Raw genomic sequence first — 57,671 nt, forward strand, 5'->3', positions numbered from 1 at the left:
GTTTCAATCCGGTGCGGAAAGTTGGGGCGGTGCGACAGTACCACGGATCCTGGGGGGTCTGACCTGGGCGTTTGCAAGATCGTCTCCCAACCTGCCGGGAGGGGCTGTGGATAACTGGGCGGAAATTCTTGATCGTTTATGTTTGCACAGGTCACAGGGTTATAGATCTTTCCCACAACCTCCCCGCTTCTTCGGCGTGTCGGAGGTTGGGGGCAACGATCATGAATCGGACGTTTGACAACCAGGCGCATCCGTGCATCACCCCGTTCCGCTGGCGGAGACCGACCGTTACCGCTCCATCATCCGTCGGATGCCGGTGGGCACATCCATGAGGGATAAGGAGAGCTGCGATGACGGACCCGCCTCGGCTGCGCATCGACGAACATGGGGTCGCCGTCCCTGTCGACCTGCCCGGCCCCCAGCCCCGGCCGTCGGCACCGGGACCGGCGCCGGCGCAACCATCCGCGGGGCGGCTACGGTATACGCCGGCTGATCACCCGGCGGTCGGGTCTTTGTCGGTCCAACCGCTCGCGGCCAGGAGTATCCCGGTTCGGGCGCGGGCCAGGCCGCGCCCGGCAGTGGCGGCCCAGCCGTCGGGGGCGGCTCAGTATCGCGATTCGACGTACCGTCCACCGGTTGCAGCTCGTCCGGCCAGGCACACACCTCCCGCTCCGGCCAGCCGTGGTGCTCTCCGAGGCCCGGCTTCCCGACGTCCAACCGATGGCGTGCCTACCCAGCACGGATGGATTCCTGACGTCGCCGGCGCTCTCGCCTCGGATGCCCGTCCCAGACGGACTCCGTTACCGGATCGGTCCCCACCGCTGGGTCGGCCATCGCGGGCTGGCCGACCCAGCCGGCCAGCAGCGGCGGTGAGCCCGGGTGCGGCACGGGCGAGGCGGCGGGCGCCGTGGGCGGGCTTCCGCATGACGGCGCTGCTCGCCTGCGGGCTCTTCGGTGGTGTCCTCTGCGCCGCGCCACCGCCCCGAGCGGCACCGCCCGCGCCAGCATCGCTTCCCACAGTAGTCAGACTGGCGCCTTACGTACTGCCAGACGCGAAGAAGCCGCCCATGATCAGACTCGAAGCGCCTTCATCCTGGCGGCAGTACAGGTAACGGAGCGGCATGGTGACGCGGCGCCAACCCGTCACAGAAAGATCACGTGCGGGCCACAGGCGGAGATGCGCCGCCCCATCCGTCAGACACAGGTGAACGCCGGGAAGGCGGCGCATCGGGCCGATGAGCACCGGGCCAATGGGAAGAACACCGACGAGGAGAGCACCGTGGCCAAGACGATCCGTATCAACGGTGTCGACGTCCCAGTGATCGCGGACGATCTGACGGGCGCCGAACTCAAGCGGGCCGGCGGGATACCGGCCGACCGTGTTCTCGTCCGGCAGGGGCGCGACCGGAACACCATCGTTCCCGACGGGCAGCGTATCCGGATCGCCGACGGCGAGGTCTTCGCGCATCACGCACGGCATTCCAAGGCTGCCGAACCGGCCACCCGGCCCAGCGGCGGCGGCAGCGGCGGCAGCAACAGCGGTGATTTCGCACCCTCAAATCTCCGCCATCGCCGGGTCCGCTGGGAGGCCGCGCAGYTCGCCGGCGGCTACCCCGGTCTGCGTGTCGCGGACGACGACTCGTGGGTCATCATCCCGGATTTCCGGCTCCCCGCCGGCTGGTTCCCGGACCGCACCACCGTCCTGCTCGTCCCGCCCCTGACCTACCCCGAGTCGGCACCGGACGGCTTCTACCTCGGTTCACAGCTCCAGCGCCGTGACGGTGACCGGCTCGTCAGCCCGGGACACTACTTCCAGGGCCACAAGAATCCGTACGCCGACCTCGGCTACTTCTGGTACTGCCTGGAGGACACCGGGCACAACTGGAACGCCGAACACGACTCGCTCATCACATTCGTGGAAGCGATCAGGACCTACCTCGGGACGGCGGACTGATGAGCCCCACCCGCTGCGTGGTCCGTGTTCCCGAAACCGTCTGGCGGCAGACCCGCCGATATCTTTTCGACGTCCCGGTCGAGCGGATGGCGTACCTGCTCGGCCATGCCAGCGAATGGACGGATCCGTGGGGACGGGCCACCACGGACATATTCGTCCGTTACGCAATCCCCGTCCCGGACGATGCTCTCACGTTGYAGACCAGCGTCCGGGTCGAAGTGGATCATACGCTGACCAGAGCGGTGCTGCGTGAATGCTACGAATGCGCGTTGTCGCTCATCGACGTCCACACGCACCCGTTCGCCGACCGCTCGGTGTGGTTCTCCGGCCATGACGAGGCGAACATGCGGATCACCCACGCCGATTTCTCCGACACGATCCCCTCCCTGCCGCCTGTCTTCCCCGCGTCGCTCGTGCTCGGGCAACGTTCCGTGGCRGGCATGTGGCGGAACCCGTCCACCGGCGTGCTGGAAACCATTGACGAGCTGCGGCTGCTCGGCCGCTCCGAAACCACCGTGGAACTCGTCCGATAGGCATCCGACAGGCATCGGAATCCCAGGAGCGTCAGCATGGACCGCACACGGTTGGTCGAGGGCCGCTTCGACCGGCAGGTACGCGCGTTCGGCGCGGCCGCGCAGGCCAGACTGCGCGATCTCACCGTCGCGGTGGTCGGCGTCGGCGGCGCCGGATCGCTTGCCGTCCAGGGGCTCGCGCATCTCGGCATCGGACGGCTGCTCGTCGTCGACCCCGACATCGTCGAGATCACGAATCTCAACCGGGTGGTCGGGGCCACTCCCGACGACGCCCGCCAGAGACGTCCCAAGGTGGACGTGGCCGCCCGGCTCGCGAGGAACATCGATCCCGCGCTGCCGGTCGTGGCACTATCCGGCGGGATTCTGGAGAACGAGGTGTGGAGCGCGTTGCGCTGCGCCGACGTGCTCATCGGCGGTGTGGACGGCCACGCCCCGCGCTGGGCGCTCAATCTTCTTGCCGTCCAGTACGGCCGGCTCTACATCGACATCGGCGTCGAGATCAGCCGATCACCGGATGCCTTCAGCGACGATACCGATACCGACGAAGAGCCCGGAAACGACGGGCTCGGAACGCCGAGAACATCGGAAGCACCCGGAGCACCCGGAGCGCTGGAGGTCGGCGGGCATGTCGCCGTCGTCCGCCCGGGAGGGCCGTGCCTGCTGTGCCAGTGCGGGTACGACCCGGCCGCCGCGGCCCTCGAGCTGGACCCGGCCGCGCGGGCAGCCCGCCGTGCCGCYGGCTATCTGCCCGCCGACGCGCACGACCCCGCACCGAGCGTGCTGTTCCTCAACCAGGYGGTCGTCGCGTTCGCGCTCGGTGAGGTCCTGAACTGGGTGTGGCCGTGGCGCCCACCGGCGACCCATCTGCTCATAGATCTCGTCCGCCCCGCGGTCGTCACCCTCGACGCCGACCGGGTGGACGGCTGCCCCGCGTGCGGCTCCGACTCGGTGCGCGGTCTCGGCGACGCGGGTGGAATCCCGCCGTTCCCCTCTCCCGCGCATTCCAGGCCGCCAGCCGTTTCCGATCAGCTGTTCCAGCAAACCGTTTCATACAGCCGGTAATCGGGATTTCGTCATTTCGTCCGTCAGGACAGGTTGGAGGTGATTGACGGTGACGGTGGTGAACAGCGGCAACAGCCCACTCGACCGGATGGCACGCGAATCCACTCTGTGGGGAGCCTGGGCGCGGGTCGCGGCGGGCAGCGCCATGGCCGGCGCGGACGGGATCGGTGTCGAGACGTTCGGCCGGCAGCTCGGGGTGCGGCTCGACCGCCTCGCCGAACAGCTACGGACCCGGACGTACGAGCCCCAGCCGCTGCGGCTCATGACGATCACCCGGGGCGGGAAGCGCCGCCGGCTGGGTCTGCCGACCGTCCGTGACCGGGTCGCCCAACGCGCCTTCCTCGAGGTCTGCGGGAAGCGGCTCGACGCCTCGTCCGCCGAGGTCAGTTTCGCCTATCGGCGTGGCCGCTCGTGGYTGGACGCGCTCGCGCAGGCGGAGCGGTGCCGAGACGCCGGCCTGCGTACCGTCCTGCGAGCCGACATCGCCGAGTTCTTCCGCGAAATCGACCATGAACTGCTCGCGGACGCGCTGGCCCGGACGGCCATCGGTCCGGAGGCTGTCGCGCTGGCGCGAGCGTGGGCGTCCGCGCCCCTGCTCACCGAATACGGCGTGGTCGACCGTGGCCGCGGCCTGCCCGAAGGCGCACCGGTGAGTCCCGCGCTGRCCAACCTGTACCTGCGGGACTTCGACCAGGTCGTGCACGGCCGGCGCGGGCATCTCGTCCGATATGCGGACGATCTTGCCGTGTTCTGCCCGGACGAGGAGGCCGCCCTCGCCGCCGCGACCGATGTCGACGCCGCGCTGACCAGCCTGCGGCTGCGGGCGAATCCCGGCAAGACCTATGTGTCGACGTTCGACACCGGCTTCTCGTTCCTCGGCTGGGTGTTCTTCCGGGACGGCGGATGGGCGGAGTCGCCGAACGAGGGTTGGACGCACCCGATGTCGGTGGGACGCAACGCCTCCGGCCACCGGCCGGYGACCGGGGAACGCCCCGATGGTCACGATCTTGGCCGTGCTCCGACGCGGTTTGGTGATGGTGTACCCGGCGGCGGGCGGGGCGGCGGTGAGGCCGCGTCGCGCGGCTGGCCTACGCCGGATGCCCGTCGGTCCGCGGCGGGCGGACGGGAGCGGCGACCATGGCTATGATCACCAGGCAGCCGCTCTACGTCGGGGGCCACGGCTCGGTGCTGTCGAAGCGCGGCGGGCGGCTGGTGGTCTCGCGGGACGGCCAGGTCGTCACGTCCGCGCCGTTGTCCCTGGTCGCCGAGGTGATCCTGCTCGGCAACGTCACGGTGACCACGCCGACGATGAACGCGCTGCTCGCCGACGACATCCCGCTCGTGTTGCTGACCGATGACGGGCGGGCGCGGGGCCGGCTCGAGCCGCCGTCCGCCCCGCACATCGAGGTACGGCGGCGGCAGCTCGCCCGCTCCGGGGACGAATCCGCCCGGCTGGAACTGGCCCGCGCCGTCGTCCGTGGGAAAATCCACAACCAGGACATTCTGCTTCGGCGGCGCGCCACGGGCAGCACAAGCCCGGACGAGGTGTGGGCGCTCGCGCACCGGCTCGCCGAGCTCGCGAATCTCGTGGACGAGGCGCCGACGCTCGGGACTCTGCTCGGGGTCGAAGGCGCCGCCGCCGGTGCCTATTTCCGGGGAATCCGGCTGCTGCTCGGCGACACGGCCGCCGGTGGCTTCCGGCGGCGGGACCGCTCCGACGCCGACATCGTCAACGTGCTGGTCAACTACTGTTCGGCACTGCTGCGGGAAGTCGTCATGGGAGCGGTCGTGGCCGCCGGCCTCGACCCCTACCTGTCGTTTCTGCACACTCCGGGCCGTGGCCGCCCAACACTGGTTTTCGACCTGATGGAGGAATGGCGGCCCATCCTGCTGGAATCGACCGTGCTCGCGCTGATCAGGCTGGGTGCGGCGCACCCTGAGCATGTGACGGTGACCCCGGACGGGCCGCGGCTGRCACCGGAGGTCACATCGGCGGCCATCAAGCGGTTCCGTGCCCGCCTGGCGACACCGGCACGCGGCTGGCCCAAAGGAACCGGGAGCGGGTCGTACGCGGAAAGGCTGCGCGGCCAGTGCCGGGAATTCCGCGGCTGGGTGCTCGGCGAATCCGAGGAATACCAACCGTTCCTGTGGAGGTGACGGTGAGCATCCTACGAGCCGGTTATGTGGTGACGTTCGACATTTCCCATGACGCCCGTCGGCAGCGGGTCGGAAAAGTTCTCGAACGGCACGGCCCGCGCATCCTTCACAGCGTCTATGACATCGACGTCCCACCAGCGCTGATGGGACGGCTCGCCAACCGGTTTACCGGCATGATCGAGCGGCGGGACCATGTTCTCGTCCTACCATACTGTGGCAGTTGCGGGTCCTCATGGGCGGGAATACCGATGGACGCCCCGCCCGCGGGCGGCTGGATCGTGACATCGTGAAAGGGCCGGTCGTCGTCCTGTACGACATCGCCGACGAAGAGCGCCGCGCGCTCGTCCGCACGGCGCTGCGCCCGTTCGCGGACCGTTTTCAGCAGAGCGGCTGGTACATCCCGCCCGTCGCGGGATTCACCGCGACCCGGGTGACCGCCGGGTTGAGCAGCCTCATACTCCCCAGTGACCGAGTCGCCGCCTACCAGCCCTGCCCCCGATGCGCCCAGGATATGCGCTGGCTCCCCACAGACGCCTGGCGTCCCTCCGACACCCCGGCCGGTATTTTCATGTCTCACCGGTAGCACCCATTCATCTCCGCAACACCCGGCTCAACTCCAGTGAACAGCACCATCCACCCCAATCCGATATGGAAAGTTGGGGCTCTGCGACCGCACCGAAGCGGGACGGGGGAGAGGTGGGTTTGGTTTCAATCCGATGCGGAAAGTTGGGGCTCTGCGACTCTGGGCCCGATCCCTCATGCCGGAGGGCGAGTGTTTCAATCCGATGCGGAAAGTTGGGGCTCTGCGACAGTACCACGGATCCTGGGGGGTCTGACCTGGGCGTTTGCAAGATCGTCCCCCAACCCGTTGGGAGGGGCTGTGGATAACTGGGCGAAAATTCTTGATCGTTTGTGTTTGCACAGGTCACAAGGTTATGGATCTTTCCCACAACCTCCCCGCTTCTTCGGCGTGTCGGAGGTTGGGGACAACGATCATGGATTAGTCGTTTGACAGTAAGAGTGGTTTGTGCTTCGACCTGCKGGCGCGCGYGCCTYACCCCTCCATCGTCCGTCAGGGACAGGTGGGGCGTGTCGGCGGGGCGCAGGAGGGAGACCAGGCCGCCGGGCGCTGCCGAGTGAGGAGGCTCAGGAGCGGCGCGCATGCTTCAGCGGCCTACCGTGGAGATCCGGAGTGAGTCCGGGGGACCGCGCCGCGAGAAGAACCCCTGACGCGGGCGTCCCCACATAAAAGACATAAAATGGAATAAAGGGATAATGACAGTCAAAACTATAGGATCAGCAGGTGAACCGCGGAGGATGGAGGGTGAGCTGTGCCCGCTCGTGTTGTCGTGGCTGTCAGGCCGGCGTCGCCGGGGGCGCTGCCGCCGCCGGACACGGGGCCGGCGGTCAATGCCGCCGTGCTCGCGGCTGTCCGTGAGGAGCTCTCGCCCGAGGCCAGCGCCTGGCTGCATGACGGCTCCCCGGGCGGCCCACCGGCGCGGCCGTTCRCCATCACCCCGCTTCTCGACGAACACCAGCGTGCCCCCAACCGGTCGTCGGTGACCGTCCGTTTCGAGGTCGGGATTCTGTTCGACGACATCATCGGCTCGATGTTCGGCGCTCTGCGCAACCGTGACCGGTGGCGTTTCGGCTCCACCGACTACGTGACCGAAACGGTCGAGTTCGTCCAGGTCGAGCCCTACCCGGATCTGCTCGCCGCCGCCACCGCCGCCCCGGCGACATCGTGGGCGTTCGGGCTGGTCACGCCGGTCAGTTTCGCCACCGGACGCGGTGACGGTGCGCGCCGCCAGCGCATCCTGCCCGAGCCCGAGCGGGTGTTCGGCACGCTGGCCGCCCGGTGGCTGCGCTGGGCGCCGTCCGTCGCGCCGTTACCCGCCGACGTCGAGGCCGCGATCGGCGATCACCTGGAGCTCGTCGACATGCGACTTTTCACCACCGAGTACGTCATCAAGATCGGGACGCCGAAACGCCGTGGCTGCGTCGGGTTCGTCCGCTACCAGCTCGCCGCGCCGGCGGACGTTCCGCCGCGGACGCGCGGCGCCATCGACGCCCTTGCCCGTTTCGCCTGCTACGCGGGCGTCGGCGACCGCACCCCCAGCGGCATGGGCTACGTCATCGCCGATCCGGACGGGGACGGCACCGCATCGGGTGCCCGGCCGGCGCGTCGTCCCGCCCGCCCCGCGTGACGCGCCGGCCCGGGTAGGCAGACGGAGCCGCGCGGCCACGCCGGAGGCCGTCCGTTCCAGAGGCCGTCCGCATCCTTCGTGGTGTTCCGACCGGTATCCGGCTACCTCCCGCCAGCGCCGAGCTACCCCGGGCTGCAGGGTCCCACCGGCGCCTGACCGTCTGATCGGCGCCGGTGTTGTCCGGCGTGTTGTCTAGTTGATGTCTGGTTGTGGGCTGGTTGCCCGGTCGAGGTCCCGTCCCAGGTGGTTGCGGCAGGCGGGCTGGGAAATGCTGCAAGATACAGGTGAGAAGGGAGCGACCGCATGACCGACACGAAGACAGCCTGGGACGACGTGGCAAACAGTCTCACCACGCTGGGGCAACGGGTGAAGGCGCACTTCGACGACGTCGTCGGCGAGCGTCCGTTCGACCGCAGGGGGGTCGACGAGGCACTCGCCGAGCTCCGCGCGACCCTGGACCGGGCCTATTCCGCGGCCGGCCAGGCGGCGAAGGACCCGACAGTCCGCGAAAGTGCCTCAAAGATCGGCTCATCGTTCGTGGAGGCGCTGTCCAGCAGCCTGATCGATCTGGGCCAGCGCCTGAAGAAGCTCCGCCAGTAACGAGAAGCCTCGGGCTGGCGGGGTCCGTGAGCGGGGCGAGCGCCTAGCCGGCCATCCGGGACATGATCCAGGCGAGTTTGTCGTTGTGTACGCTTTTTGGCGCCATAAGCGTACACAACGACAAACTCGCGACGATCTTCCGTGATGGTTGGCGGCCCGGCCCGGCCCGGTGCCGGCTGGCGGCCGGCCTGGCTGTCACGGCTGTCACGGCGGACGGTTCGCTCGGGGCCGACGGTCCGTCCGGGGGCCGTTGGAGACCTGTCGGCGAGAATCCGTGAATGCCGGGACATGTCCGGCCTGACAACGGGCGGGTGTCGTCCGCTGGAAACCGGAAAAACCGTGGGATCCGAGACCGCGGGGATCCTGGCAGCGCCAGAGCAGTCCGAATGGTAAACGGTGGCACCTGCAGGTAGTGTGCTCCGCCATGGATCCGGTACGGGTATTTCTTCTGGATGATCACGAGATCGTCCGGCGTGGCATCCGGGAGGTACTGGAGGACACCGGGGAAATCCGGGTCGTCGGCGAGGCATCGAGCGTGAGCGAGGCGCTGCGCCGCATACCCGCGYCCAACCCGCAGGTCGCGCTGCTGGACGCGCGGTTGGAGGACGGCAGCGGTATCGACGTGTGCCGGGACATCCGCTCCGCGCATCCGCAGGTCGGCTGTCTGATCCTGACGTCGTACGACGACGACGACGCCCTGTTCGCCTCGATCATGGCGGGCGCGGCCGGCTATCTGCTCAAGCAGATCAAAGGTACGGATCTCGTCGGCGCGATCCACACAATCGCCTCGGGACGCTCCCTGCTGGACCCGGCCGTCACGCAGAAGGTGCTGGCCCGGCTGCGGGAGGGCCCGGCCGAGGACAGCAGGCTGGCGACGCTCAGCGAGCGGGAACGGGAGATTCTGCTACTGATCGCCGAAGGGCTGACCAACCGGCAGATCGCGTCCAGGATCCACCTGTCCGACAAGACGGTGAAGAACTACGTGTCGGCGATCCTCGACAAGCTCGAGCTGACCAGCCGTACCCAGGCTGCGGTTTACGCCACGAAACTCCAGGGGCAGCGGAACGAGCAACAACAGGCCGCCCAGAAATAGGCCCGCCGCCGCCTCGTCGGCGCGGACGAACCGCGTACGCGGGGGGCGCTACGCGCAGCGCGCTCATGGCGCGTTCACGCGGCGTTGGACGGCCAGGACTGCCTCGCTGATCGGCACCGCCGTCTGGATGACGCTGGCGGTCGGCCACGGCTGGGCGCGGGCCGCCATCGCCTGGTGGACGGCGAGGGTGGCGTCGGAGGGGTCCTCCCCGGCGGCGGCACGGCGGGCGATCCGGGCGGCGGCCACCTCCGGCGAGGTGACGCAGCGCAGTTCGACGAGGTCACTGCTGGTCTGCTCGGCGAGGGCGGCGGCCGCGGCGCGGTACGCGGCCGTGGACCACGACGCGTCGAGCACGACGCTCTCACCTCGTTCCAGGGCATGGCGGGCCCGGCGCAGCAGTTCGGTGTAGGTGGCGTCGGTCGTCTGGGCGTCGTAGTACCCCTCGAACAGGCCGGCGGGGATCTGTGTGTCGGCGGGCAGGCCGGCCAGTTCCTTGCGGACGACGTCGGAGCGCAGCAGCACCCAGCCGTCCTCGGTGTCGACGAGCCTGCCGGCCAGGGTGGACTTGCCGGTGCCGGGCAGGCCGCCGATGAGGACGAGCCGGACCCGGCCGCGCCGCAGGTGCAACAGCGCGATCCTGGCGAGCCGGCGCGCCTGCCGGGCGGCCTCCGGCGCGCCCTGGCGGGCCCGGATGCAGGAGACCTTGGCCCGCACCAGCGCCCGGTAGGCGATGTAGAGATGCCGCAGCGACGGCGGATGCTTCTCCCCCGCGAACTCCCCGTACCAGGTCAGGAACCTTTCGGCGGCGTCGGCGGCGCCAAGGCGCTCCAGGTCCATGGCGAGGAAGGCGATGTCGCCGAGCACGTCCCCGAGCCGCAGCCGGCGGTCGAACTCGATGCAGTCGAGTATCCGTGGGCCGTCGTCGAGGCAGTAGATATCGTCCGCGAGCAGGTCGCCGTGCCCGTCCCGGATCCAGCCGGCGCGCTGGCGCTCGGCCAGCAGCGCCGCCCGGCCGGCGAGGTAGCGGGGGGCGAGCCGGCCGATCTCGTCGATGGCACTCGAGTCGATCAACATCCCGCTGAACGGCGCGATCCCGGTCAGGCTCTCCTGCCACAGTCCCTCGAGGGTGGCCGGGCTGCCCGCCTCGGCGATCTCGGGGGAGGTCGGGCACCGCTGGTGGAAGGCGGCGAGCAGCCGGGCGAGCGCGCGCAGCTGCCCGTCCACCCGCCGACCCATGGAGATCATGYTGGACAGGCGCCGGTTCGCGGGCATCCGCCGCATCACGACCATGTGGTCCACCAGCGTGCCGGCATTGTCGCGGATGTCGGCCACGCCGAGATAGACGTCGGGGGCGAGGCGGCGGTTGAGTTCGACCTCGGCCCGGCAGGCCGCCTCCCTCGCCTGTCGGGTGCGGAAGTCGAGGAAGCCCAGATCCAGCGGCTTCTTCACCTTGAAGACGCGGTCGCCGGAGAAGTACAGCGTCGCGCTGTGCGTCTCGACCGTCTCCAGGCCGGAGAGCACCGCCCTGGTGAACTGCCTGTCGGTGAGCTGCTCATCGGTGAACCGCGAGCCGTCGAGCTCGGGGCGTCCGACCTCGAGATACATGTACGGACGCGCGTGCGGGCCCGTACGCCTCGACACTGTCGTCCGGTCATCGACGGTCATAACACCTCCAACATCAGAACATGTCGCGACGGCAGGTGTGACAGCGCTCATCCGGACCAGCCGGACCAGCCGACCGGTACAGGACCGGGCGCAGGCACGGCGCCGCCGCCCGATGYCCATCCTGGGCCGGGAGGGAAGTAGAAACGACCGTCGGAGGTTTCCTCGGGGACGGGCCGTTCGGACCCCGCCACACGGACCTCCGGCCCACAACCCCGCCGAATGATGCTCCCCGGACGGGACGAACCGTCCCAGACAACTCACGCGTCCTGCCCGAACACGCACCGCACGAACGGATCTGGTGACAGCGGGTGAGTTCCGGCTGGCTCCACCGGCCGCGCTGGGAGCCGCGGGTCACTCAGGCCAGGGGCACGGACCAGCGCAGGTGGGTACCACCTTCGGGCCCCGCGGAGAGGTCGAAGGTACCGCCGAGATCTTCGGCTCGGCTGCGTATGTTCGCAAGCCCGCTACGACGCTCCGTGTTCCCGATGCCCACGCCGTTGTCGATCACGTCCACGCTGAGCTGGCCCCCGGTAACCCCTACGATGACCTCGACGCTGCTGGCACGGGCGTGCCGGGCCGCGTTCGACAGGCCCTCCCGCACCACGGCGAGCAGATGCTCACCGGCCGCCGCGTCCACCGCCGTGTCCAGCGGGCCTTCGAACCGCAGGTACGGCGCGAAGCCGAAGGCGTCGCTCACCGCGTCGACGACGGAGGCGACCCGCGCCCGCAGGCCGGAGCCAGCCGTCGTCCGCCGGCCCCGCAGCTCGRAGACGGTTGACCGGATCTCACGGATCGTCACGTCCAGATCCTCCACGTACGTGGCCATCCGACGGGCCGGCCCTGGCCGCTCCTCAGCGGCGGCCAGTCCCTGCATGCCGAGCGCAACGGCATACAGCCGCTGCATGACGTGGTCGTGCAGGTCACGAGCGATCCGGTCCCGATCCTCCAGGACGACGATCCGTTCTCGGGCAGCCCGCGCCTGGGTGATCTCGAGAGCCGTCGCCACGTGCCCGGCGAACGCCGCGGCCATATCGAGATCACTGTCCGTGAACGGCGTGGCGCCGTGCCGCCGGCCGAGCACCACCGCTCCGTTGGCCACCTGGGAGCCCGCCAACGGGACGATCATCAGCGGGCCGATCCCATGCGTGTAGGGATCGTTACCGCTGGCCTCGGCCGCGGCGTCCGAGACGAGCAAAGGTGCGCACGTCCGCACCGCCTTGCCTCCCAACGAGCCGTCCATGGGGATTATCCTGCTCTGCAGGACACCGGCGTCGTCACCGTCGGCAACCTCTACGGTCAGGTGCGACGAGGGCTCCCCGCTGAGGAGTATCGCGGCCACGTCCGCGCCGGCGAGCTCCCGGGCACGACTGACGATCATGTTCAGCGGCCGCTCGCCGTCACCAAGCACGTGACGGGTGATGTCCGCCGAGRCCTGCAGCCACCGCTGGCGACGTTGCGCCTGGTCGAACAGCCGGGCGTTGTCGATGGCGATCCCGGCGCTCGCGGCCAGCGCCAGGACGAGTTCCTCATCCTCGGCCGTGAACGTCCGGCCGTTGCGCTTCTCCGTAAGATAGAGGTTGCCGAAAACCTCGCTGCGGACCCTGATCGGAACGCCGAGGAAGGTCTGCATGGGCGGGTGGTTCGCCGGGAAACCGACGGCCCGGGGGTTCGTCGCGATGTYGTTCAGGCGAAGCGGCTGTGGCTGTGCGGTGAGCAGGCCCAGCACCCCCTGCCCCCGCGGCAGCTGTCCGATCTTCTCGACCAGAGGCGGCTCCATGCCGACGTGGATGAACTGCTCGAGATGCCCTTCCCTGGCGATCACCCCCAGAGCACCGTACCGGGCGTCGACCAGCTGACAGGCCTCCTCCACGATGCGGCGCAGCACCACCTCCAGGCTGAGGTCGGCGATGACCGTCCGGGTGGCTCGCAGCAGGCCGCGCAGCCTGCTCTGCGTCTCGATGACATCCTGCRCCCGGTCGATGAGCTGGGCGAGCAGTTCGTCGAGTTCCAGGCGGGCAACTGCCGGGAAGGCCATCTCTCTCACCGGCTCCACGGAGGAGTCACCCGGCAGGGACGCGGATGCGGCGGAATCCGGCACACCCGTGGAGATCTTCCCTGTCTCCTGGTCGTCCATACCTCAGACACACTAACGGAAGTAGGCCAACACCGACGAGCCCTCTGGAATGATCGATCCAAGAATTCCACACCCCCATTCGGGAGCCCTGCGTATATGTATTCCGTACGGAGCGGCACCGACGGTGCCCACCTCCCGAATATTCGTACTGAACTGACCGGACGCGTCGAATACCGTTTTGTCATGATGCGGCCGGTCGCCGGGAGTCAGCCAACCGGTGCCCGGCCACGCCCGTGACGCGCTCGCCCGTTCTACCCGGACCACGCCGAAGAACCGACGCGAAGCTGCCCCGGACCGTCTACCCGGACACGGCGGTGGCATTTCTCGACAGGGTGACGGTATCGCCCACCGGATAAACGGCTCCGTCCGGGCGCTGCGCCGGGGCAGCAATGACGTCGGACACGCTACGGCCCACCGCGACCGCAATCTGGTCGTCTGCCACGCAGCCGCGGGAATGCAGCGCGACAGCCGTGAAGAGATCACTGACGAGGGCGTCGGGATCCCTGCCGGGAAGGCGTGTCAGCTCGTCGGCCAGCCGTCGGAAACCGAACTGGTTCCCAGCTGGGCCGCGCGCCTCGGTGATGCCGTCGCTGTAGGCGCACAGGACGTCCCCCGGCGCCAGGCGGGCCCGCTCGGTCCGCCACATGCCGCTGCCGTCGGGCAGGATGGCTGCGACGAGGGGACCTGTCGACGCCAGAGTCACAAGCCCCGCCCTTCCGGCTTCGTTTTTTCCACCTCCTCTCGCGTCCAGGCCGTCTCCGACAGCCAGGGCCTCCCTTTCCACATCCGGATCCGCGTCATCCGAATCCGCGCCATCCGGATCCGCGTCGCCCGGATCCACACCGCCCGCCGTCGCCTCGTCCGCGGCCGCACCCCGTCCGCCGCCCGGATTTCGGACGATCACCGGCCATGGGTGCCCGGCGTTGGCGTACTCGACAAGTCCGGTTTCAAGATCTACTATTGCGACGAACGCGGTCGCGAACATCTCACCGGTGTCACCGAGGCATCGCTGCACCTGTTGGATCGCCTCGTCCGGGGTTGCCTCGGTGAGCAGCGCGGCCGCGAGAAGCTGCTTGACCAGCAGCGCGTGCACGCCGGCCACCGGCCCGTGCCCCGCCGCGTCCCCCACGGTGAACCCGAGACGACCATCGGGCAGCTCGAAGGTGTCGTACCAGTCGCCGGCGAGCAGGCCCTCCGCCGGGATGATCCGGCCTGAGATCCGCATGCCCGGGATCTCGGTCACGGACGCGGTCAGCGCGTCCCGCACCGCCGCCGCTGTCGGTCCCTGTTGGCCGATCGCGGCCAACACGCGCAGACGCATCGCGTCCAGCCCCTCTCCGAGCTCGGCCATCTCAGCCGGGCCGTTGCGCGGCACGGCCCGGTCGTAACCGCCACGGGCAAGTTCCCCGACCGCGCGCAACAGCCCACGTAGCGGCGCGAGGAGCAACCGCCGGACACCGACGACCAGCACAGCGACGACCAGAAAAACCAGGAACACGGCACCCAGCGCACCGGCGAGCAACTGCCACCCGGCCCCGCCGGCCTGAGTCGACATCTGATCCTGGTGACGTAAAATTTCCTGCTGCATCGTGGCCACCCGCGTACGCATGGTGTCAAAGCTTGAGTTCCTCGTGGCGGCCGCCTCTGCCGAATGAATGACCACCATGTTCTCGGCACGCACGGCGCTCATCGCGGGATCCGCGTGCGAGCTCCATACCCCGTACGCTTCCGTCACCTGCCGCACAAGGTCGGGCAGCCGTCCGAGACCGGCAACGGAGGCGGACAGCTGGTTGATTCTGGCCGAAATATCCCGGGACCCGGCCAACGCAGACCTGTGAAGTTCGGACTGGCCGGTTGTCAGGTAACCGCGCCAGTCGCTGTCCTCAGCGGCGAGATGATCAAGGATGGCGGCCACGTCTGCCGCGGCCGGCTCCAGCCGGTCGTTCTGGACAGCGGTGACGTCCGCCGTTCGGACTGCGGCTGCCAGCGCGGCCCCGAGGCAGCCGAACGCGATGGCCAGCGTAATGGCCACCACAACGGCCACCTTCCTCTTCATCCTGTTCTCCCCCACGCCGACGGCCGTCTGTCGAGCGGTAGCCCTGGTTATGAAGACCGCTGGGCAGCGGCGGAACGCCGACTACCGGCCTGGGGCCACCCCGCAYGGACCCGCGCCACCGAGTGGCCCGCCGGCCCCGACGTGTCCACCGGCCCGTGGCCCCGGTCGTTCCACCAAAGCCCTCATCCAGCCTGGCGGAGCCGTCGCGGCTCTGACAGGGACCTTCGGCAGAGGCTGTGGGGTCTGTCCCACCCGCCTTGACAGGTGCCATGACCTGGCCGATGGGCAGGCGCTGTGCCTGGCCGGCCGGTCGGCCCCGGCATCGGCCGACGCGCAGAGCGGACGAGCGAAGATCGTCCCCGTACGTCGGCATGGGGCGGTCAGGTGATCCTCAGGATCTGAACGGATCTTTCGTCTGGTGGCCGCCGGATGATTTGGTCAGCGCATGGTAGCGAGCCACGGCGTCCGTGCGGTTGGCCGCGCCGAGCTTCCGCAGAATGTGCTTCACATGCGATTTCACGGTGCCTTCGGTCACGAACAGGCTGCTCGCGATCTGCGCGTTCGTCTTACCCGAGGCCAGGCTACGCAGCACCTCGCACTCACGGGGGGTCAGACTGGCGAACAGCGCGTCCTCGGGATACGCCGCCGGCGTCTCCCGGAAATTCTGTCCCGACGAGTACGCGCCCAGTGAGCGGTTCAGCGGCTTCTCCGAGCCATCGCCGATCTCCATGACGTCCTCGGCGATGTCGTCGACGAGGTCGTTGACCGCGCACACATGTTCGTTGAACATGGACCGCATGAACCGCAGCCGCCGGAAGAGCGCGTTTCTCTCGAACGCGACACCCACCCCCGCGGCGAACATGCCGATCAGATCGCGGTCGAATTCGTCCACCCCGCCGAGTTCCGCCTGCCGGTCGGCGTGCAGGAACCCCACCACCTTGCCCCAGGAGACCACCGGGGCGGCCACATAGCCCTTGGTGCCGACCACGGCAACCATTTCGGCATGGACGCGCGAGCTCGACTGGGGGTTCCGTACCAGGATCGGGACGCGGCGCCGTGCCATCTCGCTTTCGACCAGTGCGCCGGTCAGCGGCCGAGGATGCGCGATACCGACCTGCACCAGCGTCCGGGCAAGCTGCTCCTCGCCCTCCATATAGGCCGTGCGCGCGATCCAGACACCCTTGTCAATGCGTGAGAACAGAATTCTGGTGAAACCCAGCCGATGGGCCTCCACCGGTGCCCGCTCCTCCAGAGCCKACAGCGAGGAGGCCCCGCGTAAGTGGCAGAGCGCCTGCTCGACACCGAACATCCTCGCCGTCCGCCGCCCCAGCGTGGCCTCCATCAACGTGACCCGGGCCAGCCCCGACTGCAGAAGAACCTCCGCCAGTTGCCGGACCGAGGAGTCCTTCGACGACTGGACGGCGAGGCTCATACATTCACTCGCCGCGCGCTGGGCCGCCCCCAACGCCGCGTCCGCCGCCTTCGGGTCACCGTTGGYGAAGTCTGAATACGTCACGCCGTCGTCAAGAATCCGCTCGGCGGTTCTCAGGATCTCCCTGGCCCGCTGGACGCCGTCCTCGACCGCCACCGGCTCCGAGCTGGCCATGTCCGAGTCCGACCCGTCGTCCAGCACGGGAGCATGGACACCACTGCCCATTCCCGCCTCCTCTTCGAGCTCTTCGAGTCGCAGGATCCACGGCGGCATCGAGGCCATGCGCCAGCGAATCTGACGCGCGGCTGGCCGATCCCCCTCAGCCCTCCGGCGGGGCCGGCGTGGCACGGCTTCGACCCGCCACTCAACGGACGGTCGATGATCGACATATCACTCGACTTTGGTCGATACATTAGACCGACAGGYCAGGATGGTCCAGACGCGACGTGCGGGTAYTTCGCCGAGCGTCATGTGCGCGACACACCCGCCAAGAGCACCAAGAGTATTTATTCTGTAGCCGTACGTAATCAAGTGGACGATGGCCTTCGTCGGCGGACGGCGACGCCGGGGAGGATTGCCACGAGTGCRCCGTCGGGTGCGCGCACAGGCCGAAAAAATACCCAGTAAGAAGCGTTCGTCCTCGGCCGGCCTGGCGAACTCGGACCTACAGGCCCAGCGACTTACTGATGATAGTCTTCATGATCTCACTCGTGCCGCCGTAGATACGCGTGACACGGGCATCCGCGTACAGCCGGGCGATAGGATACTCCAGGATATAGCCGTAACCACCGAACAACTGCAGGCAACGGTCGACCGTCCGGCCCTGCAGTTCGGTGCAGTAAAGCTTCACCTTTGCCGCGTCCACCGGGCTCAGCTCACCGGCGACGTGCTCGGCCAGCGCGCGGTCCACCATCGCCTGCGCCGCCTCTATTTCCGTGGCCACCGCGGCCAGTTCGAACCTGGTGTTCTGGAAGTGGCTGACCGGCTTCCCGAACACATGGCGTTCCCTGACATAGGTCACGGTGGTGTCCAGCGCGGCCCGGGCCGCGGCCAGCGAACTGATCGCGATGCTCAGCCGTTCCTGGGGCAGACCGTGGGTCAACTGCTCGAAGGCCGTCCCCTCCTCCCCCAGCAGGTTCTCGACCGGCACCCGCACGTCGGTGAACGACAGTTCGATGGTGTCCTGCACCTTCAGGCCGATCTTCGCCAGATTGCGGCCCTTCTCGAAGCCCGGCATGCCGTCCTCGACGACCAGCAGGCTGAGCCCCCGCCGCCGGTCGGACTCGCTTCGCGAGGTTCGCGCCACCACGACCACCAGGTCGGCGAGCGCACCCCCGCTGATGAACGTCTTCGCGCCGTTGAGCACATAGTGCTCGCCGTCCCGGACCGCGGTCGTGCGCACGCCGGCCAGGTCCGAACCAGCGCCCGGTTCGGTCATCCCGATCGCCGCGAACAGGTCGCCGCTCACCAGGCCCGGGAACCAGCGCCCACGCTGTGCCTCGTCGGCGTGGTCCAGGAAATACGGAACCACCACGTCCAGGTGTACCTGTAACGTCCCCAGCGCGACCAGCGCCCGGGCGCACTCCTCGTTGATCACGGCGTTGTAGGTGAAGTCCGGCTGGTCACCTCCGCCRTATTCGGCCGGAAACGCCATCCCCAGCACCCCGAGCTTGCCCAGGTCCCGGAAGAAATCCCTGGGGACCGCACCGGCGGYCAACCAGTCGTCGAAGACGGGCACCACCTCGCGGGTGAGATAGTTCCGGAACATCTGACGGAAGCTCTCGTGGTCGGCGGTGAAACCGGTGCGCCGCATTCCCGACGTCCTCTCATGGTGTTGTGAGCAGCAGAATAGCTCCGCCGGCCCTCGTCCACCGCAAACAGTCAACAACACCGCGGAACCCCGGTCGGGTGCCACGGGCAGGGCGTGGGGCAACTGGGGTACGCATCATAACAAAACCGTTGAAAGACGGAAATCTCAGCGCGATCAGAAGCGACCAGAAACAGTGGGACGTGGGACCGGCCGCCCCGGACACCGGTCCCACGTCCCCGACCCACTCATGATCCCGCGAACGGCTCCGTGACCTCGCGGCTACGAAATGTTCGCCTCGCGCGCTCAGCTCTTCTCGGGCGCCCAGGTGGCGGGTAGCCGCTTGACACCGTTCATGAAGTTGGACAGCAGCATGTCGCGCTCGCCGACCCTGAGGCCCTTCATCCGGGTGTATATCTCCCGCACCTCAGTCTTGATCATCTGCTTGGCGAGCATGTGGCCCAGGCAGTAGTGCGGGCCACCGCCGCCGAACGCCTGGTGCGGGTTGAACTTGTTGACCCGCCGTACGTCGAACGTGTCGGGGTTCTCGAACACGTCGGGGTCCCGGTTACTGGATATGTACCACATGACGACCTTRTCACCCTTTTTGATGGTTTCCCCACCGAATTCGGTGTCCCGTGTCGCGGTGCGGCGGAAGTGCATCAGCGGCGGTTCCAGCCGCAGGCACTCGTTGACGGCGTCGTCCGCACGCCTGTCGAAGTCCGCCATGACGTAGGCAAGCTGGTCGGGATACTCCTGGAACAGCGAGAGCACGTGCGCCATCGAGTGCCGGGTGGTGTCGTTGGCTGCCGCGGCGAGCAGCGCGAAGAAGACGCCGACCTCCTCGACGGACAGCTTGTTGCCCTCGTACTGCGCCTGGGCGACCCAGCTGAGCAGGTCGTCACCTGGATTTTCCTTGCGTTCCTTCGCCAGCTCGATCGCGAGGGTCGCCAGCTTCTGGGAGGCGTCGGCGAACACCTGGAGCGGAGAGCCGATATGAGCGTACTCGGGGTCCGCCCAGCACGCGAACTGCTCGGCCGCGTCCATCACATACTGGATCTGCTCCGGGTCGGTGATCCCCATGAAGGTCGCGAAGATCCGGCCGGGCACCTCCTTGGTGATCAACTGGCAGAGGTCCCCCTCGCCCAGGGGCGCGACCCTGTCGATGACCTGATGGACGATCCCGCCGATGTCCTCCGACATCTTGAAGATGTTCTTCGGCGTGAAGGCGACGCTGACGACGCCCCGCATCTCGGTGTGCCGAGGAGCGTCCGTCACGATGAACGACAACATCGTCTCCAGCTGCGGGAAGTCGTCGACGAACACGCCGTCGGCGGAGCTGAACAGCTCCGTGTCCCGGGAGATGTTCTGGATGTCGCGGTACTTCACCACCGACCAGAACCCCTGGGCGTTGTTCAGGTTCGGGTCCAGGGCCTCGGGTGCCTCGTGCCAGCTGACCGGCTTGTTCTCCCGTAACCAGCGAAATGCCTCGTGATGGACGGACCGGGGCTTGGCCCAGAACTCGAGCGAGCTGAGCCGCGTGTCGACGGTTCCATCGGTAATCGTCATGGTCGCCCCTTTCTCAGGCATGTGCTACAGGTCTGACCGTAATCTTCCGGGCTCCGCCGCACTCCCCTCGTAGGAGTCAACCTGGTGCCCCCATCGGGATAAATTTCCGCGGGAGCCGGCCCGCCGCCGGACCTGTCCGGCACGGACCGCGCGACGAAGAGCGCGCCCCAGCACCACGACGGATTTTCGCCGTTCAGTTCAACCTGATTCGACAACTACGATCGCGACCGCCGGAACACCGTCGCGCACCGGCATCAACGGACGGAGCCGRCCGGGCGCCATACGGTCGCCTCGGCCGGCTTCTCCGGTTCGTCAATCAGTCATGTCCAGTTTTCGAGGAACGCGGTCAGAAACGAATCAGACCTCGAATGTTCCGGCCGTCCAGCAGGTCCTGATATCCCTCGTTGATGTCTTCCAGGGAATATTCCCTGGTCACCAGCTCGTCGAGCTTGAGCTGGCCGCGGTTGTACAGCTCAAGATAGCGGGGGATGTCGTGCTGCGGGTTCGAGGAGCCGAACAGCGCGCCGCGGATCGACTTCTCGTACAGTGTCAGCTCGAACAGCGACCCACTGATCGAGATGTCCGTGGGATGCCCGATCGCGGTCACCACCACCCTGCCACGCTTACCCACCAGGCTCAGCGCCTCACCGACGTACGCGCTTTCGGCGACGTCCGTCGTGATGATGCACGCGTCCGCCAGCTGYCCGCGGGTCAGCTCGCTGACCAGTTCCCGTGCCGCGTCGAYGGTGGCGGCCGTGTGGGTCGCGCCGAACTCGACAGCCTTCTGCCGCTTGAAGTCGACGGGGTCCAACGCGACGACGGTCCGCGCGCCCGCGGCCCTGGCCCCCTGCACCGCGTTGACACCGATACCACCGACGCCCATCACGACCACGGTGTCACCCGGCCGCACCTGCGCGGTGTTCACCGCGCTGCCGTAACCGGTCGGGACACCGCATCCAATCAGTGCCGCCTTGTCCAGCGCCGCACCCTGGTCGATCCTGACCACGGACGCGACCGGGACGACCGTGTATTCCGAGAAGGTCCCGAGCACACACATCTGCCCGATATCGTGACCGCGCGCGTGGAATCGGTAGGTACCGTCCAGCTGGGGGCCAAGAATAATCGCAGCCCCGAGATCGCAGAGATTCGTCAGGCCACGCGAACAGTACGAGCAGCGCCCGCAGGAGGGCAGGAAGCTCAGGACGATCGAGTCGCCTTCCGCCACCTCGGTCACGCCCGGCCCGACCGCCGCGACGACACCGGCGCCCTCATGCCCACCGACGACCGGGAAAGGAATGGGGATGTCGCCGCTGACCAGGTGATAATCTGAATGACACAGACCGCTGGCGGTGAGCTTGACCAGAACCTCGCCCGCCTTGGGCGGGTCGAGTTCGACATCCTCGACCTGCCACTTCTCTTCCAGCCCCCACAGGACGGCGGCTTTGGTCCTCATTCGGACGACCTCCTTCGGCGGTGAAGGCTCCGTCTCGAGCGCGCCAGCCGACGCCAGCCGAATGCTGCTGGCGCGCTCGAGTGCCCATCTCCACAGGATGACCTTGTGACGTACGTAACAGTACTCCCGCCGTGTTTCCGGCGGATCTTCCGTACGAGGTGTTTCAATACCCCCCCGGAGGGATGACGATCCGCTCTCGATCATCGAAATCGTGATCGCCGCCCGATCGAGGAAGAGCAGGCCCGACGGCCATGCGGGCCGCTGCTGGCGACTCTGGACGCGAAGGCCCACGCAACCGGACGACGACCGCTGTAGCTGCCCGCTGACGGAGCCGACCGGCCRCACCCTGAGCGGATCAGCAGTGACCGGTAGCCCATATGAGTATGGTCCAGTATGCGCGCCACGCCATTCACCGAGCGTCGTTTCGCCGAGAGCCGTTCACCCCGGCAGAAGCACTGGCACGGTTGGGATCGTGCCCCTGGTAGGAATCGAACCTACGGCCTACCGCTTAGGAGGCGGTCGCTCTATCCACTGAGCTACAAGGGCGGGGCTACTACAGGAACGGGACTACAAGGGCGGGCCTGGCATCGTGAGGAGGCCCGACGGCATCCCAGCTTACGCATCATCCGTCGTCCCGGTCGTACGTGGCCGGTCACGTGGGCGGATCAGATGGGACGAGTCACAGCGTCAGAGAAGCCTCGGCCACCATCCTTCCTGTTGCCGATCGCTACCGTGATCGACACTTATAGCAGCTCTCGCGGCAAGCGGACACCGGCAGCGTGTAGCGCGGCACGGGCCACCACGAGCCGCGTCCTGGCCTACGCCCAGCTGTGACCATGRCCCGGGAAGGGGCGATCGGAGCGGGGCCGCCCGGGGCGGTCAGCCGAGCTGTTCGGCCAGCTCGACAAGCTCCTTGCATTTCGGGCATACCGGGAACCGCTGGGGATCACGCACCGGCTCGAACCTGTAACCACACAGCGCGGTCACGCGTCCACCTTCGATGGAAGCCCGGACGATCTCCTCGTGGCGCGCGTAGTGGGCGAAGTCGTTACCCTCGTCCGTGCTGCCGTGAGTGGTCTCCGGTGCGATCTGGGTCGAGCTCATACACCGCAGTGTATGACTCGCGCCGAGACGCCGATCCGCCGATCCCACCGGCTGGTTCCCACCGGCGACCGGCCCGCCGGGTCGGACCCGGCCGACGGCGATCCGGAGCAACCGCACAGGGCCGCCCGAGGCCCCTGGCAGGCCCTGCGGACGATCCGGCCGGCTCGAGRCCCGGCAACGGACAACCAGCCTGGAAACAGCGCGGACAGGACGGCCCTCGCGCCTAGGTGGGTCCGCCCTCACAGGCGTACCCTTGAAGCTGGACGAAGGAGCCCGGTGACTGGACTGATCGACAGTACCGAGATGTACCTCCGTACCCTCTATGAACTGAGGGAAGAGGGCATCCCGCCGCTGCGTGCGCGCCTGGTGGAAAGACTGCACKTCAGTGCTCCCGCGGCCAGCGAGTCCACCTCACGACTGGCCAGCGAGGGCCTGGTCGCCCTCGCCAACGACCGCACCGTGCAGTTCACCGAGAAGGGGCTGGTGCGCGCGACCGCGGTCATGCGCAAACACCGTCTCGCCGAACTGCTCCTCACCGAGGTGATCGGTCTGGACTGGGCACTCGTCCACAACGAAGCCTGCCGGTGGGAGCACGTGATCTCCGACGAGGTGGAGGCGCGGCTCACCGAAATACTTGGCGACCCGAAGAAATGCCCGTTCGGGAACGTGATCCCGGCAGGTTCGTTCGACCGCCCGGTGGGGCCGCGGCCCCCGGCACCGTTGAGCCTGCTGGCCGCCACCGACTTCACCAGCTCCAGGACGACCTCGGTCACGGTCAGTTGGATCTCCGAACGGTTGCAGACGGACGAACGAACCATGCGTCAGCTCCGGGACGGCGGAGTGCTACCTGGCGCCAGGCTCGTCATCCGCGGGGGCGGTGACATCGTCGAGGTCCTCTCCTCGGACGCGGTCGTCCTGGCCGAGGAGGCCAGCACCTCGGGCCAGAACCCAGGGCAGGAAGCGCCAACCACCGAGATCTCACGGCGTGCGGCAGGGCTCGTGTACGTCGAACACTCTGACGCCACCCCTCACACCTGAGCGCATACGTAGCGTCATCATCCGGCGTGAGGCCTGGGCACCGGCCGGGTTCAGGYACCGGGGCGCACCGCGCCGGCGTACGTCTCCCACCAGRCCGGTTCGAGGCGGATCACCGTTCCCGTTCGCGGCGCGTCGATCATGTTCCCGTTGCYGACGTAGATCCCCACATGGTGTAGATCCTCGCCGAAGAAGACCAGGTCGCCCGGTATGAGTTCGCCGCGGGAGATCCGGCGTCCCTCGTTCCACTGGGCACCGGTGAAATGGGACAGGGCGACTCCCGCCTTCGCCCACACCCACTGGGTGAGCCCCGAGCAGTCGAAGGCGTCCGGCCCGGCCGCCCCCCACACATACGGCTTGCCCAGCTGCGCACGGGCCTGCGCGACCGCGACCGCCGCCCCGCCGCTCCCGATCACGGGCGGGCGGGCCGGCGCGACGGAGGTACCGGTGGATCCGCGGCTGGTGCTGCCGATCAGGTCGCTGCGGCTGCGCAACTGGTCCCGCTCGGCCGCGGCCGCCCGCGCCTGCGCCTGCGCGGCTGCGGCGGCCGCCAGCTCGCCCGCCCGACGGGCCGCCTCCTCGCGGGCACGCGCCTGGCGGACAAGCTCGGCGTGCCGGGCGACCAGATCGTCGAGCAACGCACGTTGCGCCGTCACCGACGCCTCGATGCGCTTCTTCCGCTCTTCGAGGGAGGCGGTTTCGCGCTGCCGCTCGACAAGCGCCTCCTGCGCGGCAGCCTGCGCGCCGGTCAGGTCGTGGCGGGCCGAGCGCAGTTCGATCTCAGCGGCCCGGCCACGGCGGGCGAGGGAGTCCATCGCGCCCACCCGGTCGAGCGCCGTGCCGGGGTCACCGGAGAACAGCACCGAGAGCTGTTCGAGACCGCCCGAACGGTAGGTGGCGGATCCCAGCGCGCGGCGTCTGTCCGCCGCGGCCCGCACAGCGTTTCCCGCGCGTCGGACGTTCTCGGTGGCCGTCGACACGGCCTGCTCGGCGGCGCTCAGCCGCAGCCGCCCGGCATTGAAGGCTTCGGTCGCCGCCTCGGTCGAGTGAGTCAGTTCGGTGAGCTGCTGCTGGGTAGCCGCTATATCTCTGTTGATCGTGTCGATGTCGTCGGCTCTGGCCGGCGTGGCGGCGCCCGGTAGCAGTATGATTCCCCCGGCGAGAACGCTGATCAGACCCAGGGCTCCCGGAAGCCGTCCGAACACCCGGCGACAGCTCCCTGGGATCTCCGGGACGGCCAGCGCATCCCCTGGGGCGGCAAGGACGCGGCCCGGCCCTCGCAACGCGCGGCGCTCGCGAGATCTCCGAACGAACGAGACACGCCAACCGGTGCCACCGCAACGGTAGCAATCCGCATCCAAACCATCACACACAGAGAAGCACGGTAGCCCGTCGGAGCAAGTAGGATCACGCAAACGCGCCGGAAGTCACGAAGGGCGATGTGATGCTCGCCACCGCTCCGTCAGAACGAGCCACGAATCGCCCAATTTAGCGATTTCACATATCGGAAACAGGGAAGATACCGATCCGGAACAGATTCTATCGAATCTTCGGCCGAAGGATCCGGGACGGCGGGTGGGCCGCGGACCGGCGAGCATGATCCACGCGGGCACGCGGGGCGACCGACGGGAGAGACATGGCTGCATTGGACACGGGCGACACCGCCTGGATACTCGCAAGCTCGGGAGCGGTACTGCTCATGACCCCCGGGCTCGCGTTCTTCTACGGTGGCATGGTCCGGGCGAAGAACGTTCTGGGTATTCTGGTACAGAATTTCTTCACTATTGGCATCGTGACCCTCGTCTGGACCGTCGTCGGCTACAGTATCGCCTTCGGTTCCGGCAACAAGTTCTGGGGCGGCTTCGACTTCGTCGGTCTGCAGGATCTGACCGCAAGCGACACGACGATACCGGCGGTCGTTTTCGTCTCCTTCCAGATGATGTTCGCGATCATCACACCCGCTCTCATCACCGGTGCCTCCGCGGACCGGATAAAATTCAGCGCCTTCGCCGTTTTCGTCGTCCTGTGGTCCGTCCTGGTCTACTCGCCGATAGCCCACTGGGTCTGGGCGAGCACCGGCTGGCTGTACAAGCGCGGCGCGCTGGACTTCGCCGGTGGCACGGTCGTCCATGCCAATGCCGGTATCGCGGCGATCGTCCTGGCTGTCGCGCTCGGGAAGCGCCGGGGCTGGCCCGCCGGTGACTTCCGGCCGCACAACGTCCCGTTCGTCCTGCTCGGCACCGGTCTGCTGTGGTTCGGCTGGTTCGGTTTCAACGCCGGCTCGGCGCTCGGCGCCAACAAGGTGGCCGGGTACGCCTTCCTGAACACCCAGATCGCCACCGGCGTGGCCCTGCTCGGCTGGATCGCCGTCGAACGGCTGCGCGACGGCAAGGCCACCGCCCTGGGCGCCGCCTCCGGAGCCGTAGCCGGCCTGGTCGCGATCACCCCCGCGTGTGGTTTCGTCTCGCCGTTGGGCTCCATCGCGGTCGGCGCGATCGCCGGCGTGGTGTGTGCGCTGGCCACCGCCATCAAGGGCAGGGTGGGGATCGACGACTCGCTCGACGTCGGCGCCGTCCACCTGATCGGCGGTGTCCTGGGCGCGCTGCTGACCGGGCTCTTCGCCACCGTCGACACGAACCCGAACGGCAAGGACGGTGTCTTCTACGGCGGCCCCTGGAGCGTTTTCGGTGAGCAGGCGCTCGCCGTCGGGGCAACCGTCGCCTACTCCGCCGTCGCGACCGCGATCATAGCTTACGCAATCAAGTTCGTCTGGGGGCTCCGGGTGAGCGACGAGGAGGAGGAGATCGGCCTCGACGAGTCGCAGCACGGTGAGACCGCCTACCGCCTCACCTTCACCGGGGGCGGTACCGGTACCGGCGGCGCGTCCGGGTCGGCTACTCCGGTGCAGGTATCCGAGGAGGTCAAGGCGTGAGCGTGAAGCTGGTGACCGCGGTGATCAAACCGTTCAGGCTGGAGGACGTGAAGACCGCGCTGGAAAATCTCGGGATACACGGTCTGACCATCTCGGAGGTCCAGGGCTTCGGCCGGCAGAAGGGCCACACCGAGGTGTACCGGGGGGCCGAGTACAAGGTCGACTTCGTTCCGAAAATAAAGATCGAAATCCTCGTCGAGGACGACGCCGTCGAGGAGCTGGTAACCGCCATCACCACGTCCGCTCAGACCGGGAAGATCGGCGACGGCAAGATCTGGGTGGTACCGGTCGAAACCGTCCTACGGGTACGCACCGGTGAACGCGGATCGGACGCGCTGTAGCGTTCCGGAGCCATCCGCCGCCGGCGGCGGCACGAAAGAAACACCACCGCGCCGCCGCCGGCCCTGCCGGACCTGCTGCCCACGYCTGGTGACCCACGTCCGGTGATCGATGGCCTGATCGGTGTGGGCCGTCGACCGCCGGACCGGCCGGAGACTCTCCTGATGGTCAGGGACACTCTTCTCACAGCGAACAGTGATGAACTACCGACAGCGATGAACTTGGTCAGCCCCTGGTGACGAACCGACTGGCGGCGCTCACCGGCCGCTCCGAGGAGTTCGGCGGCATCGTCGGGCCAGCGCTGCGCCACGCTCTCATGGGCATCGCGGACACCACTTTGCGTGACCTCTTCGGCGAGCCGGGCCCCGGCGTCGCCCTGCTGGCGGTCGGTGGCTACGGACGGGGCGAACCCGTCCTCGGCAGTGATCTCGACCTCGTCCTGCTACACGACGGCCGCCGGGACGACGTCACCGGCATTGCCGACACCCTCTGGTATCCGCTCTGGGACGCCGGGATCGGCCTCGATCACAGCGTCCGTACCGTCGACGAGGCCGTCGCGGTCGCCGACGACGACCTGAAGGCGGCGCTGGGCCTGCTGGCGGCCCGCCCGATCGCCGGTGACCGCGTCCTCGTGGGGTCGCTGCTCGAGCGCGTCCGCGCCCGTTGGCGGGCCCGTTCCCCCCATCGCCTGCCCGAGCTCGCGGACCTGGTCGCCGACCGGGCCCGCCGCCACGGCGACGTCGCCTTCCTGCTCGAACCGGACCTGAAACAGGCCCGCGGTGGTCTGCGGGACGTCCATGCCCTGACCGCGCTCGCCACCGCATGGGCCGCCGAAACCCCGCCCGCGCGGGTACTCGAAGCGCACCGGGTGCTCCTCGACGCCCGTGGCGAGATCCGCCGGCTCGCGCACGGCCGCCGGCAGGACCGGCTGCTGCTGCAGGACCAGGCCGCCGTCGCGGCCGCTCTGGGCTATCCCGACCAGCTCGCGCTCGCCCACGCCACCGCCGACGCGGGCCGTACGATCTCCTGGACCTGGGACACCACCTGGTATCGGGTCTCGGCCGGTCTGCGCTCGTCCGCGCGCCGGCGCCCCGGCCCCCCGGTCCGCCGGCCCCTCGACCAGGACGTGGTCGAGCAGGACGGCGAGGCCCAGCTCGCCCGGGACGCCGATCCCACCCGCGATCCCGCGCTGGTTCTGCGGGCCGCCGCCGCGGCGGCCCGGGCCGGCATCCCCATCGGCCGATACGCCCTCAACCGGCTTGCCCGCGAAGCCCCACCCATGCCGGCACCGTGGCCGGACGCGGCACGGCAGGCCCTGGTGGCCCTGCTCGCCACCGGCCCAGCCATGATCGGCGCCATGGAGGCGCTCGACCAGGTCGGGCTGCTCGTCCGGCTGCTGCCCGAGTGGGAGGCGGTGCGCAGCAGGCCGCAGCGCAATCCCTACCACCGCTTCACCGTCGACCGGCACCTGCTGGAGACAGTCGCCGCCGCGGCGGCGTCGACCCGCGAGGTCGACCGGCCCGACCTGCTGCTGCTCGGCGCCCTGCTGCACGACATCGGCAAGGGCCGGCCCGGCGACCACACCGACGTGGGGGTCAAGATCGTCCACGATCTCGCGCCACGGCTCGGGCTCCCGCCGGCGGACGCCGACGTGCTGGTCACGATGGTGCGCCAGCACCTCCTGCTCATCGAGGCCGCGACCCGGCGGGACATCGACGACCCGGCGACCATCGAGGCGGTGGCCCGGGCCGCCGGCAGCCCCCGGATCCTCGGCCTGCTGCACGCCCTGACCGAAGCCGACGCACTCGCCACCGGCCCGACGGCCTGGAGCCCGTGGAAGGCACGGCTGGTGGGCGACCTGGTGGAGCGGGCGATGGCGGTCCACAGCGGCGGGCGTGCGCCGTGCCCGCCCGCCCTCACCGACCGTCAACGGGCTCTTCTCACGCTCCCGGACGACTACCACGTCGCGGTCAACCCGCTGCCGGACGACTCGATGTTCGAGATCGTGGTGGTGGCGCCCGACCGTCCCGGGCTGCTGGCCGCCACCACGGGAGTGCTCGCCGTCAACCGGCTGGACGTGCACCGTGCCTCCGCCCGCGGCGAGAACGGCCGGGCGCTGTTGCAGGCGGCGGTGGCGAGCACGCACGACGGGGAGCCCAGCGCCGGGAAGCTGCGCGGTGACCTGCTGCGGGTCCTCGCCGGCCGGGTCGACCTGGACGCCAGGATYGCCGGCCGGGAACAGGCGTACGCGGCCGCCCGGCGCCGGCCGCCGCCCGCGCCACCAAAAATCATTTTTGACGACTCCGGATCCGACACGGTGATCGAGATACGGGCGCCCGACCGTGCCGGGGTGCTGTTCCGGATGGTCCGCGCGCTCACCGACGCCGGGCTCGGCGTGCGTACCGCGATCGTGGCCACGATCGGTCTCGACGTCGTGAACGCCTTCTACGTACGGGAGGCCGACGGCAGCACCGTGGGGAGGCCCGGGCGGCGGGAGGAGGTGGCGAACCTCGTCCTGGCCGCGCTCGGATGAGCGCCCTGTGTCCGAGCATGCCGTCCGCGGGTGCGCCGAGCGCCCGGCCTCGCCGGAGCCGTCCGCGGGCCCGGGAGAGGGTGGCAAAGTCACACCGGAAGTGGTGGCTATACTCAGAACGCACGTTGGAGGCTTCGCCTAGTCCGGTCTATGGCGCCGCACTGCTAATGCGGTTGGGGGCAACACCCCCTCCCGGGTTCAAATCCCGGAGCCTCCGCTTTTTTGGCGATCTTTCGGCGTCTCGGTCTGGTGCTCTGACCAGCGGAGACGCCGGAGGATGACCCCCCGGCTACCACTCTTTGATCACTGGAACCCAGACCGTCCCCAGAGCGGACCGCGCGCGGGATCGCCGCCGCGATCGTGGCCGCCGCCTGCTGCCCCTTCGAGCGCAGTAGATGGACGTACAGCGCCCCCGTGATCGATGGCGTCGAGTGACCGAGGCGCTTGGACACCAACGCGATGTCGACACCTTCAGCGAGCTGGATCGACGCGGACGAATGCCGCAGATCGTGCAGCCGCCGCGGCGACAGCAACCGATCCCCGATCTCGTCCCCCACCTCCAGGGCCACCGACAACGGCCCGGCCAGGTGCAGCACCGACCGCGGGCCCTCCCGAGTCACACCGATCACCGTCACCTGCCCGATCGGCTCACGGTCGCGGTACAGCGTCCACGTGCCCTCCGCCGGCCGGTACCGGGTGCCGATGACGACCGTCCGGCTCCTGGCCGCCGCCGACGCCCGGACGGTGCCTAGCAGACCAACCCGCCGGGCGATCTGCTGCATCCGCCGGGTGACGTATTGCGGGTCCAGGTGCCGCCCCGACGGGTGGGTGAACATCAGCTCCGCGAGCTGGACCGGCCGGCCGTGCTCGTCGGGCAGCGCCCCGTTATCCCATCTGTCGCCGACCGCCGCGCGCTCGTCGTCCTGGCGCAGCCGGTGCCCCATCAGGGACCCGATCAGCGTGGGGTCGAGATCGACCTTGCGTTTGCCGTTGCGCGTCTTCGGCGGCCACACGCCGTACGCGGTGTCGTTCTTGACGATCTGCTGGGAGATCGTGAGCACCGCCGCGGCTTCGTCCAGGCCCGACCAGGTCGCTCCGCACGCCTCACCGCGGCGCAGACCGGCCAACGCGATCAGCTCGAACATCGCAGACAGCCGGTCGCCGGCCGCTTCGTCGAGGAACCGGCCGACCTCTTCCGCCTCCCACGGCTCGACCTCCGGTGGCGTGTACGACGCCAGTTCCACCCCGTCCGCCGGGTTGAAACTGATCATCCGCTGCTTCACCGCGTCGTTCAGCGCGCTGCGCAGCATCTGCAAGACGTCCTTCACCGTCGCCGGACCGATCGGCCGCCCGGGGCGCTCCTGGGATGCCGTGGCCGCCAGCTTCAATGCCGTGTCGATGTGCTCGGCGCGCAGACCGGCCACCGGCAACTCCCCGAGATACGGCACCAGGTGCAGCCTGACGAACTGCTCGTAGCGTGCCCGGGTGGTCGGACGCAGCGCGTTCTTCCGGCCCAGCCAGTCAGTCAGGTAGGCGCCGACGGTCAGTCCGCCGATGTGCCGCTGACCGGCGCGGACATGACCCGCCGCTTTCTCCGCCTCTTCCTCTGCTGCCTTTTTCGTCTCGTACCCCGACCCGCTCAGCTCGGTTCTGCCGACCAGCGGGACCAACTCTTTGGGCACCCATATCCGGTAGGTCCACGATCCATGTGTCCGCCTGGTCAGCTCCGGGCACTGGCCACGGCTGTACTTCTTTTTCGTTTCCGCGTCCCGRCATCCGCACAGCTTCTCAACCTTGATCTTCACGGGCGTCCGTCTCTGCCAGCCGCTGTTCGATCTCCCGGGACAGCTCCCGCGTGATGTGGCCTCGGTGCGCCTGGCGCTCGTTCGGCTCCATGTCGCCGAGCGCTCGGACCCGCCGGTCACGTTCGTCGGTCAGGGAGTGTCCCCACAACGTGAGTGCCTCCATGACGACCGTTTGAGTCGATGCTCCGAGGCGTCGTGCAAGGGCCTCGTCCGCTTCTGTCGAGGTGATCGGCCGGATGCCAAGATTGGGATTGTCAGGCTTGATCGTCACGAGCAAGTCGGTGGATCGCAGGTGAGACGGCGTCCCTGAAAGCTGTTCGCGGACGTACGCCCGCGGCGCCACCGCTTGGGGCGACAGCCGGACGTCGCCATCGCCCGCGAAGAACTCGGCAGGCGCTACACCGATCGCCTCGGACAGCAACAGCAGCGTCCCGAGATCRACCGTGTCGCGGTCACCGCGTTCGATCGCGGCGACCCGTACGCGAGTCCAGCTCAAGCCGTGCCGCTGGAACGTCACGGCCATCTCGTGCTGCGTCCATTGCCACTGTTCGCGCAGACGGCGGAGGTTCTCGCCGACGATCTGGCCGACGCTCGCGCTCCCTGGCGGATCGTGCGCCACCCAGCGGACGCGTGGTTGCCGCTCGTAGGGCTCGGTCGTTGTCTCGCCTGTCGCCATGGCCCCCATCTTGACATGTCGTCCGGTCAGTTGCCGACCACGTCATCTGTCGACTATGGTCGGCTCCGTCCAGTCGATTGGTCGTCAAGCGACCGGATGACAGAGTCTGAGCGATCGAAGGAGTCCGACCGTGGCAACGCAGGACATCGCACCCTCACGCTTTCGGCAGTGGCGGACGGATGCGGGCCTGACCCTTGACGACCTGGCCGACCTCACCGGCCGGAGCAAGGGTTACCTGTCGCGCATCGAGCGCGGACAGCGCACACCGTCTCCGCTGGTGAAAGTTCAGCTTGCCCGCAGCCTCGGCGCACGGGTGCGCGACTTGTTCGACGTCGACCCCGTCAGGAAGGCATCGTGACCAGGCCGACCCCGGCGCGCGGTCAGTGGACCGCTGCCGACGTGCGCGGGCTCGGCGTCATCACGGACGTGGTCACCGCCGGGTCCGTGCTCGACATCGGGCCGACGAAGACACGTGAGCTGGTCCGTGCCGGCCGCTTCCCGGTCCCGGTCATCCGGCACGGGGAGCGTTACGTCGTCCCGGTGCGCGGCCTGCTGGACCTGCTCGGCGTGAGTGAGGGAGCCGTGAGCGGGTGAGGCCGCAGACAGCAACGCCCCGGGGTGCGGCTCCCGGGGCGGCTGAAGACGAGACACAGGTTGGCGACCGATCTCCCCGCGAGGGTACCGCGCCGGTCGCTGTCGACCGCCTCCGCACGCTCCTACACGCCCGGGCCGTCACGTCTGGGCGGCCGCTACGGCACCGCCACGACGAGATCGGCCACGAGGCCAAGCGGCTGGTCCGTCAGGGGGCGTCCCGGTGAGCGACCTCCGATCCCTGTTCACCCGCGACCCGGTCGGCCGCTGGGCGCAAGACAAGATCCGCGCCGCCCGTGCCGCCGGCCGGATCCCGTCCTACGGCTCGCCGGAGTGGGCGGCGCTGCCGGACGACGATCCGCGCCGGGCCGCGGCGATCCTCGTTGCCGCMGAGTCCTGGCGCGCCGAGGCCGACCCGGTGTGGCGCGACGCCGTCCACCGGGCCGAGCAGGACGGCGCGCGTGCCGCCTACCTGCGTGATGTCGATGCGCGCTGGGGTGAGATCCAGGCTGCGTGGCGGGAGCTCTCCCAGCACGTGGCCCGGATCGAACGTGCCCGCGCCGTCGGGTCCGATGTCGGGCTCCCGCTGGACGAGCGCCGCCGCCTGGCGCTGACGCCGCGGCCTGGCGACTATCCCGGACGCCAGGCGTCGGAGCGGAGGACCGCGTGAACGACGACGGCATGCTGCACGACCTGGGGTCCGGTGACATTGAGCCGGACGACGACGCTGACGGCTACGTCCCGCCGCCGAACAAGCCGATGACGGTCGCCCGTCACCTGATGGCCCGAGCCGAACGGGACGGGCTCTACACGCTGCGGCACTGGCGCGGCACGTGGATGCGCTGGGAGCTCACTCATTGGCGCGAGATTGACGACCGGGAGATCCGCGCCGACGCCTACAAGCGGCTTGAGCACGCCCAGTTCGCCGTTCGGGTCAGCGTCCGGGTCAAGGCCGCGGACGGTACGGAGACGACGCGGGTGGAGACCCGCGGGGCCGACTGGATCCCGACGAAACGCAAGATCGCCGAGTTGCTCGAGTCCATGGCCGCGATCACRCATCTACCGTCGACGATCGACCCACCGTCATGGATAGGTCCGGCTGAGCCGGGTGAGCCGGGTAAGCCGGGTAAGCCGGGTAAATATCAACTTAACGCGCAGGGGGGCCGGGATCCGATCGTTGCGTGCTCCAACGGGCTGCTCCGCCTGGCCGACCGTACGGTGGCCTCGCCGACCCCGGCGTTCTTCAATCTCGTCTCAGTCCCATTCGCCTACAGCCCGGACGCGCCGAAACCCGAACGGTGGTTGGCCTTCCTCGGCCAGCTCTGGCCGGACGACCCGGACGCGATCGCCACGCTGCAAGAGTTCTTCGGCTACGTCGTGTCCGGCCGGACCGATCTGCACAAGATCCTGCTCATCGTCGGTCCCACCCGGTCGGGCAAGGGCACGATCGGCCGCATCCTTACGGCGCTGGTCGGTAAGGGCAACATGGCCGGTCCGACGCTGGCGAGCATGGGCAGCCAGTTYGGGTTGTCGCCGCTGCTGGGTAAGCCGCTGGCGATCATCTCGGACGCGCGGCTGAACCCGCGGGACGGTCAGCAGGTCGTCGAACGGCTGTTGACGATCTCCGGCGAGGACACGATCGACATCGACCGCAAGCACAAAGACCCGTGGACGGGTCGGCTCCCGGCTCGGATCGTGATCCTGTCCAACGAGCTGCCGAAGTTCGGTGACGCCTCCGGCGTCATCGCCTACCGGTTCCTGGTGCTGGCCATGCGGCATTCCTGGCTCGGTCAGGAGAACCCCGGTCTGTCCGGCGAGCTGCTGACCGAACTGCCCGGCATCCTGAACTGGGCCCTCGACGGCCTTGACCGGCTGACGGCGCAGGGCCGGTTCACCGAGCCGGCAAGCTCCGTCGACGCCGTGCTGACCATGAAAGACATGGCCTCGCCGATGTCGGCCTTCGTCCGCGAATGCTGCGACATCGGACCCCGCCATGAGATCGCCGTGGACGTCCTGTGGAAGGCGTGGCGGGCATGGTGCGACGACTCCGGCAACAGCGCCGGGACGAAGGCCACCTTCGGCCGCAACCTTCAGTCCATCGCGCCGCAGATGCGACGGACGAAACCGCGCGGCCCGGACGGTAAGCAGGTCCCGACCTACAGCGGGATCACGCTCAAGTCCGATGTAGGGCCTGCAATGCAGAACTACCCGGCTCACCCGGCTCAGCCGGCTCAGCCGGACGTCCGGAGCCTGACTGAGCCGGGCAACGAGCCGGCTGAGCCGGGTGAGCCGGGCACTTTGCCACTGCAAGCCGTACACGAGAGCGCGCTACCCGCCGAGCTGGCCGACGTGCCACCTGACGAGATCGGCGACTGCGCCGCGAGATGCGGCCGGAAGATCCGCCGCTACGGGCCCCACGCGACCGGCACGCTGTGCCCCGCCTGCCTGGCCGTCCGCCGTGGTGGTGCCGCGTGACCGCGTCGCCGCTCCGCCAGGTTCTTTCCGACGTCGCGGCCGAGACGGGGCGTCCGATGAAGGACCTGACCGTCCTTGCTGCGCAGAACGACCCGTTCCGGATCGACACCCCGGCCCGGCATCGGGACGGTGAATGGCTTGCCATTACTGCCCGGGATCTCGGACTCGGCAACCGAAGGATTCACCTTCGCGGCCTGCACTACATGGTCATCGGCCGCCCCAAGCCGGATGGGTCGCCGTACACGAACACCGATGCCGACTGGACCTGGCTTCAGTCGGACGCGGGCAAGGCCGCCCGGTGGCTCCAGTACATCCCCTTCGATCAGATCGTCGACCAGCGCAACGCCGCGCCGACGGTGCAGATCTTCGAGCCGCCAGAGCCAGAGGCTTACCTGACGGTCGGGGTGCAGGTCGACATCCCCAGCGTCGACGACCTCATGCCCGCGGCCGAGCTTGCGGACTTCAACGGGACGCAGCCCTACAAGCTCGTTGCATTCGGCGAGAAGTCATCCCTTGCTGACGTGCTCGGCCCGATTGTCGAGCAGTACCGGGCCGATCTCTACCTTCCGACCGGCGAGATCAGCGACACCTTGCTCTACCAGATGGCCAGTATCGGCGCGGCGGACGGCCGGCCGATGGTCGTCCTGTGCTTCTCGGATGCCGATCCGGCCGGGTGGCAGATGCCGATCAGCATCGGCCGCAAGCTCCAGGCGTTCAAGGTGTCCCTGTTCCCGGATCTCGAATTCCAGGTGCACCGGGTCGCGCTCACGCCCGATCAGGTCCGCGAGTATGGCTTGCCATCAACGCCGCTGAAGGAGACCGAGAAGCGGGCCGACCGGTGGCGCCATGAGATGGGCGTGGAGCAGACCGAGATAGACGCGCTCGCTTCACTGCGTCCCGACCTGCTACGAGAGATCGCCCGTGACGCATTCGAGCAGTTCTTCGACACGACGCTTGATCAGCGGGTGTTTACCGCACAGGGTCAGTGGCTCCACGACGCGCAGCGTGCGATCGATGAGGGGATGAACGCCGCGGATCTCGACCGGTTGCGCGCTATGGCGACCGCGAAGCTCGGCCAGCTCCAGGATGAGATCGACCGTCTCAACTCCGCTCTACGGGTGACGGCCGAGGACTTCGAGTTGCCGCCGATGCCCGGGATGCCCGAGCCGCGAATCTCCCGTCAGCATGCCGAACCGCTGATCGACTCCCTGTGGTCGTTCGCCGAGCAGACGCAACGACTCATTGATTCCAAGTCCTATCGGCAGAACCGCGCCGGAATCGAGCCCGCCGACCTTGAAGGTGCCGCATGACCCACCGACCACGAACCCCCATGACCCGGGACCGGGTGACGTCAAAGCCGGCCGGGCCGCGGGCTCAGCGAGCGCGGTACCGGCAGCCATGGCCAGGGCAGACGGTGCCTCTCCCGTCGCTACCGACTCCGACCAGCGTCACCCGGTCCCGACCCCCAACCGCACCAACCGACACGAGAAGGAGCAGCACATGAGCATCTTCAGCCGCACCGCCCAGCCCGAGGCCGCGCCCGCCGACGACCTCGACGCCCGGGTCCAGGCCGCCGTCCGGGCCGCGCTGGCGCCGCCGGCCGACCCGGTGCCGGTGCCGCCGGTGCCGGCCGAGAGCACCGAGTTCGAGGTCATCCGCGACGCCGACGGCCAGGTGGTCGGCTACAAGGTCGCCGAGTCTCGGCACGGCGCCGTGGTCCGTGTGCTCGACCTCAGCCCGGCGGAGCGGGACGCCTACATCCAGGCCGGGGTCGTCGAGGCCAAGCGCGCCGTACGCGAGCGGATCGAGCAGGCCATGGCCGACGGCGCCCGGGCCTGACCCGGCGGTCGGAGCCCTGGTCACCCTGACAGCCGAGGGTGACCGGGGTGACCGTCACCCAGTGTCATTCGCAGCACCAAGAAAACTTCCGTCTATCTCGACTCATCGCAGGAGGGTTTCCGATGGTCGGAGCGATACGATCTACAAAATCCGCTCCGATCGAAAGACTCTCGCCGATGCCCGCACCGACCCTCGACCGGCCCCGCGCCCGTGTCACCTCTGAGCCGCCGACGTACGCGCGGCACGGCCAGCACTCGTACTTCCGCGACCTGGCCCGGTTCAAGCGCGGCGCCGACCCGGACGCGACCGCGCGCCTCGACCGCCACGCCCGCGAGACCCGCAGCCTCGACAGCACCGACGCCTCGGCCGGCTACTTCACCCCCCCGGCCTGGCTGGTTGACCAGTACGTCGGCCTGGCCCGGGCCGCCCGGCCGTTCGCCGACATCGTGACCCGGTTCGATCTCCCGCGCGGCGTCGACAGCGTCTACCTGCCCAAGGTCACCGGTGGTGGCACGGTCGCGATCCAGCCGACCGACGGCTCACCGGTGTCCAACGTCGACCTGACCGACACCTACATCACCGCGCCGGTGCGCACGATCGCGGGACTGTCCGACGCGTCCACCCAGCTCGCCGACCAGATCGGCGGGCCCGCCTGGGACGCTGTCGTCTTCGCCGAGCTCGCCGCGGACCACGCGCAGAAGCTCGACGTCCAGCTCTACGCCGGGACCGGCACGTCCGGGCAGGTCAAGGGCATCGACGCCGTCTCCGGCACCACCACGGTGACGTACGCCGATCCCACTCCGACCGGCGCCGAGCTGGCCCCGTTCGTGGCCCAGGCCGCCGCGCTCGTCGCCGGCAAGCGCAAGCTCGGCGCCACCCACTACCTGATGCACCCCCGGCGGGCGAGCTGGCTGTGGAGCGAGGGCATCGCCGCCGGTGTCCCGATCCTCAAGGACGGCCCGGACGGGCGCACCCTCAACGGGCTGCCCGTCGTCGAGGACCCCAACATCACCGCCGTCGCCGGGGCCGGCGCCAACGAGGACCGGGTCACCGCCGTCCGCGCGTCGGACCTGTACCTGTGGGAGAGCTCGCTGCGGACCGAGGTGTTCACCGAGATCTTGAGTGGGACGCTTCAAGTTCGCTACCGGCTGCTGTCCTACGTGGGCTTCATCGGTGACCGCCAGCCCGCTGCCATCGCCACCGTGTCCGGGACCGGCCTGGCGCTGTCCGCGGCCACCTGGGGCCCCTGATCGTCCGGTCCGGGCGCGGTGTTCGCGAGGGTCCACCGCGCCCGGACCGGCCACCCACGCCACCACGTCCACGGAAGGTAACCAGTGGAGATCACCGCCCACGCCCGGCAGTGGGGAGCCGAGTACGGCCCACCCGCGCACGAGATGGAAGCCCGTCACGCCTGGCGCCAGGCGCACCCTGCCGAGGCGGCCGCCGCCGACCGGCGCCAGGCGCCCCGGCTCGCCGAGATCCGACGCAAGGCGGAAGCACAGGCGCGGCAGCGCGCAGCCACGGCGCAGCGCAGCCGCAGCGTCGCGGCCTACCGTGCGCGGCTCGCAGCGCTGAACTGATCGCCGAACCCCCGGGGCCGGGTCGAAAGTTCAGGACCGGCCGGCCCGCTGACCCACACCCGTCGATCTTTTGGCGCGTCGCTTCACAGAGTGATTTTTGATCGTGAAAGTGTCAACGCACAGTGTTCGGGTGATGGCTACGCAGGGTGGGGGATCGGTCCACTCTCGGCCAGGCTGACCCCAGGAAGACCCGCCACCTTTTCTTCTCTCCCCAGTGTTTGTACAGGTCAGGGGCATCGTCGCGTTGCCGTCCAGCTCGCCGACGTCGGCCCGCGCCGGGCTGGCCGCGGTCACCATCCCGGACTCGCCGGCCGGCCTGACCGGCTGACGACCACGGCGTCAGGGGCCGGACGCGGTGTACGCGGGCTGGTCCGGCTGGCCCTGAAAGACCAGCATCACCGTGTCGCCGAGCGAGTGCGCCTCGCTGAGCCGGACGTCGCCCGGCAGGTAGATCGCCAGCGCGTTCRTCACCTCGGCCGCGGTCATGGCCACGTCCACGATGACCGTGACCCGGCCCGTGATCCGCGAGTAGTGCGCCGTCGCGCCGGTCGTCGGCAGCCTGCGGCCGGACCAGGCCGCGACGGCGGGCACCTGGTCCACGTCGTCGAGCTGGCCGTCGTCCTGGCGGTCGTCACGTGACGTCAGGGATGATCGGTCCATCGGTCGTACCTCCGTACAGGTCGGCCAACGAGCCCCGCCGGTCCCACAACCGGTGGGGCTCACTCATGTGCGCGAACGGGACGCCGCGCGAACGAGTGGTCACGGTAGCGCGTCTGGCACGACCGCAACAGCCCCGGTCGTGCATCGACCTATCTGCACTCAGGGTCGGCATGCGTGGAGCGCAACACCGGGCCACGACCGGCCACCCCGGACGAGCTGATCGGCATCGCAGAGATCCGGGCCATCCTCGGAGTCGGCAAGGCGCGCGCCTACACGATCACGAGGGACCGTTCGTTCCCGCCGCCGTGGTRCGAGGGGCTGGACGGACAGACCCGCCTCTGGCTGCGCGCCGATGTCGAAAGCTGGTTGGACCGCCACCGGCCCGGGTGGCGCGACGCCTGACCAGCTCACGCAGGGTGCGACCCGGGCGCTCGGTCGGAAACCGCCGCCACGACCATCGGTAGTGGCTATGGTGCTGTCCGCCCCGGGCGCGCGGGGAGCTGAAAAGGGTACGGATACTATCCGCACCCCTGGGGGTGACGGTCGAGCTCATCCGGCGGGTGGTGGCCGATGATCCGGCGCTCGTCGACCTGCTGGACCAGGCGTTGCAGAACCCGCACGGCGGGGACCGGAGCAAGTTTGACAATGTACAAGATGCACCGGAAGCGCCCACTGGGAACTCCGAAACGGCTGCTCTCCGCCGTCTCCGTAAGGAAGCCGACGCCGGCAACGAACAGGCCGCCGAGCTCCGCTCCGACGTCCTCGCCGGGCGCATCTCCGCGCATCAGGCGATGGTCCGCGCCGGATACCGGCCGAAGACCACGCCGTGGCCTGTCCGTGTCGGGTTGTGGCATCTCGGTTACCCGTATCGCCACAATGGCGTCATGGACCGCATGGTGACCGGCATCATCCTCCGCTGTAGTGACCACCGCCGGCCCAAGACCGGGCTGGACGCCTACCGCGTGCCGCCGCGGGAGCTGTGYGAGCGCTGCCGGGCCGTCGGCTGGTGGGATCTCGGTCTCGAGACCGAGAAGCCGGACCCGTCACCGAAGCCGTTCCGGCCGTTCCTGGGCCCGGTCTGACGGGTTGCGCATTCCCTACGCAGAAGTGCGTACGAGGGTGTCCATATTGTGGACACCCTCGGGTACTCACCAGGTGAGTACCCTTTGCGCACCCTCTACGGAGCGCTGCGTACTGCGTCACGCTGAACGGCCTTCGCCTGCTGGACGCCACGGCCGGACGCGCCGGTCGCCTTCGCGGYGCGCTCGCGGGATTCACGCTCATGCCTGGTTACGGTGGGTGTAGACGACTCCGGCAGATCTGCCGGAGTCAAAGTGGACCCAGAGTTACCGAGGCGGCTACTTGAGTCACCCACGGCTGCTGCTTTCCGTGCCGCTTCCGCCGCTTTCGCCGCATCGCCGATCGCCTTCTCATACTCCAGCGCAACCATCGCACGCTGCCCCGGATTCAGGTGCCGGCGGTCGAGGTTCAGGTCCCGCACCCTCCACGGACCGCTGCGTACACGACCATCGGTAGTGGCTATGGTGCTGTCCGCCCCGGGCGCGCGGGGAGCTGAAGGGTACGCACCTGGTGCGTACCCTTTTCGTCGTTACGTCCCGCACCCTCTACAGAGCGCTACGTACCCGAGGGTGAACATCCACCCGTCCCCGTTCACGCGACGAACCCCGGCCCGAGGGATTCTCGAGACCGGGGTCGCTGTCGCCGTGGCTACCGCCCGCGGGTGTCCGTCACCACCAGCTCCGCGGCCACATGCGCCAGCGCGCCTCTGAGGGCCGCCAGCGTGTCCGCGTCGACCAGGCCGTCACGCAGCACCAGGTGCGCCCGGCCKTCGCCGCGCTGGACTATCCAGACCCTGTCCGGCAGGTCCGGGATCGTCACCACCCGCATCAGGCACCGTCCCCGGCCAGGCCGTCGAGCACCGTACCGGCCCGGTCCCCGGCCATGACGGCCGCGGACTCGATGGCGCGCAGCATGAAGAGCGCGTGCCGGCCGGCAATGACCGCCGGGGATGGCGGAGTGCTCGGCGCGTCCGCGCCGGATGCGGCCTGGTCCCGTTTGATCAGGCCGCGCACGAAATCGTCGACGAGCATCAGAAGGTCGACGACTTCGCCCAACGAGTCGTCCGCCAGCGCGTCGAAGATCTCGGCCGGGTCGCCCGCGATCGCGTCGCCGAGTCCCGCCAGTATCCCCATCGCGTCCAACCGGGCGTACAGTGCTTTCTCCCGGCTCATCGGGCCACCTCCGCGTTACGTCGGGCGGCAAAGGCTGTCAGGGTCGCCGATGCCGTAACAACCTGGAACCGGCCATAGGCCGCGCTACGGACGCTCACCGGACCACCTCCCGTAGCTCGACCCCGGTCAGCACGTACACCGACCGGGCGATGGTCGCGGCCACGATCGCCGCCTCGTCGCGGCAGCGCTGCGGACGGGATCGGTCGGCCGCGATGACGTAGGCCGCGGCGTACTCCTCGTCGAGGCCGCCGAGACGCGGGTCGAGGGCGGCCTTCACCGGGCCACCTCCGCCGCATGCGCCTGGCAGGCGAACACCTGGCATCCGTCCACGACACCGGCCGGCACGCTGACGACGCCGGGGACGGTCAGGTCGGCGCCGCAGAACAGGCACACGAACCCGTCGAGAACGCCCGGGACGGTCGCCGCGTCGGCCGCCGGCTGGACGGTGGCCGTCAGGGTGACGTCACCATCGGCCGTCCGCATGACCGCGTACTCGGCCACCGCGGGCGGGACCGGCGGCACGTCCGTCACGTGACGACCGGCCGGCTCGTCGTCGGTCTGGCCGGTGACGTGCCGGTCAACGGGTCCGAACGGGCTGTCGACCCAGACCCGGCCAGGGCARCCACACCGGCCGTCGGCGATCGGGTCACCGCAGGTGGTGCAGTACGCGGTCGACGCCGGGTCGAGGTAGTCCACGTCGTCCGGGCCAGGGACGCGCACAGCGGCGCGGACGGCCGGCATGTCGTCGGGCTCGGTCGTGCACGGGCAGCCAGCCACCGTGCAGGCGAACACCACCCGGTGGTCGGCGATCGGGTGCGGGCAGCCGGGACACGGCGCGGCATCAGGCTGCGGGGAAGGCAGGATGGACACAGGTCTCTCCGCTCTGGAGACGAGGGTGATGGACCAGCCGGACGGGGGATCGGTCCGCCGGTCCGGGGATCGGGTGTCTGGGTGCGGCTCAGGCCGCGTGACGAGCGGCCAGCGCGCTACGGCACGCCGCGAGTCCGGCCGCCGCCGTCGCGGCTGACCGGGGGACCGTCGGGGTCGGTGTGGCCGTGGCGGGGCTGGACGGCACGTGAAGGCCCGTCCACAGCCCTGTCCAGGCCGACCACCAGCGGGCCGGGTCCGTCGCTCTGTGAGCCCGGTAGGCGGCTTGGACCATCGCGGCGACACCCACCCGGGCCAGGGTGGCGCGCACGCCGTCGGCCTGCTGGTCATCCAGCCCGTAGGCGGCACGCAGGCCCCGGGCGTGCAGCGCGTCCGCGAGTGGACGCAGGTCGTCCGGGACTGGCTGGCCGGTGGCCTCACGCGCGCGGCGCCGCGTACGACCGAAGGGAGTACGCGAGGTAGACACAGGGGATCGTCGGCCAGCATGACCGGGCTGCCCGGACACCGGCACGGGATCGGCGGACGCGGCTGGACCGCCGTCCGGGCGGATCAGCCGGTACCGGTTCGACCGCCGGCCGCCGCCGAGCTCGACCGCCAGGACGCCGGCCGCCTCCAGCGCGCGCACCGCACGACGGGCGGTCCGGTCGGAGCACTCGGCGCGCGCGGCGAGGGTGGCCATGGACGGGAACGCGCCCGACCAGGTCTCGGCGTCGAGGAACGCGACCAGCGCGACCAGGACGGCACGCAGGGACCGGACGGACACACCGCCGGCCGGGGTGAGGGTCAGCGCGCGGACGTGGGCGTACAGCGACGCCAGCGCGCGACGTGGGACGATGTCCACGGGTTCGGGCTCCTGTTGTGGCAGGGGATCGGATCAAGGCCCCCGGTCGGTGTTCCAGCACCACCGGGGGCCGTCCTGTTGGGACGTCCCAACAGTACACCGCTGTTGGGACGTTGCAATACCCTTTTCTCATGGACGACGTCGAGCGGGAGCCCTGGACTACCAAGGACATCGCCACCGCGCTGGGCGTCTCGCAGGAGCGCGCGCGGGTCATCTCGCACCGCGATGACTTCCCGACGCCGATCATCAAGAGCAGTCGTTTTCGCGCCTGGTCCGCTGACGACGTCGAAGCCTGGATCGCCGAGCACCGGCCCGACCGGGCGTCCGAGTAGGGCCACAGTTTCGTATTACGATACTGACTGTGGAGATCCACCGGTCGGCGCGCAAGCACGGCATAGCCGACGCGGACATCACCCACGCCGCTGCCCRCTACCTGGTCGCCTACCCCCTCGACGGCGAGGGCCCGCCGCGGGAACTCCGGTTCGGCCCGGACCGCGCGGGCAACCTGTTAGAGATCGTCGTCCTGTTCCTCGACGACGACACCGAGCTGATCATTCATGCGATGCGGATGCGTCCGAAGTACCGGAGTCTCCTGCCGTGACAAGGAGGGATGAGATGACCAACAAGACACCCACGTCGGGCGGTATCCCGGTGACCGACGAACTCGTGAGCACGCTCGCCGCGGAGGCCGAGGCCGGCTACGACGTCGACGTTCTGCGCCGCCGGGGCGGCCGGCCGCGGATCGGCGCGGCACCGGGGGAGGTCGTACCGGTCCGGCTGGACCCGGGCCTGCGCGCCGCACTGGCCGCCCGCGCGGACGCCGACCACACCAACGCCAGCGAGGTGATCCGTCAGGCGCTGCGCGCCTGGCTCGACGTCGCCTGATGAGCACGTCGGCACCGGCCCGACACCGCGTCCGGATGACCGTCCGTGACGGCGGTCCCGAGGCCCGGATTATGGCCGTTGATGATCGTTGGTCCCCAGACGGTACCCAGAACGGTTCCACCAAACAGCGTTTTTCGCCGATTCTCGCCGACTCTCAGCGATCAAAGAACCGTTGCGGCGTAAGGGATTCCGGCCCTCAGCGGTCATCCCCATTTTGCTCAAGATCGGGTTCAAATCCCGGAGCCTCCGCCCTTCGCGTACGGCGCCGACCCGTTCGGTCGGCGCCGTGACCAGGCAGAACGCTCTTTTCGATCAATTTTCGTCGAACCGTCCATGATCTTCGTGGGCGTGTTGTGGGCATGTCGCACCGTCCGCGGGATCGCCGCTGAGATCGTCTCGGTCGCCTGCTGACCGGCCGAGCGCAGCAGGTCGGTGTACAGCGCACCCGTGGCCGATGGCGCTGAGTAACCGATGGCGCTGAGTGACTGAGCCGCTCGGACACGAGGGCGAGATCGGTGCCGTCGGCGAACCGGATATACGCGGACGAATGCTGGAGACCGTGTGACCATCGGCGGGATGGCAAGCAACCGCCAATCTCGTCATTCACCCACGAAGTCGACCGGCGACGGCCGGTTCGCTGACATACGCGTCATGATTCACGGCGCCGGCGTGGCGTGAATCCTGCGAGCGGGGGCATCACCGACTCGACCACGCACTTCGGCGACCGACGCCCGTATCCACGGGAGTCGGTCACGTTCGAGAGCCCGATGACTCGAAAGGAGCCGCCATGCGTTTCGCGGCAACGCCAGCGGGCCACGCTCAGGACCGTGCCACGAAGGTTCGATGGTGGTACCTGCTCGCCGCAGGGACCGTCTTTGTCCTTTTTGCGCTGGCAATTCCACAGTTCGGTCTGACAACGGTTCGCTCGGTCGCCATACTCCTCGGAATCGTCCTGCTCCTCAGCGCCGCCAGTGAACTGCTGGCAGCAACGGCGACGGCGCGGGACTGGCAATGGTCCCATGTCCTGCTCGCCGTCCTCCTCGTCGCCGGCGGTGTGGCCGCGCTGGTCTGGTCCCAGCCGACCTTCACGGTGGCGGCCAGGATCGTGGCCTGGTACTTCCTGATCAAAGGCGTTTACGACATCGTCAACTCCTTCATCGCGAGACGGGCCGAACGTTACGGCGCGGCCGAGGAGGACCCCCGCGGAACAGCCCAGTGGTGGATGCCGCTGGCGATCGGCGTGCTCGAGATCGGCGTCGCCTTCTGGGCCGTCAGCTATCCGCGCCTCTCGATCTCTCTCCTGGTCCTGTGGGTGGGGCTCGCGGCCCTCTCCACCGGTCTGACGAAAATCGCGATGTCCTTCCGGAAACGTGGCCTCCGAGGGGACCTTCCGACCTTTTCCGAAGGTCATCTCCCGCCGGTGGGATTCGGTACCGGCGCAACCCGCGAGGCCGGACGAGTGGAGGCCGGACGAGCGGAGGAGAGCCGAGCCCGCGGATCTCTTTCGGAAGGACGGTGACATAAATCCCAGAAAAGGGACATGAGCCTCGGGAGGGGCGGTGACACACGTTCCGCCCCTCCCAGAAACGGCCCCGACGAGGGAGCACCATGCGTGGCCGGTCTCCAGGTCACCGACGCGATCCGCGGAAATCCGCTCGCGGGTTCGTTCGCGGCAGGCTCGAGCGCCATCGTCGCCACGGGCCGACCCATACGACGGGCCGGGGACGTCGGTCCCTGACTCGTTCTCGACCGCGGTGCTTCCCGGTCACGGGCTTCCCGGCGGTGAGCGCGTAGAGGGGGCACTGGCCATGAGGCCGTCGGCGATGCCCGATCGACCGTGACGGGCCGGTCGGCCATCTTCAGAGCGGTCCGTCACGGTCGGGATCCGGCTGTCGGAGTCCCGGCTGCCCGAGGCTGACACGGGGCATGGTGGACACATCCCGTTTTGTCGGCATCACGCCGTATCGTACTTACATGCGCCTGACACTCACCGTGGCTGACCCAGCCCAGGACGTCAGCGCGGACATCCTGCTCGACACCGATCCGGACGTGCCCGTCGGTCTGATCGCCGACACGCTGGTACGGCACGTCCGTCCGAGTATGCCGGCTCTCCCCGCACGTCGACCGCGCCTGTTCGTCGAGGGCCGCGCAGTCAGCGAGACGCTCACCGTYGCCGACTCACCGATCCGGGACGGCGTTCTGATCAGCATTGACTCACCAGCGGCCTGTCTTCCGCCCGAACCACCGGGCCTGGTCGAGGTCCGTGTGATCAGCGGGCCGGGTGCCGGGGTCGTCCACCGGCTCGGCCCCGGTGAGTTCACGGTCGGCACCGCGGAGACCTGCGCCGTGCGCCTGGACGACCCGGGCACCACCGCCGAAGCCATGACGATCACCGTGACGGTGGACGGCGCATGCCGGATCGCACCGGCCGCCACCCCTGTCGGCCCTGTCGGGCCGGACACCGGCGGCGTGCTCGTCGAACGTGAGCCCCTGGTCGGCGCGGTCGACCTGCCCGCCAGCAGCACCCAGATCACGGTCGGATCCGTGCTGCTGGCGATAGGCGCTCCGAGCCGGGCGGACGCCGCGCTCAAACCGTCCGACGACGGGACAGGGCTGGACTTCAACCGGCCGCCCCGGCTGCTGCCGCCGATCCGGCGGACACGGTACAAGCTGCCCGGCGAGCCGTCCGAGCCGGAGCGGCGTCCCATGCCGCTCCTGATGGCGACACTTCCGCTGGTTGCGGGCGTCACGATGGCCTTTGTCCTCCGCCAGTACTACTTCCTGCTGATGGCTGTCATCGGCCCACTGGGTATGATCGGCATGTACGTCTCGGGTAACCGGCACGGCAAGCGCAGCTACCGTAAACAGCTGGCCGAATATCACAAGCGGCGTCAGGACGTCGAGGGCGAYGCCGAGCAGGCGCTCCTCGCCGAACGCACAGCCCGCCGCGGCGACTTCCCCGACCCGGCGAGCGTTCTGCTCACCGCCACCGGGCCACGCGGACGCCTGTGGGAACGCCGCCGGGACGACCCCGACTATCTGCACCTGCGGCTGGGAACCGCCGACCTGCCGAGCGAGGTCGTCATGGAGGACCCGGCCGCGCAGGAACACAAACGCGAGATCACCTGGACAGCCCCCGACGTCCCGGTGACGATCGCCCTGCCCGAACGCGGCGTTGTCGGTATCGCCGGCCGCGGCGACCTCCCGCGGGTGCTGGCCTGTTGGCTGGCCGCGCAGGCGGCCGTCCTGCACAGCCCACGCGATCTCGCGATCTGCGTGCTCACGGACAGCTCCGGCAAGCAGGCCTGGGACTGGGTGCGCTGGCTGCCGCACTGCCGCCCAACYGAAGGCCAGGACGCCACCGTCCTGCTCGGGACGGACGACGAGTCGCGGGCCCGGCGGGTCGGGGAGCTGCTCGGCCAGCTGGGTACGCGGGCCGAGGCACGGGCGCGGCCGGGCGGTGCGAACCCRCTCACCGACGGCCCGGACGTGCTGGTCATCATGGACGGAGCCCGCCGGTTACGCTCCATCCCCGGCGTGATCTCCCTGCTGCGGGACGGGCCGGCGCTGGGCATCCGTTCGATCTGCCTGGACCGCGACATCCGGCTGCTGCCCGAGGAATGYCAGGCTGTGGCCGAGGAGACCCCGACAGGCCTGCGGGTCGTGGAGACCCGCACCGAGATCGTCCACGACGTCCGCCCGGACCTTCTCGCCACGGCGGCCTCCGCCGATCCCGAGCTGACGCTCACGGTCAGTGGTGCCGCGGCCTGGTGCGAACGTCTTGCCCGCGCTCTGGCGGCGGTACGCGACGTCGGCGGGGACGACGAGGGATCACTTCCGGTCTCCGCCCGCCTCCTCGATGTGATCAACCTGGAGCCTCCGACCGCGGCGGCGGTGGCCGCCCGGTGGCAGGTCCTTCCCCGCAGCACCGCCTTCCCCGTGGGCCTGTCCCTCGACGGCCCGCTCACGCTGGACCTGCGCCGCGACGGCCCGCACGGGCTGATCGCCGGTACTACCGGCTCTGGCAAGTCCGAGCTGCTGCAGTCGATCGTGGCGTCACTGGCTGTGGCCAACCGGCCGGACGCGATGGTGTTCGTACTCGTCGACTACAAGGGCGGCAGCGCCTTCGCCGACTGTGTCCGGCTCCCGCACACCGTCGGCATGGTGACCGACCTCAACACGCATCTGGTAGGCCGCGCCCTGGAATCGTTGTCGGCGGAACTACGGCGGCGTGAGCACATCCTGGCCGATGCCGGCGCGAAGGACATCGAGGAGTACACCCTCCTGGTCACCGCCGGGGACGCACGGGCACGCGGCGGCGGGCCACTGCTGCCGCTGCCCCGGCTGCTGCTGGTCATCGACGAGTTCGCCTCGCTCGCCCGGGAACTGCCCGCCTTCGTCACCGGTCTGGTCAACATCGCGCAACGAGGTCGCTCGCTGGRCATCCACCTGCTGCTCGCTACGCAGCGGCCCAGCGGCGTGGTGTCTCCCGAGATTCGTGCGAACACGAACCTGCGGATCGCGCTGCGCGTCACCGACGCGTCGGAGAGCACTGACGTCATCGGCACACCCGACGCGGCACGCATCTCGCCGTCGACCCCCGGACGGGCTTACGCCCGTCTCGGGCACGCATCCCTGGTCCCCTTCCAGTCCGGACGGGTCGGAGGCCGCCGACCCGCTGGCACCGCTGGCACCGCTGGCACCGCTGGCACCGCTGGCACCGCTGGCACCGCTGGCACCGCTGGCACCGCTGGCACCGCTGGCACCGCTGGCACCGCTGGCACCGCTGGCACCGCTGGCGATGATCTGACTCCGCCCTGGGTCACCGCGCTGACCTGGACCGCGTTGGGGCAGCCTGCGCCGGCTCCCCCTCGGCCACGGACGGCCGACAACGAGATCACCGATCTGAAGACGCTCGTCGAAGCGGTCCGGGACGCGTCCACCATCCTGAGGGTCGAACCCGGGTGCAGCCCCTGGTTACCACCGCTACCGGAACGTCTTACCCTACGGACAGTCACCACATCCACGTCCGAATCCRGCTCTGAGGGACCACACATCGTCTCCCGGCGGCCGCATAGCGGCGGTGTCTCCTCGCAGCCGCGCGGCGRCAGCCCGGGCATGCTGCCTCCCGTCCCGATCGGACTGGCAGACCACTGCGACCGCCAGGCGCAGCTTCCCTACACGATCGACATCGACAACGGGGGCCACCTGCTGTTCGTCGGTGCGCCACGGTCCGGACGGTCGACGGCTCTGCGTACCATCGCCGGCTCGATAGCCGCGTCCATCTCCTCCAAAGATGTGCACCTGTACGCGTTGGACTGCGGCAACAACGCTCTGGTACCGCTGGTTCACTTACCGCACACCGGAGCCGTGGTCAGCCGGGACGCGCCGGAACGGGTACAGCGACTGCTCACCCGAATCATCGGCGAGATCGTCGAACGCCAGGAGATCTTCGCCGTCCGGGGATACGCCGATCTCGCCGAGCAGCGATCGGCCGATCCTGAACATCCGTTACCGTATCTGCTCCTGCTGATCGACCGGTTCGAAGGTTTTCTGGCCTCCTTCGAGGAAGCCGACGGTGGAGCGCTTGTGGACATGCTGACCCGGGTGCTGCGGGAAGGGCCGTCCGTCGGCATCCGGGTCATCATGACCGGCGACCGGCGCAGCGCCTCCGGACGGTTCAGCGCGGCGATCGAGAACAGGTTCATGCTGCGGATGGCCGACAGGTCCGACTACACACTGGTGGGTCTTGCACCCGCGRCTGTGCCGGACAACCTGCCGCCAGGCCGGGGGTTCCAGCTCGAAGGATCGGTCGAGACCCAGATCGCCCTGCTCGACGACGATCCGTCCGGTCGGGCGCAGGTGGCGGCGCTGCACCGGCTGGCCGAGGCGGCTGCCGCGCGAGACGGCGTACCGGCCGGGCCAGGCAGCGGTGCCCGTGAAGACCACGGCCGCCCGTTCCGCATCGACGTGTTGCCAGCACGTATCACGGTCACCGAGACCGAGGCGCTGCGTCCGGGCTCGGGACACAGCTCACGGACGGGCCCGCCGGCACGCCTGGATCCGAGCCCGCGCCCACAGCTGAGCCAGCTGATGGGCGCGCTGGTGGACGGACCCGAGGGCCCGCTGCCGGCCGGGCAGCCGTCGGTGCCGGCGGGTTGGCCGGGTCCGCAGCCAGCGCCGCTGGTGGCTCTGATCGGTGCGGGCGGTGACGAACTCGCCCCGGTTGAGATCGATCTCACCGCCGACGGACCAGGCTTCGTCATCGCTGGGCCCGCGCGTTCGGGCCGCAGCTCGGCGCTGCTGACCATGGCGGAGTCCCTGCTGGCGGGCGGCGCCCGACTGCTGCTGCTGACCCCGCGACGCTCGCCGCTGTCCACGCTCGCGGACCGACCAGGTGTGATCGACCTGTTGGGCGCGGAGGCAGGGGCTGCCGGCATTGACGCGGCGCTGGCAGCGGCCGGCCCGTCCGGTGGCCTGGTTGTGATCATGGATGATGCGGAACTGCTGGCCACGGCCCCGATCGCCGATCGCATAACCGAGTTTCTCAGGACCGCGCGTGACAGCGGATGCGCATTCGTCGCCGCAGGCACCACCGGGGATCTGACCAGCCAGTACCGGGGGTTCATGGTGGACGCCCGCCGGTCACGATGCGGGGTGATCCTCGCGCCGGGAACGCCCAGCGATGGCGATCTGTTCGGCATCCGGCTGTCGCGTAACACCGGGGGCGGCACGCCGCCCGGTCGGGGCCTGTTCGTCCGCCGTGGAAAAACAACGCCGATTCAGATCGCCTACCACGAATAAGGACACCACTGTAATGACCCGCCCGAACCTTCCGACCATAACGGTACGAATCATGACATCACCACAGGACAAATCGCCCTGCAGATCCCCGTGGATCACTACGGCTTTCGATCGAAGAACTCTTGACGACCCTCCGCACACTTACCAGGAAAGAACATTGGACAAACGGTAGAGAAGCATCGGATGACAATCCGATGACCGCCGCCCTCGACGCGCGTCCGTCCTGTCACAGGGCCGGCCCCATCCGATGATCGCTGTCATAATATTTGCTCTGAAAAGATACAGGCGTCAAAACGTGTGCGTCTTCCAGCCGAATGGTGCTATGAAGTAGCGGTGTCCGACAGCCGTCTTCCCGGGCGTGGCGCAGATCCCGGTCAGGAGTCACCTGGTGACCGGCCTGTTTCCCGGGCCAGGCCGGCCACGGGATCATCCGGGAAACGGACCGGCCGGTTTTCCGGGCAGCTTCCCGGGCCGGGCCGCCATGTCACGGAACCACCCAGGAATCCGAGCGGCCTGTGCGCCATCGGGTCCACCCATGCCCGTGCAGGTGCCACCGAGCCGCCCGAGGAGCCAACCGGCCTCCCAGCAGCTGAGAGGGCGGGACCAACGGATGCGGACGGCACTGAGCCGTTCGGAGAGCCGACCGGCTCGACCGGCCGGCTACAGCGTCGCATCGGCCTGGCCGACGCGGTGCTCCTCGGGCTTGGCTCGATGCTCGGGGCCGGGGTGTTCGCCGCGTTCGGGCCAGCGGCCCATGCGGCCGGAGCCGGCGTTCTCGTCGGCCTCGCGATCGMGGCTGTGATCGCTTACTGCAACGCCATGTCGTCCGCGCAGTTGGCCTCGCTCTACCCTGAGTCCGGCGGAACATACGTGTACGGACGGCGTCGGCTCGGCGCCCGCTGGGGCTTCGTCGCAGGCTGGGGCTTTGTGGCCGGCAAGACCGCAAGCTGCGCGGCCATGTCCCTGACCGTCGGCGCATATGCGTGGCCGCAGCATCCCCGACCGGTCGCGGTCGCCGCCGCGGCGCTGCTCACCATGGTCAACTATTTCGGCGTGAGCAAGACCGCCCGGCTGACCCGTGCCCTGGTCATACTCACCCTGCTCGCGCTCGCTGTTGTCGTGGTGGCCTGTCTGGCGGGCGGGACCGCCAGGACAGCGCGGCTGAGCCCGTTCTGGTCTGGCAGCGGGCTGGACGCCGTACGCGGGGTACTCCAGGCCGCTGCTCTGCTCTTCTTCGCGTTCGCGGGTTATGCCCGGATCGCCACCCTGGGCGAGGAGGTCCGCGACCCGGCGCGGACGATCCYGAAAGCGATCCCGACCGCGCTCGGGATCACGATTGTCGTCTACGTACTTGTCGGCCTGTCCGCGTTGCTGGCGGTCGGCCCGGAACGTCTGGCAAACGCTGTGGACCCGTTGGCCGCCGCGACCGGCGCCGGCAGCCTGAGCGTGCTGACTCCTGCCGTCCGTGTGGGCGGAGCGGTCGCAAGCCTCGGTGTCCTGCTGTCGCTGCTCGCCGGGGTCGGACGCACCGCCCTTGCCATGGCCCGGGAACGTGACCTGCCGAACTGGCTTGCGGCGGTACACCCACGGTATGCGGTTCCACACCGCGCAGAGTTACTGCTGGGTGGGATCGTCATCGCGGTGGTCATCGCCTCGGACGTCCGAGGCGCGATCGGTTTCTCCAGCTTCGCGGTTCTCGTCTACTACGCGATCGCGAATGCCAGCGCCTTCACCCTCGACGGCCCGCGACGCCGCTGGCTGCGCCCACTGTCGCTGCTCGGCGGTGTCGGCTGCCTGGTTCTCGCTCTCATGCTGCCGGCTGCTTCGGTCCTGACCGGCTTCGCCGTTCTCGCCATCGGCGTCGTGATCCGTGCTGTGCGTAGGCCATGTGCGTAGACCACAGGCACACGGGRCCATACCAATCACGCCCCGCAGTCCCGCTCCGCTATCACACCGTCATGCCGGAGCAGTGAACTCTCCGCTATCGGTAACGAACCGGAAGGTCGAGGTCACCGCGTCGAACAGGTCGTGTAATGCGTCCACGAGCACGAGGTTCGGGCTGGAACAGGAGATCAGGGYCACCTGGTCGGACCGTGGGACCGGGGCGAAGGTCTGCATCATCGTCGTCCTGATCCAACCAGCCCGATCGGGCAGTGAGATGTCCTCCACCCCGTACRAGCGGGCTRCCTGTCCAACATAAGGAAGATCGACAAGAGTCACTGTGGTCCAGGTGTCGTCCTGTGATCGGGCGACCCTCTCCGACAGAGAGGACATGATTATTGATGGAGTCACCTCGGCCACGCCGACAACCCGGGCATCATCTGGTGCAGGAAGCGTGGATACGGTCACGCTGGCAGACAAACCTGCGCCTTCTACCGCCTCGGCCATGACACCGCAGAACAATGCGCCGCCGGTCGCCGCGTCACGGGCGGCGTGTCGGAGCAGCCGGGAGATCGCCGCACGGTTCGCCGCGAGTTCGGGAACACCCCGTGTGCGCTCCCGAACCAGAGCGTCGATGGATGCCCTGCGGGTCACCGGATTCAGGTCGACCTCGAACCAGGTATCGGGAATACTGATCGAAAAGCCCAGGGCCATGGGCTTTTCGGCAGCAACATGTTCGCTCAGTCCCCTCCTCCTCCTTCGCTGGCGAGCTGCGACGCCTGGATCAGCCCGGCGCTCAGATCGGAATCGACCTGACGCAGGGTCTCCGCCGACTGGGAGGCCATCGTCGCCAGTTTGTTCGCATTGTCGTCGATCTTCCTGCGTCCGTCCCTCCAGCCGTGCTCGAAGTCGCCCAGGGCGTCCTCGATCTCGGTCGATCCCATCTGCCCCCGGTAGCTCTCCAGCATCGAACGGGTCGCGTTCATCGCCGAACGGATCGACATCAGATTGCTGGCGAGCAAGTCCAGCCCAGGAAGATCGACCGACAGCCGGTCAGCGGTCATCGCGCGCAACCTCTCTTACCGTGGTCCCGTCCCATGACAGAACTCCAGCGCCCCGATCCGTTCGCGGGAGACACAAGAAAAATCGCAGACGCCGCGGGGCATGACGTCTGTCGCCGGCCTTCTGGGTAGAACCCGAGCCTGGCAGGGGGGAGCCACCGGGCATGACGGCCGACCTCCCTGTTGCGTCCGGACGGGCACAGAAAATCTCCGACACATGGGAAAGTCTTATCGGACGGAAACTGCCTCTCGAAACCGCCTCTCGACGGCCCGGAACCGCCCACGCGCTGCTTCCCAGGACCGGCAGGCTGCTTCCCAGGACCGAACGCGGGGAAACGTGACCGCGTCCCGCCGTCGGCCCGTCAGTCCTGGCCGCGCAGCGAACTTGCGAGCTGGGCATCAGCGGTCCGGAACACGTCAGCCRCCTTCTTCAGGTAGTCGGCCATGCCGTCGAGCCCGGCCAGTGTGCTGGTTACACCGGTGTTGAACCGGTCGTAGAACCCCTGGAACTGCACGCTGGACTGGTCAGTGACATATCCACCGGCGACCAGGGCGTCGACCATTTTCTTCAGCACTACAAGCTGGGCCTCGATGTCGACCCTGCCGTTCCTGAGCCTGCCACTGGCATCGTCCATCTCCTGGTACGTGACATTGAGGTTGGGCATTATCAGACCCTTTCAGACATGTCTTTGGCAGTGAACACGGACCGCGTAAATGATCAGCCATCTTGGCAGCACAACACGATCTCGGGGCCACGCCGACCAGAAGCGGTGTGTCAGATGCTTCCCGTCATGGCCCAAGAATATCGTTCAGGCGGACGACGCTGTCGCCGTGCCTCCGACCGCACCCACACTGCTTTTGACGAAACACTTCTTTTTGACGAACACGGCACCGGATCGATGCCAAAATCCGCGACCCACCCCCAAAGATCATGGGTACAGGGAGCGACCCGACAGCCTCACCGCCAGGAAGTACCGCACACCAACGCCGTTCACGATGCATTTCGTACGCTTTGCGCCCATCCGCCTTGTACCGGTTTACACCATGTCCCCGGCTCGTGACAAGGCCGCTGGGAGAGCGGCGTCGACACGGCCGACCGCGTGATCGCCTTGATCCGGGCGCTGACTCCGGTTGCCCGCCGTTATGCCGGATCGGCAGTCAGGTAGCCCGGTTATCCACAGCCAGGTTATCCACAGGAGAGGCCACACGGTGGCAGCTCCGCCCTTTGGCGGCAGACGATGGGCCCCGTGACACCGTCCCACCTCGACCGGGCCAGCCAGCGACGGTCAGCTCCGCCCGCCAGGCTCCATCCGATGGGGTGGAGCCTGGCGGAAGCCGACGGGCGGGCTGGCCGTGACCGCGCTGTTCCCCAAGATTCTCTCCAGCACGGCCATCCTCTTCCCGGCTATCCTGTGCCCGCCCGCCGTGGATAAGCGCGGCCGACGTCCCGCCCTGGTGCCGACAACAGTGACAAGCGCACCGGGGGATGTACGCCTGACCGCAACGACGGAAATGAGTGCGCATGGCGCGAGCGCGTCGCTGGACGACAGCCGGAGCACCACGGCACGACCCGGCGAAACCGCACGCTATCATCCAGTTACAAACCAGCAGGTTCCCCTCGTGGCTCCTCCCACGGAGGGGGCTGGAGGGCCGGTGGGCATCCGGGCGCAGGMACTACCGAGACACCACGACGCACACCCATCCGTTGTCCTATCCGTCATACTGACGACAGGAATGATGGTTGCACTGATGAGGCGACGGCCACGATCCAGGGGCGGCAACCCCCTCGGTCAGATCAGGACCGAGCTCCGTCTCGCCGCGGACGTGGGGGCGGCCCGGTTCCTTGACCAGGCACTGCGGCTTCTCGCCGCGGAGCTCACCGCGGCCGGTCGCACCCTGCCATCCGTGTATGHGGCAACCGTCTCCGACAACGAACTCGTTCTGCATCTCGCGCCGGCCGAACCTGACGGACCTCCTCCACCATGGYAGGCCGGCCGGACAGCGGGTACCTGGCGTATCGAGCGGACCACCAGCACGGTCGACGGCCTACTCGTCGACGACGGCCGGAGAATTCCGGTGGACACACCAGCCCCCTATCCAGGGCTGGCCGTCATGGGTACGGACGATTGGGGATCTCGTGTTCTCGTCGACGTCGAGGCTGCTCCCGGAATCATCAGCCTCGGTGGGGACGCCGCGCTCGCGCGGGAAGCGGCCGTGTCCATCGCGGTGGAACTGGCCACAAATCCCTGGTCAGACGATCTCCGCGTATACATGACTGGATTTTCCGGACGTCTCGTGCCGATCGCCCCGGACCGGCTGCGATCCGGTACCAGCCTCGGTGACGTCCTGGACGAGTTGGAAAGTCGTCGGTCGCGGCGCGGTCGGGTAGCTGGCGGCGAACCACGAAACGGTGGCTCCCTCGGCCCGGTGCTCCGGGGACGGCCGGCCGCCCGGCATCAGGCCCTGTGGGCGCCGGAGCTGCTGATCCTGGCCGCCCCTCCGTCCGAGCGGGAAGCAGCACGGCTTTCCGCTCTCCTCAGGGATCCCAGCCAGGGAGTCGGTGTTGTGACCGTCGGCGATTCGACCGCCGCACGCTGGCGCTTCACGGTGAGCTCGAACCGCAGGCTACATCTCGGCGTCCTTGGTCTGGAGATCAGCGCTCAGACGCTGAGCACGCGCGAGTACCCCGCCATTGTCAGGATGCTCCGTAAGGCGGGCACAGCATACGCACTTTCCGGCCAGGAACGCGCCACATCACGTACCGCAGAAACGGAAACCACAGGTCCTGGTCCCGACCATCCACACCCCGCATATCCGCCGCCGCAACGGATCTCCTCCCCAGACGCACAGTCGCCGCGCCGTCCCGGCCCCGGGAACGGCACAGCACAAGTGGACGACCGTCGCCGCGGGAGCGATGACGCCACTGTGATCACCGCGTTCCCGGATGAATCATGGCCGGCCTCCACCTCGAATCCCGCCCAGGAGCCGACGCCGTGGGTGCCCGAAATTCCACTGTGGATGCGTCCAGAGGCATCCACAGTGGAATCAGAATCCCTCCCGCACAATCATCCGCCAATTCCACCGGTGCCGTCGGTACCTCCCCCGTCAGCGCCGCCACGGACCCCACCGATGTGGACCCCGTCACCGCCCCCGCGGACGCCTCCACCGGCCATCGCTCCCCCGGTTGGCCGACCGCCCAAACCCCCGCCGCCCCCGAGCGAATCCCCGCTACGACTGACGACAGAGCATACGGACAGCATCAACCCGGCAGGTCGTGTCCACAGCCCTTCCCCGTCTGTGGACACCTCCTCCCGCGGAGGCGATTCCCGAGGAGGCGATGGTGTCTCCATCTGGCGCAACAGAGCGATGCCAGCCTGGGATCTCCAGGTGTCCGGGGCCTCCGGGATGGCGATGGAGCCTGTGCCGCCACGTGCTCCTGGTGCACGTAGCGTCCAGCCGCATCCGTTTCCACCGTCGACCGCGTTCCCGGCCGAGGCCTCTCGCCTGCCGTCCACGCCGCCGCCAGGCGAGCTCTGGCCGCCACCGCCGACACCGGCACCGCGGAAGACGACAGGGCTGCTGGTTCAGCTTTCCGGGCGAACCGCGGCGGGCGAAGCCCTCATGGGCGAGGCTTCCGGTGACGGCGGCCTACCTCAGACGGATCCGCCTGGCGACAGGGCCCTGTCCACCCTTCCGGCTGCACTGCCACAACCGGTTCCGCAACCAGTTTCCCAACCACCGACAGTCCTACCCGTGCTACTACCGGCA

49 protein-coding genes, 2 tRNA genes and 1 pseudogene are annotated in these 57,671 nt (G+C 68.7%); 31 read left to right on the forward strand and 21 right to left on the reverse strand.

Translation table 11 applies throughout. From position 1 onward, the window contains the following. Window positions 1-1,279 precede the first annotated feature (1,279 nt). The 10 genes from BL254_RS18705 to BL254_RS18750 all read left to right on the forward strand — a co-directional run bounded on the left by BL254_RS18705 (window position 1,280) and on the right by BL254_RS18750 (window position 9,606). Window positions 1,280-1,954 carry an E2/UBC family protein gene (locus BL254_RS18705; protein ID WP_175648416.1) on the forward strand — a complete coding sequence of 225 codons (675 nt, stop codon included), beginning with the start codon at window positions 1,280-1,282 and terminating at the stop codon, window positions 1,952-1,954. Then, complete coding sequence (locus BL254_RS18710; RefSeq protein WP_076844319.1) at window positions 1,954-2,487, forward strand: hypothetical protein; 534 nt, start codon at window positions 1,954-1,956, stop codon at window positions 2,485-2,487. The genes BL254_RS18705 and BL254_RS18710 overlap by 1 nt, the downstream gene beginning before the upstream one ends. Window positions 2,488-2,523: 36 nt before the next feature. Further along, entirely contained in the window at window positions 2,524-3,549 is a 1,026-nt protein-coding gene (locus BL254_RS18715; protein WP_076844321.1) for a ThiF family adenylyltransferase, read from the forward strand. A 49-nt stretch (window positions 3,550-3,598) separates the two neighbouring features. Beyond that, entirely contained in the window at window positions 3,599-4,696 is a 1,098-nt protein-coding gene (locus BL254_RS18720; RefSeq protein ID WP_076844323.1) for a reverse transcriptase domain-containing protein, read from the forward strand. Next, window positions 4,687-5,706, forward strand: coding sequence for a CRISPR-associated endonuclease Cas1 (gene cas1, locus BL254_RS18725; RefSeq protein WP_083731195.1), 1,020 nt, complete (start codon window positions 4,687-4,689; stop codon window positions 5,704-5,706). The genes BL254_RS18720 and cas1 overlap by 10 nt, the downstream gene beginning before the upstream one ends. Before the next feature lie 2 nt (window positions 5,707-5,708). Next, window positions 5,709-5,996 (forward strand): CRISPR-associated endonuclease Cas2, encoded by a 288-nt coding sequence (cas2, locus tag BL254_RS27320; protein WP_047223745.1) that lies wholly within the window; start codon window positions 5,709-5,711, stop codon window positions 5,994-5,996. Continuing rightward, window positions 5,993-6,289 carry a CRISPR-associated endonuclease Cas2 gene (locus tag BL254_RS18735; protein WP_047223746.1) on the forward strand — a complete coding sequence of 99 codons (297 nt, stop codon included), beginning with the start codon at window positions 5,993-5,995 and terminating at the stop codon, window positions 6,287-6,289. The genes cas2 and BL254_RS18735 overlap by 4 nt, the downstream gene beginning before the upstream one ends. Window positions 6,290-7,037: 748 nt before the next feature. Next, complete coding sequence (cas6, locus tag BL254_RS18740) at window positions 7,038-7,913, forward strand: CRISPR system precrRNA processing endoribonuclease RAMP protein Cas6 (protein WP_139342399.1); 876 nt, start codon at window positions 7,038-7,040, stop codon at window positions 7,911-7,913. Window positions 7,914-8,216: 303 nt separating this feature from the next. After that, window positions 8,217-8,513 carry a hypothetical protein gene (locus BL254_RS18745; protein ID WP_047223748.1) on the forward strand — a complete coding sequence of 99 codons (297 nt, stop codon included), beginning with the start codon at window positions 8,217-8,219 and terminating at the stop codon, window positions 8,511-8,513. A gap of 424 nt (window positions 8,514-8,937) precedes the next feature. Beyond that, complete coding sequence (locus BL254_RS18750) at window positions 8,938-9,606, forward strand: response regulator transcription factor (protein ID WP_076844329.1); 669 nt, start codon at window positions 8,938-8,940, stop codon at window positions 9,604-9,606. Window positions 9,607-9,669: 63 nt separating this feature from the next. Here BL254_RS18750 and BL254_RS18755 read toward each other — a convergent pair whose 3' ends face one another. The 9 genes from BL254_RS18755 to BL254_RS18795 all read right to left on the reverse strand — a co-directional run bounded on the left by BL254_RS18755 (window position 9,670) and on the right by BL254_RS18795 (window position 22,826). Beyond that, a complete protein-coding gene (locus BL254_RS18755) occupies window positions 9,670-11,271 on the reverse strand; it encodes an AAA family ATPase (RefSeq protein WP_076844331.1) in 1,602 nt (533 codons plus the stop codon). 355 nt (window positions 11,272-11,626) lie between these two features. Continuing rightward, a complete protein-coding gene (locus tag BL254_RS18760) occupies window positions 11,627-13,405 on the reverse strand; it encodes a GAF domain-containing sensor histidine kinase (RefSeq protein WP_076844333.1) in 1,779 nt (592 codons plus the stop codon). Between the two features lie 298 nt (window positions 13,406-13,703). Then, window positions 13,704-15,461: a PP2C family protein-serine/threonine phosphatase gene (locus BL254_RS18765; RefSeq protein ID WP_047223751.1), complete on the reverse strand. Its 1,758-nt coding sequence runs from the start codon at window positions 15,459-15,461 to the stop codon at window positions 13,704-13,706. A 391-nt stretch (window positions 15,462-15,852) separates the two neighbouring features. Next, on the reverse strand, window positions 15,853-17,118 hold the full coding sequence (locus BL254_RS18770) for a LuxR C-terminal-related transcriptional regulator (protein ID WP_175648417.1): 1,266 nt from the start codon (window positions 17,116-17,118) through the stop codon (window positions 15,853-15,855). 439 nt (window positions 17,119-17,557) lie between these two features. Then, window positions 17,558-18,706 (reverse strand): acyl-CoA dehydrogenase family protein, encoded by a 1,149-nt coding sequence (locus BL254_RS18775; RefSeq protein ID WP_076844335.1) that lies wholly within the window; start codon window positions 18,704-18,706, stop codon window positions 17,558-17,560. Window positions 18,707-19,006: 300 nt separating this feature from the next. Further along, complete coding sequence (locus tag BL254_RS18780) at window positions 19,007-20,269, reverse strand: cytochrome P450 (protein ID WP_047223753.1); 1,263 nt, start codon at window positions 20,267-20,269, stop codon at window positions 19,007-19,009. A gap of 346 nt (window positions 20,270-20,615) precedes the next feature. After that, window positions 20,616-21,722, reverse strand: a complete 1,107-nt coding sequence (locus BL254_RS18785) for an NDMA-dependent alcohol dehydrogenase (RefSeq protein WP_076844337.1) — start codon at window positions 21,720-21,722, stop codon at window positions 20,616-20,618. Between the two features lie 473 nt (window positions 21,723-22,195). Further along, window positions 22,196-22,268: transfer RNA gene (locus tag BL254_RS18790), tRNA-Arg, on the reverse strand. Between the two features lie 333 nt (window positions 22,269-22,601). Next, entirely contained in the window at window positions 22,602-22,826 is a 225-nt protein-coding gene (locus tag BL254_RS18795; RefSeq protein WP_047223755.1) for a DUF3039 domain-containing protein, read from the reverse strand. Between the two features lie 276 nt (window positions 22,827-23,102). On the opposite strand from BL254_RS18795, the gene BL254_RS18800 reads away from it, so the two are divergent. Continuing rightward, window positions 23,103-23,864 (forward strand): metal-dependent transcriptional regulator, encoded by a 762-nt coding sequence (locus BL254_RS18800; protein ID WP_076844339.1) that lies wholly within the window; start codon window positions 23,103-23,105, stop codon window positions 23,862-23,864. Window positions 23,865-23,914: 50 nt separating this feature from the next. On the opposite strand, the gene BL254_RS18805 is transcribed toward BL254_RS18800, so the two are convergent. Then, complete coding sequence (locus BL254_RS18805) at window positions 23,915-25,066, reverse strand: NlpC/P60 family protein (RefSeq protein WP_076844341.1); 1,152 nt, start codon at window positions 25,064-25,066, stop codon at window positions 23,915-23,917. A 431-nt stretch (window positions 25,067-25,497) separates the two neighbouring features. On the opposite strand from BL254_RS18805, the gene BL254_RS18810 reads away from it, so the two are divergent. The 4 genes from BL254_RS18810 to BL254_RS18825 all read left to right on the forward strand — a co-directional run bounded on the left by BL254_RS18810 (window position 25,498) and on the right by BL254_RS18825 (window position 29,882). After that, window positions 25,498-26,793 (forward strand): ammonium transporter, encoded by a 1,296-nt coding sequence (locus tag BL254_RS18810; protein WP_076844343.1) that lies wholly within the window; start codon window positions 25,498-25,500, stop codon window positions 26,791-26,793. A gap of 2 nt (window positions 26,794-26,795) precedes the next feature. Next, window positions 26,796-27,134, forward strand: coding sequence for a P-II family nitrogen regulator (locus BL254_RS18815; protein ID WP_043602660.1), 339 nt, complete (start codon window positions 26,796-26,798; stop codon window positions 27,132-27,134). A gap of 233 nt (window positions 27,135-27,367) precedes the next feature. After that, on the forward strand, window positions 27,368-29,665 hold the full coding sequence (locus BL254_RS18820) for a [protein-PII] uridylyltransferase (RefSeq protein WP_076844345.1): 2,298 nt from the start codon (window positions 27,368-27,370) through the stop codon (window positions 29,663-29,665). Between the two features lie 127 nt (window positions 29,666-29,792). Then, window positions 29,793-29,882: transfer RNA gene (locus BL254_RS18825), tRNA-Ser, on the forward strand. A gap of 184 nt (window positions 29,883-30,066) precedes the next feature. On the opposite strand, the pseudogene xerC reads toward BL254_RS18825, so the two are convergent. Then, a pseudogene (gene xerC, locus BL254_RS25300) lies at window positions 30,067-31,470 on the reverse strand (tyrosine recombinase XerC); the annotation flags it as partial. Continuing rightward, window positions 31,454-32,089, reverse strand: coding sequence for a helix-turn-helix domain-containing protein (locus tag BL254_RS18840; protein WP_175648418.1), 636 nt, complete (start codon window positions 32,087-32,089; stop codon window positions 31,454-31,456). The gene BL254_RS18840 and the pseudogene xerC, both read right to left, overlap by 17 nt. Window positions 32,090-32,276: 187 nt before the next feature. Between BL254_RS18840 and BL254_RS18845 the strand changes: the two genes are divergently transcribed. From BL254_RS18845 to BL254_RS18880, 8 genes are all read left to right on the forward strand, one after another. After that, window positions 32,277-32,504, forward strand: a complete 228-nt coding sequence (locus BL254_RS18845) for a helix-turn-helix domain-containing protein (RefSeq protein ID WP_047223759.1) — start codon at window positions 32,277-32,279, stop codon at window positions 32,502-32,504. Then, window positions 32,501-32,740 (forward strand): hypothetical protein, encoded by a 240-nt coding sequence (locus tag BL254_RS18850; protein WP_235433607.1) that lies wholly within the window; start codon window positions 32,501-32,503, stop codon window positions 32,738-32,740. Before BL254_RS18845 ends, BL254_RS18850 begins: the two co-directional genes overlap by 4 nt. A gap of 220 nt (window positions 32,741-32,960) precedes the next feature. Continuing rightward, entirely contained in the window at window positions 32,961-33,407 is a 447-nt protein-coding gene (locus BL254_RS18855) for a hypothetical protein (RefSeq protein ID WP_047223761.1), read from the forward strand. Beyond that, on the forward strand, window positions 33,404-35,212 hold the full coding sequence (locus BL254_RS18860) for a phage/plasmid primase, P4 family (RefSeq protein WP_076844349.1): 1,809 nt from the start codon (window positions 33,404-33,406) through the stop codon (window positions 35,210-35,212). The genes BL254_RS18855 and BL254_RS18860 overlap by 4 nt, the downstream gene beginning before the upstream one ends. Continuing rightward, the gene (locus BL254_RS18865) at window positions 35,209-36,522 is read left to right on the forward strand and encodes a hypothetical protein (protein ID WP_139342401.1); all 1,314 of its coding nucleotides are present in this window, start codon (window positions 35,209-35,211) and stop codon (window positions 36,520-36,522) included. The genes BL254_RS18860 and BL254_RS18865 overlap by 4 nt, the downstream gene beginning before the upstream one ends. A 190-nt stretch (window positions 36,523-36,712) precedes the next feature. Continuing rightward, a complete protein-coding gene (locus tag BL254_RS18870; protein ID WP_047223763.1) occupies window positions 36,713-37,051 on the forward strand; it encodes a hypothetical protein in 339 nt (112 codons plus the stop codon). Window positions 37,052-37,227: 176 nt separating this feature from the next. Continuing rightward, window positions 37,228-38,301 (forward strand): phage major capsid protein, encoded by a 1,074-nt coding sequence (locus BL254_RS18875; protein WP_052914714.1) that lies wholly within the window; start codon window positions 37,228-37,230, stop codon window positions 38,299-38,301. Between the two features lie 84 nt (window positions 38,302-38,385). After that, complete coding sequence (locus BL254_RS18880; protein WP_047223764.1) at window positions 38,386-38,631, forward strand: hypothetical protein; 246 nt, start codon at window positions 38,386-38,388, stop codon at window positions 38,629-38,631. Between the two features lie 339 nt (window positions 38,632-38,970). On the opposite strand, the gene BL254_RS18885 is transcribed toward BL254_RS18880, so the two are convergent. Beyond that, a complete protein-coding gene (locus BL254_RS18885; protein ID WP_076844351.1) occupies window positions 38,971-39,291 on the reverse strand; it encodes a hypothetical protein in 321 nt (106 codons plus the stop codon). A 174-nt stretch (window positions 39,292-39,465) separates the two neighbouring features. Between BL254_RS18885 and BL254_RS18890 the strand changes: the two genes are divergently transcribed. Beyond that, window positions 39,466-39,693 (forward strand): AlpA family transcriptional regulator, encoded by a 228-nt coding sequence (locus tag BL254_RS18890; RefSeq protein ID WP_083731199.1) that lies wholly within the window; start codon window positions 39,466-39,468, stop codon window positions 39,691-39,693. Window positions 39,694-39,827: 134 nt separating this feature from the next. After that, window positions 39,828-40,373: a hypothetical protein gene (locus tag BL254_RS18895; RefSeq protein ID WP_047223766.1), complete on the forward strand. Its 546-nt coding sequence runs from the start codon at window positions 39,828-39,830 to the stop codon at window positions 40,371-40,373. 646 nt (window positions 40,374-41,019) lie between these two features. Here the strand turns inward: BL254_RS18895 and BL254_RS18900 are convergent. The 5 genes from BL254_RS18900 to BL254_RS18920 form a co-directional block, all read right to left on the reverse strand. Further along, window positions 41,020-41,199 (reverse strand): hypothetical protein, encoded by a 180-nt coding sequence (locus BL254_RS18900; RefSeq protein WP_076844353.1) that lies wholly within the window; start codon window positions 41,197-41,199, stop codon window positions 41,020-41,022. Next, on the reverse strand, window positions 41,199-41,543 hold the full coding sequence (locus BL254_RS18905; protein WP_047223768.1) for a hypothetical protein: 345 nt from the start codon (window positions 41,541-41,543) through the stop codon (window positions 41,199-41,201). The genes BL254_RS18900 and BL254_RS18905 overlap by 1 nt, the downstream gene beginning before the upstream one ends. A 94-nt stretch (window positions 41,544-41,637) precedes the next feature. Then, window positions 41,638-41,820, reverse strand: a complete 183-nt coding sequence (locus BL254_RS18910) for a hypothetical protein (protein ID WP_047223769.1) — start codon at window positions 41,818-41,820, stop codon at window positions 41,638-41,640. Further along, on the reverse strand, window positions 41,817-42,413 hold the full coding sequence (locus BL254_RS18915; RefSeq protein WP_047223770.1) for a hypothetical protein: 597 nt from the start codon (window positions 42,411-42,413) through the stop codon (window positions 41,817-41,819). The genes BL254_RS18910 and BL254_RS18915 overlap by 4 nt, the downstream gene beginning before the upstream one ends. An 88-nt stretch (window positions 42,414-42,501) precedes the next feature. Continuing rightward, complete coding sequence (locus BL254_RS18920) at window positions 42,502-43,272, reverse strand: helix-turn-helix domain-containing protein (RefSeq protein ID WP_047223771.1); 771 nt, start codon at window positions 43,270-43,272, stop codon at window positions 42,502-42,504. Between the two features lie 131 nt (window positions 43,273-43,403). On the opposite strand from BL254_RS18920, the gene BL254_RS18925 reads away from it, so the two are divergent. The 6 genes from BL254_RS18925 (at window position 43,404) to BL254_RS18950 (ending at window position 52,857) form a co-directional block, all read left to right on the forward strand. After that, complete coding sequence (locus BL254_RS18925) at window positions 43,404-43,604, forward strand: AlpA family transcriptional regulator (protein WP_047223772.1); 201 nt, start codon at window positions 43,404-43,406, stop codon at window positions 43,602-43,604. A gap of 29 nt (window positions 43,605-43,633) precedes the next feature. Beyond that, complete coding sequence (locus BL254_RS18930) at window positions 43,634-43,873, forward strand: hypothetical protein (RefSeq protein WP_076844355.1); 240 nt, start codon at window positions 43,634-43,636, stop codon at window positions 43,871-43,873. A 14-nt stretch (window positions 43,874-43,887) separates the two neighbouring features. Further along, the gene (locus tag BL254_RS18935; RefSeq protein ID WP_175648419.1) at window positions 43,888-44,157 is read left to right on the forward strand and encodes a ribbon-helix-helix protein, CopG family; all 270 of its coding nucleotides are present in this window, start codon (window positions 43,888-43,890) and stop codon (window positions 44,155-44,157) included. A 787-nt stretch (window positions 44,158-44,944) separates the two neighbouring features. Then, window positions 44,945-45,676 (forward strand): HdeD family acid-resistance protein, encoded by a 732-nt coding sequence (locus BL254_RS18940; RefSeq protein ID WP_047223774.1) that lies wholly within the window; start codon window positions 44,945-44,947, stop codon window positions 45,674-45,676. 407 nt (window positions 45,677-46,083) lie between these two features. Beyond that, a complete protein-coding gene (locus BL254_RS18945; protein WP_076844357.1) occupies window positions 46,084-50,961 on the forward strand; it encodes an FtsK/SpoIIIE domain-containing protein in 4,878 nt (1,625 codons plus the stop codon). Between the two features lie 672 nt (window positions 50,962-51,633). Beyond that, entirely contained in the window at window positions 51,634-52,857 is a 1,224-nt protein-coding gene (locus BL254_RS18950) for an APC family permease (protein ID WP_076844385.1), read from the forward strand. Window positions 52,858-52,917: 60 nt separating this feature from the next. Here the strand turns inward: BL254_RS18950 and BL254_RS18955 are convergent, their stop codons facing one another. From BL254_RS18955 to BL254_RS18965, 3 genes are all read right to left on the reverse strand, one after another. Beyond that, on the reverse strand, window positions 52,918-53,556 hold the full coding sequence (locus BL254_RS18955; protein ID WP_076844359.1) for a hypothetical protein: 639 nt from the start codon (window positions 53,554-53,556) through the stop codon (window positions 52,918-52,920). Between the two features lie 26 nt (window positions 53,557-53,582). Then, a complete protein-coding gene (locus BL254_RS18960; protein WP_047223776.1) occupies window positions 53,583-53,906 on the reverse strand; it encodes a hypothetical protein in 324 nt (107 codons plus the stop codon). Window positions 53,907-54,265: 359 nt separating this feature from the next. Then, on the reverse strand, window positions 54,266-54,568 hold the full coding sequence (locus BL254_RS18965; RefSeq protein ID WP_076844361.1) for a WXG100 family type VII secretion target: 303 nt from the start codon (window positions 54,566-54,568) through the stop codon (window positions 54,266-54,268). Window positions 54,569-57,671 lie beyond the last annotated feature (3,103 nt).

Source organism: Protofrankia sp. BMG5.30 (genome assembly GCF_001983005.1).
GTDB classification, from domain to species: Bacteria; Actinomycetota; Actinomycetes; order Frankiales; family Frankiaceae; genus Protofrankia; species Protofrankia coriariae.

Coding starts and splice junctions, on each gene's coding strand:
- BL254_RS18875 (WP_052914714.1), top strand. CDS start 37,228: ATGCCCGCACCGACCCTCGACCGGCCCCGCGCCCGTGTCACCTCTGAG.
- BL254_RS18905 (WP_047223768.1), bottom strand. CDS start 41,543: ATGAGCCGGGAGAAAGCACTGTACGCCCGGTTGGACGCGATGGGGATA.
- BL254_RS18795 (WP_047223755.1), bottom strand. CDS start 22,826: ATGAGCTCGACCCAGATCGCACCGGAGACCACTCACGGCAGCACGGAC.
- BL254_RS18940 (WP_047223774.1), top strand. CDS start 44,945: ATGCGTTTCGCGGCAACGCCAGCGGGCCACGCTCAGGACCGTGCCACG.
- BL254_RS18810 (WP_076844343.1), top strand. CDS start 25,498: ATGGCTGCATTGGACACGGGCGACACCGCCTGGATACTCGCAAGCTCG.
- BL254_RS18745 (WP_047223748.1), top strand. CDS start 8,217: ATGACCGACACGAAGACAGCCTGGGACGACGTGGCAAACAGTCTCACC.
- BL254_RS18870 (WP_047223763.1), top strand. CDS start 36,713: ATGAGCATCTTCAGCCGCACCGCCCAGCCCGAGGCCGCGCCCGCCGAC.
- BL254_RS18925 (WP_047223772.1), top strand. CDS start 43,404: ATGGACGACGTCGAGCGGGAGCCCTGGACTACCAAGGACATCGCCACC.
- BL254_RS18765 (WP_047223751.1), bottom strand. CDS start 15,461: ATGAAGAGGAAGGTGGCCGTTGTGGTGGCCATTACGCTGGCCATCGCG.
- BL254_RS18935 (WP_175648419.1), top strand. CDS start 43,888: ATGACCAACAAGACACCCACGTCGGGCGGTATCCCGGTGACCGACGAA.
- BL254_RS18960 (WP_047223776.1), bottom strand. CDS start 53,906: ATGACCGCTGACCGGCTGTCGGTCGATCTTCCTGGGCTGGACTTGCTC.